Source organism: Lapidilactobacillus bayanensis (assembly GCF_003946695.1).
GTDB classification, from domain to species: domain Bacteria; phylum Bacillota; class Bacilli; order Lactobacillales; family Lactobacillaceae; genus Lapidilactobacillus; species Lapidilactobacillus bayanensis.
In genome coordinates this window covers 1-57,671 of record NZ_RHOX01000014.1, presented here as the reverse complement: position 1 = coordinate 57,671, position 57,671 = coordinate 1, and the positions used below count along the sequence as shown (strand labels likewise).

Genomic DNA, 57,671 nt, shown 5'->3' with positions numbered 1-57,671 from the left:
TTTTGTCAGTGCCGGAGGGAAATCGCGGTCAGCCGCGGAATTCTTGTTAGTGGTCTACCACTTACAAGAAAGCTTGAGTTTGAGACGAATTTATTCGGCTCAAACCAATGCTCGCAGCGTTCCACCAGCGTATTTACCGTAGGCACGAAGAAACGCAATATAACAGTTTTAGGTCTTGGCATTTGGCTCAAACCAAGCTCGCAGCGTTCCACCAGCGTATTTCCCGTAGGCGCGAAAAAGCTCAACCTAACAGTTTTGGATCCTAGAATCTCAATAGAATTCGTAGCTAGAATTCGTAGCTAATCATTTTTTGATCGATTTATATCCACTCCATCGCATATTTCCCGCAAGCACGAAGAAGCACGAGATAATAATGCTAAGTTTTAATTCTGATCAGCTACGAGAAATCCTTGTTGATGCAGTGTGTGCAATAATTGATTCCGCTTTTCAGGAACATCCGTTAAACTTTTATAGATTTGATTGGTAAAGGTATCGACGCGCTGATTGGTTTCGCGCATATCGTAATAGTCATGAACAACTTTGTCGTAGTGACTTAGTTGAGACACGATGGGCGTCGGTAATTGATAGCTGTTTTCAAAATGAACGAATTGTTCTGGTAGACGTGGTTTCAATTGGGGTTGTTGCGCTGGATAACCGATTTCTAGTCCGAGTACTGGAAAAGTTAGTTTAGGCAAGTGTAGTAGGTCGATTAATTGTTGTGCATCATTGAGGATGCTGCCAAGAATGACGGCACCTAAGCCCATACTTTCGGCAGCATTGACAGTATTTTGGACGGCCAGGATTGCATCGGAGAAGCCAGCAATCATTCGATCCGCGTCTCCGAGAATATTTTCAGGATGACCCATTTCTTGTCCGATTATGGCATCACGGTATTGATCCGCGATGAAAATAAATAAGTGACCGTTTGTGCCGACATAAGCTTGCTTAGAAATATTGCGAATAGCGGCTTTTAAATTTGGATCGGTGACACTAATGATGCTGAAAGCTTGCAAGAAGTGTGACGTAGCCGTGTGCCGAGCCACGTTCACTAAAGTTGTGACAATTTCTGCTGATAAGAGTTGGTCTTTAAAAACGCGAATAGTGCGATGATTGAGTTGACAATTAATAGTATCGTTCATGATCACAGTGAGACTCCTTTAAATGATTTTAGCTTTATTATACGCCTGCTAATGATGATGTGAAAAAGTTGTTGTAATAAAAGCTGGCGTTCAATGATTATTTTCATGATGAAACAGATGATTTTCAAAAGAAGACAAATTATTTTCAACAATCTACAGTTTGTAGATTGACATCTACTTTGAGTAGGTATAGTATTATTTTTTGTAAATTAAAAGGGGAGGGCATTGATATGACGAAACGCCGTATATTAGACAAGGACAAAGTTGCACATGCTGCTGTTGAAATCGTTAAAGAATCTGGTTTGTCGGCTTTAACATTTGGTAGTTTGGCTAAGAAGTTAGATATTAAATCGCAGTCTGTTTATAATTATTTTCGCAATTTGGATTCATTGTTGGAATATTTAGGCACTTGTTTGATGGATGGTTTATATGATGAATTAGCGACGGGTTTAATTGGTCTTTCTGGTAAAGAAGCCTTGTTGAAATATGGCGAAATCGCACGCAAGTTCTTCCTCTCACAAGGGAATTTAGTTAGTACCATTCAAACGATTCAGAATTATCCGAAGCATTCAGACTTTGTGCAGGCAACTGAACGAGTTTTGGGAATCATTAGCAAAATTATGGATAGTGAGAAAGACATTAAAGTTGATCGGATTGCTTTTTTGCAGGCGTTCATTAGTCAGGTCTTAGGTTTCACACTAGTCGAGTCAATGGGCTTTTTCGATACTTACGATGTGCCCCATAACACAGCAAGTTTTCGTAAGATTTTAGAGATTACCACTGATGCATTTATTTAATTATTTTTGGGATTAAGGGAGAAGTAAATCATGCAAAAATTTTTCAAGAATCATTACGGCGCCTTAGTCGCTTGGTTGCTCGCTGTTGTCGTTGCTGTTGTGATGTTACCAAACATTACGCAGTTAGTTCACGATAAAGGTCAAACTGCGTTACCAGACAATGTGCAAAGTAAACTGGCTGAAATTGACCAAGATGATTGGGGCCGTGGTCAAGGAAATACGCGCCAAGTTGTCGCAATCTTTAACAATGGTAATGATAAATTAACCGCAACGCAAAAAGAGCGAATTAAGCAGACGCTCAAAGATATTCGGCATAATAAGAAAAAGTACGGTATTAAATCTATTACAGCCGCGACTGATAATGCTGAAACGAAGAAACAATTAATTTCAAAAGATAAGTCAACTCAATTGGTTCAATTCTTAGTTGATAAAGACCACGATAATGGTTCCGTTACTAAGATGAATAATGAATTAATTAAAGCTGTGAAAACACCGGGTGTTAAAACTTATGTCACCGGTGCAGATATTTTAAACAACGAATTCGATTTAAAGACGCAACGAGGACTTCAAAAGACTGAAGTTATTGCGGCTATCTTTATTTTCATCGTCTTGATTTTGGTCTTTAAATCACCAATCGTACCGGTTATTTCGTTGTTGACTGTTGGTGTGTCACTGATTACGTCATTAAGTATTGTGACGAATTTAGTTGATAAGGCTAGTTTCCCCTTCTCAAACTTCACACAAGTCTTTATGGTTGTTGTCTTATTCGGTATCGGGACTGACTACAACATCCTGTTGTATGATCAATTCAAAGAAGAACTGAGCAAGGGAATGAGCAATTGGGAAGCAACTCGAGCTGCTCAACACAAGGCTGGCAAGACAATTCTTTATTCGGGCTCATCAATTTTGATTGGCTTCTCTGTTTTAGGCTTAGCCAAATTCTCGATCTATAGGTCGACCGTGGGCGTAGCCATTGGTGTTGTCGTTCTTTTGGCAGTCTTACTAACCTTGAATCCATTTTTCATGAATTTATTAGGCAAAAAGATGTTCTGGCCTTCTAAGAACTTTGATGGTCATTCATCAAGTAAAATGTGGCACGGCTTGGCTTCACGCAGTGTCTTGCATCCATTGATTGCCTTAGGTGTTGCTTTATTAGCAACGTTACCATTTGTTTTAACTTACAAAAATAATTTGAACTATGATAACTTACAAGAATTAGGCGACGATGTTGCTGCTAAGCGTGGTTTTGAAGTGGTTGAGAAGCACTTCTCTGAAGGTACGGCTGAACCAACCACGTTATATATTCGTAGCGATCATAAGTTGGACAACGAAGCAGACTTAAAAGCGATCGATCAATTAACGCAGGCATTACAGGGCGTTGACGGTGTTAAGACTGTTGCTTCTGTTACTCAACCAGGTGGTAGTAAGATCAGTAAGCTCTACGTTAAGGATCAAATGGGTACCGTTACTGATGGGATGACCGCTGCTGGTAAGGGTATTAAAACAATTAATTCCGGTTTAACCGAGGCTGAACAAAAATTAGCTGACAGTGATATGGCCGGCGGTTTGAATGACGTTCAAAAATTAGTTAACGGAACAAATCAATTAGTTTCTGGTAGCCAAGCATTACAAAGTGGGACTAGTCAATTAGCATCAGGTGCTAATAGTTTGAACACTGGAATTGGTGCTTACACTGATGGTGTTTCACAATTGAATAGTGGTGCGACACAGTTATCCGGTAATTCAAGCAAGATCACAAGTGGCATTAATCAATTAGTTAGTCAAAGTTCACAATTGCCATTAGCAATTGCCGGCTTGGACGCTTATAACACTGGTATTAATGATGGTGTGACGAAGATCAATTCATCATTAGCCAGCAAACAAAAAGATCTGGCCCAATTGTCTGAGATGTCGAGTAAGATTTCTGGTTTGAAGTCGAAGACAAATAACATGAAACAAGAATTAAGTGCACTGAGCGATATTAAAGACGAATTGCCACAAATGGTTTCATTGTTGAATACAATCAAGAATAATAGATCAACCCTTGAGCAATTAATGACGGTTGCTAAATCAATGGACTCAATGAAGAATCAGTTGACAACCGTTGCTAAAAATGATGGTGCTGCATATCAAACTGGCGTTCAGACCAATGCTGCACTTGAACAAAGTATTAAAGTTATTCAAAATGATTCAGGAGCAAGTGCGCAATCTCAACAAGCTGCTGCAACAATCGCAGCATTAGTTGAGAAGAACAAAGAGGCTACTGATAAACTAGGCGTAAATGTTACTTCTCTTCAGGCTTTAGGAAAGCAATTAGATGGAATAGATACTAGTGGATTAGGTAATCTACAATTACCAAGTGATGATCAAATTAATAGTATTCTGGCTCAATTACAAAATGTTTCATCAATGATCGATTCTGCTAATTCATTATTAACCGAAGCTGATAGTTTAACTGAACAAGCGGGTAAATTGAATGAATTATCTTCTGCAATGACTGAATTAACGCAAGGATTAACCCAGCTTCAATCTGCCTCAAGCAAGGCTGCTTCAGTTGCCGCACAATTGAATAGCGGTGTAAACGGCAGCGGTGTTAATACGTCAAGTGAAAGTACTATTCAATCAACAATTGGTAATTCTAAGATGTTATCACAACTCAATCAATTATCATCTGGTATGACGCAATATGTTAACGGTGTGAACCAACTTGCATCTGGTGCGGGCCAATTGAATGGCAACTCTAGTGCTTTGAAGAGTGGCGCTAGTCAATTAGCAAGTGGTACTAGTCAATTGAATGGTCAAGTACCAACTTTGACGAATGGCTTAACACAAGTTCGTGATGGTCAGAAGACAATGTACACGACTTTACAAAGTACCGTTGAGCAAATGGCAACATTACAAAGTGGTCTTGGTCAAGCTTCAGATGGGTTAACAACAATTAATAGTGGTGTTAAATCTGCAAACAGTTATCTTGGTGGTTTGAAGAAGTCAGCTGCTGGTGAATCATTCTATATTCCTAAGAGTGCTATTCATGGCAAAGACTTCAAGCAATCAATCACGAACTATATGTCTGAAGATAAGAAGATTACCAAGTTAACGATTGTTCTTGATCAAAACCCAAGTTCAACTAAAGCGATGGATAAAGTTCGTCAATTAACAACACAATCCAAGAATAATATTAAGGGAACAGCGTTGAACGATGCTAAGATTGCCATGGGTGGTCAAACATCATCAACAGCCGATACACAAAAGATTGCCAGCTCTGACTTTAGTCGGACAGCGTTAATTATGGTGGTTGGTATTGGTTTAGCCTTAACGTTTGTAACGCGTTCATTGTTACAACCGTTATTCATCATTGGCACGTTGTTGCTTTCATACTTCAGTTCGTTGTCCTTGACGCGCTGGATTAGTGCAACCTTCCTCGGCCATTCACAATTAACTTGGAACACACCATTCTTCACTTTCATCATGATCTTCGCCTTAGGTGTTGATTACAGTATCTTCTTAATGATGAAGTATCGTGAATTAAACGGGGAAATTCCTAATCCAAGTAAACGGATCGTCGAAGCTTCAGGCGTAATTGGTGCGGTTGTTATTTCCGCAGCGGTTATCCTAAGTGGTACGTTTGCCGCCTTAATGCCATCGGGTGTCTTGACATTGATTCAAGTTGCCTTAGGTGTCATTATCGGGTTGGTGATCTTGGTGATCATATTGCCAGTGATCTTGCCGGCATCAATTCATTTGACCTATGATCATCAAAAGAAAGATAAGTCAAATCGTGATCAGGATGAACCGAAACATTCAAGTAAACCAACTGATGATCAACAAGCTTAATTAGTTGATTAAAATAAAACCGTTTGAATTGGCATTATCAATTCAAACGGTTTTTGTTTGGCCTTCGCACTAGTATTCTCTTGTCGAGTTTGTCATAATTATTTTATGAAATGAGGGACAATGATGATTAAAATTGGTGTTGTTGGGTTAGGCGGAATTGCTCAGAAGGCTTATTTACCAGTGATGGCAGAAATGCAAGATCAAGTTGAGTGGATCTTATGTACACGTAATCCGGTGAAATTAGCGACGTTGAAACAAAAATATGGGTTTAAAAATGCGGTGGCAACAGTGGCGGAATTGGTAGCGCAGCAAATCGATGCGGTATTCATTCATACACCGACTAGTACTCATGCAGAGCTTGTTCAACTATTTTTGCAGGCTGGGGTACATGTTTATGTCGATAAACCAGTTAGTGATGATTACGATACAGTTAAGGCATTGTATCAATTAGCCGATGATAAGAATTTAATGTTAACCGCGGGATTTAATCGTCGTTTTGCTCCTCTGGAAGCCAGGTTGCAAACTGAACAACAGCCATTGGTTGTGAAGGTCGAGAAGAATCGCAACAACACTGAACAGCCAGTTAAATTTGCGATTTTCGATTTAATGATTCATGCTGTTGATACGGCGTTATTTGTTGGCCATTTTCAAACAAACATAGATTTGAATTGTCAGTATCAAATCAGTCAGTCAAATAATATGCTGCAATATTGCGCTATAACCGTGCAAAGTCAACGTAAAATCATGACGGCGAGCATTAATATGCAGGCTGGTGCAAACTTAGAAATCACAGAAGTTCAACAACCAGCTTGTACACAACGTCTCAGTAATTTAACTAAGCTGCAAACTGTGACGGCAGCAGGAACCCAAGTGACGAATTTTCCCGATTGGACGCCGACTTTGGAACGGCGAGGGTTTGCACCACTTATTCGCGCATTTGTGGCGGCGGTTGAGAATCCCGATCATCCTAATCCAGTAAGCCCAGAATCGAGCTTGCTGTCACATCGCTTATGTCAAAATCTATTGAATTTTTATTTAGATCAAGACGGTAAGCATTAGAATTTAGTCACTGGGATGAATTAATCAGCAGATGATGAACGTTCATAACGGCGTTTTAGTATAGTTAGTAAATATCTTTTTTGCTGCGAAAAGGTTGGTCTGGCAAGGATGTAACATGTTTGTTGCTTTCGTTATGCCGATGTAGCTGGTACATTAAGATTTGTTAGGAGTGAACGCATATGACATTGGGATCCGCGTTAAAACAGCACAGAGAATCTGCAGGTATAACTCAGGAACAAGTAGCCAAAACATTATATGTGACGAGGCAGACCGTCTCAAGGTGGGAGCAGAATAAGACGATGCCCAACATTAATGTCCTACAGAAACTTAGCGAACTTTATCATGTCCCTTTAGCTCAGCTTGTCGTTCAAAACCAGCCTGACACAAAGGATGGTAAAGCAGTGAAGCATATTAATTATCTATCATTAATCGGCGCGATTACCTTTAACGTTATCATCGGTCTTAGTGTTTGGATCGCTATTCTGGGCATGTTACTAGCTTTATGGGCAATTGCTGTTCTCTTTATTTTAGCGCCATTAATATATTTGGGTGGTGTTGGTGTAGGCCTTCAAGCATTTGCGACGAGCATTTTAATCCTAAGCTTGGTATTATGTGCCGTTGGAGTTTTCTTGTTCCCAGCCGCTAAAAAAGTAACAAAAATGGTACTGAACTTCGGCAAGAAGTACCTGGCTTATAATCAAAAGTCAGTCATGACCCATTAATGAACTGTAGCAGTCAGATTAATCAGTTAGCATTAAAAGGCCGTTATCTGAGTGTAACGACCTTGGTTAATAATTTGGCTTAGTGGTTAACTTAATTCTAGAATGAATTGGTTGTTAAACTGGCGACTTTGCTTAAGGAAGACACCAAGGTAGCAACGTTAATGAGATAGCACACAACAATTCGCCGGTTAGGCCGGTTAGAATTGAGGTGTGATGCAGTTGAGGGTTTGCTTAGTAGGCAAGCCTTTTTTTGCACTAAATTTTTTTCGAGTGCGCAACGACAAAAGTAGTTAAGGGAATGACTAGTAAAACACCAATAATTGAATAGCACATGATCAGAAATTCTTGGGCAAATAACTTATCGTTAAGAATTTGGCTGACGGTGTAATTCAAACGAGTGTACCAAATGAAGAGGGCAAGAAAGCTGCCAAAGAAACCGAAGAGGATTGTATTAACGGCAGTGCCTAAAATATCTTCGCCAATATTTAGACCACTTTGGTAAAATTTAAGTGCACTAAGATCCTCATTCTGATGCTTCAACTCAATTAAACCGGCACTCATCGCCACAGCAGCCTCACTAATCGCACCCAGTGTACTGAAGACAGCGACAATAACACCGATTGCGGCAAAACCGAGGCCGGGACCATCCGAGAGACCGATTAAATCTTCGCCAGCTTGTTCGCCAATTCCCGGCGTCTGTGCCAAAAAGTTGAATAGTAAAATCAGTAACACAATAATCACGGTGACACTAAACGAACTAAGAAAAGATTTGTCGGCAATTCTGGTATCGTGTGTGCCTAAATAAATAATCGTTAATAGCTTCAAAGGAACGAAACAGGCGGCGGTTAAGATAATATTGGCGCCCCAACTAATTAATAACGCGACTAAGAAAACCAAACAAAAATTGATGATGATACTCAAATAGCTTTTAATCCCAGCGGCGCCTCCGATTAAAATCATCAGAATTAAAAGTGTCAACAATAACGCCAGCATCGTACTCATTTGCTCGCCTCCCTTTTAACGAGGAAATAATACGCGCAAAGTGTCGCAGTGGGTACAGTTAAAACAATGCCAATTGCTGAAATCAAACTTTGCAACACGCCTAAAGATAAGGTGTATTCGAAAGTATAGGCAATTGCATTATTATTGCGCAAATAAAGAATCGTCATTGGCAAGGCATCGGCCATAAAAATTAAGAAGAGAACATTGATTAATGGTCCCATAATTTCCTGTCCAATCGCGCGACCACTTTGCCAAAGTTGTTGGCCGGTAATTCTAGGATTGTGATAAATAATCTCACTCAGACTAGAAACAATATCGGTCGATTCATCCATTACCGCGCCGAGGACACCTAATAAAGTTTGCCCGATAAAGAGTGAACGGGGGCTTTGCGTGGCGTATTCAACGGCCATGTAAGTAATGCCCTTTTCATTAGTGAGCCGCATAATCAAATAACTTAAGCCGAATGAAAGCAGCAGTGCCACAATCGTGCTAGTTAACATCGCTAGCATTTTTTGATGAATTCCTTGATAGAGCAGAAAGGAAACCGTCGCAAAAATAATGGCAGCTAAACTGTAAATCGTAATTGTACCCGCGCCGTTCTTCTGGATGTCAAAACGAATTACCGCGTAAAAAATAACAGAATTGAGAATTAAGGAAGCTAGGACCAGCCAAGCTTTATTACCAATCAAAATCATCATGAGCAGTGCCAATGTAAAAATAATTAACACGATGACCCAATCACGTTTAACATTGCTAATAGACACTTGATTGCGCCGAATTTGCACGAAGACCCGTTGATACTGATGATATTTTTGATCTTGAAGCTGTGACTTTTCGTAAGTATTTTTCAAGGTATAGTTTTTACCTTGGTGCTGATGATTGAGCACTCTTAAGGTTAGTTGCTGGGTAATTTCGTGGTCGGTATCATCGTACTGATCTTTGACTTTGACATCATCAAGCTGTTCGACATGCGTAATCACGGCGATCGTTGCTTGATAATTCGTATTAAAATAAGTGAATAAAACGGCACAGATGCCAACGAGTAGCACGACTAAAGAGAGCCAGTATTTTTTCTTCAAGATAATCAACCAACTTTTCTATCAATAGCTCTATTCTAGTGATTTTAAAAACAAAAAGCTTAATTACGAACTAATTTTGGCAAAATATTTAATAAATCAGAGTGCTCAAAGCAACGGGTTGGGTGTTTGTATTTAAGTGGGAAGATTGATGCGTGCCAACGCAGCAAGATTCACGCTTAAATACACGACACCCAGTTGCATTGAGCACGTTTCAAATAGAGTGCGGCGAACAACGGATTGATGGCATTAATTTAAGTGGAAAGATTGATGCATGTTAATGCGGCAAGATTTTCACTTAAATTACTTGCCATCAATTGTTCGTAGCACGTTTCAATAGAGAGTGCAGAGAAAGTCGGGTTGACAATGAGCATTAAGAAAGCAATGAAAAAGTTCGTTTTTTGAACTTATTCATTGCTGGCTTAAGCGGAGTTGTCAGACTTTTGCAGCACGTTTCAAACCACGATACAAACAACACCAAGATTTTTTCAACAACTCCTTGTTAAAGCAGTTAACAAATCGGAGTAGGATTTGTTAATTGTCTCGCAATAGAACGAGAGATAGGATAAAATGAAGGAAAATGAATTGAGATAGGGAGTGACAACATGATTATTACAACGACTAATGCAGTACAAGATCGCACCGTTGCTGAATACAAGGGCATTGTTTTCGGTGAGGTGATCACCGGAATTAATGTCTTCAAGGATTTGGGCGCTGGTTTACGCAATGTCTTTGGTGGTCGTTCCAAAGGTTACGAAGAGGAATTAACGAAGGCGCGCGAAGAAGCCATTGCCGAAATGGGTGATCGCGCCGCTCAGCTAGGCGCAGATGCAGTCGTGGGCACAAAGATGGATTATGAAGTCTTGGGTTCAGATAATGGCATGTTAATGGTGACTTGCAGTGGTACGGCAGTGAAGCTGAACTAATAGCGACTAAGTTAAGTGATGTCGTAAAAGTGCTGAACATTTGTGACATCGCAATTTGATTTAGAATTTTTGGAGGCAGTTATGAATTTTCTTCCGATAACTAATTATGATTCTTCGTCTAAGGCGGTTATCAATCCCTTTAGGAATGAAGGCTATCATTTCCCGGACAAGATGTTACTTGCCTTCGTAACACCAGAAGTAATTCGTGAATTTAAGCAGCAATACAATGTCGAAGAACTGGCAACCTTTCCAATGTTTTCGGGTGCGATTCAAGTCTTCCAAGTTAATTGGCATGGTGAGACCGTGGGAGTCTGTCCTGCAGTGCTGGGTGCACCGGCCGCGGCACAAATTATGGAGTTTCTAATCGCCTATGGTGCCAAGCAGATTATTGCGGTTGGTTCTTGTGGTGTTCTACGGGAAATTCCAGAGAACACCTTCTTAATCGTTACTGAAGCTTTGTGTGATGAAGGGACATCTTATCATTACTTACCAGCAGCTCCAAGTATTCAGCTGGATCCAGAAATAGTTGAAGCGATTCAGGCATCACTAGGCAAAAATTCAGTTGCAGCTGAAACAGTCAAAACTTGGACAACCGACGCTTTTTTTCGTGAGACACCTTTGCTGACAGCGCAATACTTGGCGCAGGGATTTGAAGTCGTGGAGATGGAATGTTCAGCACTCGCCGCAATCGCTCGTTTTCGTGGGGTAGAGTTTGGCCAGATTCTATTCACGGCTGATTCTTTAGCCAATCCCGAAGCTTGGGCAGCACGAAATAAAGGACGTGGTGCTCATACAATGGGGCTGACCATCGCACTGAATTGCCTGATTGATCTTTAGCAGTTCGTATCATGTAAAAAGGTTGAGGCCAGAATTTTTTCTAGCTTCAACCTTTTTTGCTACTTTTTAGCTTGATGAGTATTCTGAAATGTTTAAAGAATGCCAACGAAATAGACGACGATATTTCAGAAATGTTTTAAATGAAGATGATCTATACTAAATTAACCTAATTTCTTGAGAAAACGAATCACGCCACTAGTATCTTCACCAGTTAATTCTAACGGCCCCATTTGATAAATGTTTTGTTTAGGGAAATCATCGGAATAAAATCTACCTTGAAGGCCATTAATTAGAATTAGCGCGCTGGGATGTTCTTTTTTTAATATCGTCAATATTCCCAATTGCGGTATCAATCTGAACTGTCCAATCCATGTTATATTCTGCAAGTTGGATATTTAATTTTTTGGTAAATCTTTTACCCCGTCCTGGGAACACAAATAATTCACCGCCAGTAACTGGCAAAGAGCCCCAAAAGACGATGATGGCAAGTTTTTTCATGAACGCTTTTTCCTTTCAAAAATTATTGTAAGATCAGGAGATGAGGTGCTATTAACGTTTCAAATTAGGATTGTGGTAGTAAAATTGGAAAATTACCCCAGTTTTTTTAGAAAACGAATGACACCGCTTGTATCTTGTTCAGTTAATTCTGTTGGTCCCATTTGGTAGATGTTTTGTTTAGGAAAATCGTCAGCATAAAATCTATCTTGAAGACCATTAATTAGAATTATCGCACTGGGATGCTCTTTTTTAATTTCGTCAATATTCCCAGTTCCAGGATCAATTTTGACCGTCCAATCCATATTAAATTCCTCAAGCTGAGTATTTAGTTTCTTGGTAAACTTTTTTCCTCGTCCTGGGATTATAAACATTTCACCACGGGTAATTGGTAAAGTACCAAGAAAGACGATGACAGCAAGCTTCTTCATGTTTTCACCTATCCTTTCAACTTTAAAACGTCATTAATTAGTTTGTTGTATTTCTGAAATTCAAAGTCATCCGTAAATTTATTTTGTGTAACTACCACGTACCTGGACGATAATTTGTACTCGCCTTTGTCCCACAATAAAATTGAAAAGGCGATTAAAAATTGACAAAGGCAGCGCTAATACCAGCCGCAACGATTAAAATTCCGATAATGAAACTACTTCCCAAACTCATGAGTGAAAATGGGGAGGTGGACGCACTACCTTGTTTTACAATCCTTCTTGATGAACCGGCTGTTAGATAAATTTGGATAATTCCAATAATAATGAGTACTAACGAGACAATATACTTGATAGGCATAGCATTTTCCTCGATTTTACAATTTTTAACGACGGAATCAATTTTTTAAGCAGTGTGATCAAGTCGTACATTTGATTTCTGTTGATGCCGTGAATTCTGAATTTTTTTTAGGGGTGTTTCTGATTCGGAATCCACGGTATCAACAGAAATCATTTTCGATTAAAATAAATTACTTTTGCGTGATGTAATTTGCAACTACGACAGTTACGAAACTAATTCATAATTGCTTGAACGCCTGCTACTAAACAAGGTATTGATCCGATAATCAGGGCGATCCCAACAATCAGACTAACGTTAACGGCATAAGCCATGAATTGATTGGTTGTTTTAAGTTTCCCTGATTTCAATTGTTTAAATAATGACCGAGTATAAAACAAATCCCATGCGCCTGCACCAGCTAATAAGATCCCCATTAAACCAGTAAACATTTCTATGCCTCCTATGAATTTTATCGTATTCATGAATACATTGTCATTGTACTTCAAGCTTGAAGGAAAAAGTGAACAATGTCTTGAATAGCTATCAAACGTTCCTGAACGGTCACAGGAGGATGGATAATTAGTTTTTTTCAGATCGTAAACTGAAATTAATTCTTTAAGGAAGCTGTCCGCCGTAACTGGATAGATTAAAATCGTTTAGCATTGGTCCTAACTTAATTGAGAATTATCGAAAATCGAGATTTCAATCGTCAGTCAGTAAAAAGCGTTCACTCAAGATAAACTTTGAAATGCCTAACAATCATTGGACTGTTTGTCTAACAATTATGAAGCACTTCGCAGAGTAAATTTTGGGGTGAACGCTTTTTATCGTCTTCTGTTTTTTGATTTAGCTATGGCTCAGTTGTTTAGTTACGTGCAAAATCAATTCATAGACTATAAAAGTGAAGATACCCAAAAAGAAGCCGATAGTATGATCAATATCACTTATATTCATGAGATTGGGCCGTAGGAAGGGTGTTAGTAGGTAGGCAATCAGATATAAAGATATCAACGCTACCAAGAGTATTTGTAACGGATGTCTTGCCAAATATTTTTTACGAATAGTTGGTTTGAATAGCACTGTAAGTAACAGCACCGCAAGTAATCCGAAAATTACAACTGATGAGCCGGTATATTTTCCAACTAATTCTTGAGAGTCGAATTGATTGAAATCAAGGTTGCTAAGTGACTTAGCAACCAATATGCGAGTAGCAATGTCACCAAGTAATCCGCCAAACGTTCCGAAAAATGGGAAAAGAATGGCTAATGTTAGATGCCCCCAATATTTCTCAATCAGACAGCTAACTAAGAATAGAAAGATAAGGTCGGAAAGTAATACCGGCGAATAATGAACCCAAGATGAGGTGAATAGGCGATAATATTCACGGCTAGTCAAAGTATCTATGGAGTCCCCCAATATTGAAATAATTGGTAAATTGGGATTAATAAAGTACAAAATAAAAGTTACTGAGCAAATTGATGTATAAATTATCGTGACATAATATTGCTTAAAAAATTTTTTAATAGCTTGCATGCCGGCTACCTCGTTAAATAGTTAGACTGTTTCGCGTTTTATGGTATTGACCACTAAATTATTTCGCCGAGAGAGAATGAATGCGATCGCTGCGCCGCTAATGAAACCATAGATATGGGTCAAATCGCTAATGTTGAATTGTGTAAGTAGGGGAATGATAATCACAGAGACCAGAATAAAAAAGTTTAAAATCACAAGTATTCCCTGTTTGCGACGTGTCATTTGCGGTATTTCTTTAGGTGAAATCAAGATGATACCACTCCCAAGGATACCGGTTATTGCGCCAGAGGCACCAAGAAGTGGTTGAGAGAATGACATGATATCAAATCTGGAATAGGTATAGAAATAGTCTACGAGAATTTTGACGGTTACGTCGGCTAACAGAAATGCCAGTACACCGGTGACGAGAAAGATAAACGTAAATCGCTTTGATCCTAATGTGGGCTCGATCAAAAATCCACTTAATAGAAGGAGTATGAGGTTAGAAATTAATGCCAATAAACTCCCATTTTCCAACCAAATGGCCGTGAATAATCGATAGAACTCACCCGATAGCACGCGATCGCCAACATTTCCGAGGGCTTCAGCGGAATTCACCATCAATGAGTAATTACTATTTAAGAAAATGTACGTCACAATAAGTAGTAACGCGCAATATAAGGTCGCACGATATTTTTTAATTTGTTGCAAATGATTGACGTCCTTTCGAGTAAAACGAACTGGGACAAAAACTTTAACCCGGTTCGTTTTATCATGGTACAAGAATTCCGGCTCGAATGACTTAACTATACTGCTCTATTCGACTAATATTTTAGTCGAACAGAATGGCGTAGTTAAGCATCGAGCTTGATCTAGCTTATCTTACTTTTATTATAAAAAGTTGGTTAGTGAACGATGTTTGTTTTACTATTCATTATACGGTCAAACGCCCCTGCATAGTACCAACTTTTGCCAGTTTTAATGTTTATCTATTGCAATCCTCATTTTTAAAACGTTTGTAAATCAAAATATGTTCACAGCAATTCCTGATTTATTACAACTTCGAGTGTGAAACTCATTATATTTCAATAATTTTTATTCGTGTTAATTATTTCTTGAATAGCTCTCGAACATTCCTGAACGGTCATTATTTAAGTTGTCATTAACCATTCAGGAACGTTCAAGTACCATTTAGGAAAGATAACAAAAAAACTTATCCGATGGTGCTATCTTTAAATTATTGAAAGATAAGTTAAGGAGAGAATTCCATACGGTATCGATGTCAATATGTACCTCAGGTTGATTTGTAAAAAGCAAAGTTGCCGATTACACCGAGCTTAAAGAAAAAATTAATTCTGGGAAGGCTTTAGCAAAAGGGAATCAGTTTGCCAGTCAGTATGAAATGTATCGTGCGCAAATCAAACAAGGAAATAGTGGTGATGTTAAGAAACAAGTTGCTGCAGAGATCGATGCCAATTCGCAGCAGGTTGCCGAATTGATCAACAATTATCAGATTCAGGTTGCTAGTATTGACGCTACTCAGGCAAGCCATAGTGGTTTAAGCGATGAATTATCAGAGAATAAGTCTGAATATTTAACTAAGGCTCAAAAAGAATTAGTTGATTTGAATACGACCAAGCAGGATCTGGAACTAAAAATTCAAGAAGCACATTATGCCAAACAAGATTTGATTGTTAAAGCTCCGAAGGCTGGTGTAATTCACTTGCTTAATGACATGGATAGATACGCGCAAATCCCTGCTGGTACCATTCTCGCGGAGTTGTACCCTGTCAAGAAAGTTGGCGCTAGAATTGTTGTTAACATTCCAGCCACCGAAGTTGGGAATGTAAAAGAGGGAGAGAAGGTCCATGTTCGCTGCTTCCAGAAAACATCACATCCTGTTGAGCTCAATGGTCATATTCAGCAGATCTATTTAGCCCCGGTTCGCACCAAGGAGGGTAATTACTTTAAAACCATTGTTAATATTGGCTCTAAGAATAATCGACTTCTCCGCCAAGGAATGCAAGGACAAGTCACTGTTATTACCGGTAAGAAAACATATTTTGATTATTATAAAGATAGATTGTTAAATAAGGATTAGGATCATTTAAATAAAATAGAGGAGTGAAGAATTATGAGTAAAAAAGAACAAGAAAATAAAAAAGAATATTCAAAAATGACAACTGCCGAGTTGGCTAGGGTCGAAGGAGGAAATAGTAAAGCGTCATTATGGCCCTTGTTGTTAAAAGGAAAATCTAATAAGTAATGATGATTAGATAGGATTTTCCTAATCATGCTGTTATAATGGTTTGATAAAATCATAACATGGGTGATGTCAAAATGTTTATCTTAGTGACAATCGTACTAACTTTTTTATATTGGACATTATTTTATCAGATCAACAAACAAAGATTTGATGTATTGGCGTATATTGTGTCAATGATCATATTTGGTGTAGCTGATTATTTTTGGGGTGCATACATTCCCGTTCTTTTTTTAGTTTTCTTTTTTGGTTATTGTCGAATTAAGGAAGGTAAGGGCTATCTTCGCTTATCATATTTTTATAGTATCTATATTGTTTATATTGGTTTTATGCTGTCAAATTTAATCTCACTAATTTTTTATGAACTTTTTTCCGGCGCTTTTATTGATAAATATATGACCGTTTTACAGATCATCTCGACGGTTGCACCAGTATTTATCCACTATTTAGTTGCACGCGCTTTGAAGATTAATTTTACATTGCTGCGTCGTAGCGACCCATTTATTAAAGAAAAAATTCTAAAGCCCCTCAATTATTTGTTGACTTTTTTTGTGCTGGTCTTCTTTTCGAGTTATTACTATGAATTAACCTTGGACACTTCGGCACCAATCACCGAATACACTAAGTACATCATGTTTGTCTATGCCTTTATGTTTGGAACGGTGCTTTTTTTCATCAGTAATCGTACGCGGGCTTATTTACAATTGGAGATTCAACGTGCTGAGCGGCTGCAGATTAAACAGTTGAATCAATATACCACTGAGATTGAGCATATGTATCAAACACTGCGGAGCTTTCGCCATGATTATCAGAATATGTTGATTAGTTTGCAGGATAGTATTGACTCTGAGGATCTGGACTTGGTCAAACAGACGTATCAAGAAGTCCTTGTTAAAGCGAAGGTGAAGATTAATCATCATGCGGCAAACGTTAATGAACTTGCCAATGTGCAGGATCATGCGCTTAAGAGTGTGCTGTATTGGAAGTTAACCGAAGCCAGAGATTCAGGGGTTAAGACTGACATTGAGATTAGAGAGGACATTCCTAGTCAGTTAGCGTTGAGTACGCTGGATTTAGTTCGGGTTCTTTCTATTCTACTTGATAATGCGATTGAAGCTGCTAAGAAGACTGCTAATCCCGAATTACGCTATGTGATACTCTGCGATCAAGCCAATGTCGTAATTATTGTGCAGAACAATAGCACAGAGGAACATATTTCTTTGAATAAAATTTTTAAATCTGGTTATTCAACGAAGGATGGCCATCACGGGTTGGGATTGACCAACGTTGTCGAGATTACGGACCGCAATCCTGCTGTTAACTGGGAAACTTCCTTCAATAATCATCAATTCACACAAAAACTAGTGATTGGGGAACGATAAATGAATATTTTTGTTTTAGAAGATGACTTATTGCAGCGCGAAGCAATCGCTGCTGATCTTCAACGGTTGGCGGCAGCCAATCATATTAAGATTGACCAGTTTACGGCCACAAGTCATCGCGATGAATTGCTGGCGGCGATAGCTGGTCGTGATCCCCAACAAATTTATTTTCTTGACCTTGAAATCAAGGGTGTACGCCAAGCAGGGCTTGAAGTTGCTAAGGCCATTCGCGCGAAAGATAACTTAGGTACCATCGTTTTCGTGACGACCCATTCCGAAATGGCACCGGTCACCTTCAAATATAAAGTGGCTGCGTTGGATTTCGTTGATAAGGATCAAAGTGAAGAAGATTTTCAACAGCAACTTTTGACCAATCTTTTATACGTTCGTGATCAACGGCAGACAGTCGCAGAGATTCATTATTTTTATTTTGAGAATAAGACTAGAACGGTTCGTGTACCTTTCGATGAGATATTATATTTTGAAACGTCGGAGCAAGCACACAAGATTGTGCTGTTCACCACGAATCAGCGGATTGAATTCTATGCTAACCTGAATGCAATTGTGCGATCCGAGCCAGAATTAATGTTGATTCAACGTTCGTGTGCAGTGAACGTGAATCGGATTGTCAGCTATGATAAGTCTAACATGAAGCTAACGCTCAGTGACGGGACTGAATTCCCGGTTGCACGGCGCAAAATTGGTAAGATTGAACGACTTCTGAAACATAATGCTAAGTAAACTTGTAGTTGTTGAATTGTCGCGCCGATTTATCACTACTGAGTTAACTTGCTAAATCGAAAACTGCTATGCTGTGGTTCTTCGCGCTTGCGCAAAGGTTGCTTAGGAATTGTGTGCGTTGCTCGAGCTAGCATGCTAAATGCTAGAACTGTTATTTTGTCGTTCTTCGTGCTTGCGCAAAGGTTGCGGATGAAATATGGTGGGTACCGTGGTGGCAAATAAATACTTGGCGCTGGAACGTAGTGGGCGTCGATTTGAGCCGATTGAAGTGCAAATCGTCTCAAATACGAGCCTTAATATAGGCAATAAATTGCCAACATTAATGTCACTACTGAGCGGTATTTATTTGCCACCACTTGACGAGCAAGATGGCAACCTTTGCTCAAGCGCTGAATTGACGAGTGATTAGACCATTTTTGATTTTCAGAAGTACAAGTTTGCTATTAAATCACACCACATCATCTCGTTTGTCAGTGCCGGAGGGAAATCGTGGTCAGCCGCGGAATTGTTGTTGGTGGTTTACCACTTACAACAAAGCTTGCGTTTGAGACGAATCGGTTTTGATTCGGCTCAAACCAACGCTCGCAGCGTTCCACCAGCGCATTTTCCGTAGGCATGAAGAAGTACAACATAACAGTTCTAAGACTTTGCACTTATAACTAGGTTTGGTTTTTGACTTGGCTCAAACCAACGCTCGCAGCGTTCCACCAGCGTATTTTCCGTAGGCACGAAGAAGTACAACAAAACAGTTCTAGGATTTTGCACTTTCAACAGGGTATATGTTCAGTATGAAATAGTTTTTCTTGGGCACGAAGAATAGCAATTAGCATACTTTTAGAACTTACGAGCTTGAACGCTGATAAATCAAACGAAAATGAATTACAATTTAATGTTTGTGTTTACAAAAGCTATAATTTGGTATAAGCTAATATTTGTTGCTTTTATTTACCAAAACACGAACATTAATGAAGAGGATTTGATTGAATGGGTGCGAAGCTAGAGAAGTATTTCATGTTTGACGAATTGAAGACAAATTGGCGTCGAGAATTATTAGCCGGACTCACAACATTTGTTAGCATGTGTTACATTTTGTTTGTTAATCCGAGCGTTTTAGGCGCATCTGGTATGAATAAAGGTGCTGTTTTCACGGCAACGGCTTTGGCTAGTGCCTTAGCTTGTTTCATTATGGGAATTGTGGCCAAATATCCGATTGCCTCTGCTCCTGCATTGGGAATTAATGCTTTCTTTGCCTATACCGTGTGTATCGGAATGAAAGTTCCATGGCAGACCGCCTTAGCTGGTGTGTTCGTTGCCTCAATTATTTTCTTATTAATTACAGTTTTTAAACTTCGCGAGATTATTATCAATGCGATTCCTGCTGACTTAAAGTTTGCGATTTCTGCTGGGATCGGGATGTTTATTGCGTTCATCGGTTTACAAGATGGTGGTTTGATTGTCGCGAATAAATCGACCGTTGTTGGTTTAGGCAGTTTGATGACTGGAACGACTTGGTTAACAATCTTCGGGTTAATTGTTACGGCGGTTTTAATGATTCGCCGCGTGCCAGGAGCAATTTTTGTCGGGATGGTCTTGACGTCATTGTTGGGTGTGCTGACAAAAATGATTGATCTGCCAACTAAAGTAGTTGCCGCCGCACCAAGTTTGGCACCAACTTTTGGCGTGGCAATTAAGCACGTTGGATCCATCAACAGCTTACAATTGTGGGTCGTGGTGTTAACTTTCTTATTGGTTACCTTCTTTGATACAGCGGGCACATTAGTTGGCTTGGCGCAACAAGCTGGTTTTATGAAGAATAACGAAATGCCACGAGTTGGTAAAGCATTGATGGCTGATTCAACGGCGATGTTTGCTGGTTCAATTCTAGGAACATCACCAGTTGGAGCTTACGTCGAATCTTCAGCAGGGATTGCTGTAGGTGGTCGTTCAGGAATGACTGCAGTTTTCACCGGCTTGTTCTTCATTCTTGGGATGTTTTTCTCGCCGTTATTGGCTGTTGTGACGACTCAAGTTACGGCACCAGCTTTAATTATTGTTGGTGTTTTAATGGCGCAGAACTTAACTCATATTCATTGGGATAAATTAGAGATTGCTATTCCTTCATTCTTAATTATTATTGGGATGCCGTTGACTTATTCGATTTCTGACGGAATGGCTTTAGGTATGATTACTTATCCAATTATGATGATTGCTGCTAAGCGTGGTAAAGAAGTTTCAATCGTGATGTATGCACTATTCTTTATCTTTATTGGCTTTTTATGGATTTTAAATGCTTAGAATTGAAATGGCGTTGGGATGTTAAAATCCCGGCGCCATTTTAGGTTATGTTGACACCGAAGTTTTTGCCGTGACACGATTTGATCAACAAAGTGGTGAAAAAATTAGCGCTTATACTAGGGTGTGTCTTCAAAATCAAAAACATTCGTCTTTAGCCCAAATCTTGATATGATGAAGTAAAAGGGCTGAAGACAATGATTATTCACCGCTATGAACTGACCGATGAACAATGGGATAAAATCGAATCGTTGTTTCCGACTTACACCAGAGGGCGCCCTGCCCGACATGATAATCGGAAAATGCTAAATGCGATTCTTTGGATCAATCGAACTGGCGCACCTTGGCGTCACTTGCCCGAGCGGTATGGTTCATGGAAAACTGTCTATACGAGACTTACTCGCTGGGCACATGATGGTGTTTTATAATGCGTTTTTAGAGTACTTGCTAGTGATGCCGACATGGAATACTTGCATATTGATTCAACTGCAGTCAATGCGCATCAACACAGTGCTGGCGCTAAGCAAAGTGGTCCAGCAAAGGAAGAAAATCATATTGGCCGTAGCCGTGGTGGCAATACGACTAAGATTCATGCTTTGGTTTATTCACTGGGAAATCCAATTACTTTTATTCTAACCGAGGGCAATTGCCATGACAGCCCAGTTGCACTTGACCTGTTAAAGGAAGTATCTCTAACTGGAGTCAACGTTGTCGGCGATAAAGCCTACGGTAGTACGGTTATTCGTGATTACATCACTAACCAAGGTGGCACCTACACGATTCCACCAAGAGAATCGGCATTAGCACCATGGACAGTTGATTGGTGGGTCTATAAGGAGCGTCATTCAATTGAATGTTTCTTTAATCGCTTAAAGCATTTTCGGCGTGTTGCGACAAGATATGATAAGACGGCTTATGTTTTTCGTACGTTTATTCACGTAGCGGCAATTTTGTTATTACTTAGATAATTTGAAGACACACCCTAATTTGTATATGAATTTTAACTCATATTTAATAATTTGTTTAGATGGGTAGAATGAAGTAATGTATAATTGCCCTGAAATTAACCAAGGTAGTTTATGAGTAATTGTTATTTAGTTAAGCATGGATACTGACTTTTCAACATTGTAACCACTAAGAAATTACCAAATGAGTTGAACTGTTGTCCATTTTTAGGGCAAATGAAATAGCTTGATATACGTGAGGTATCAGGCTATTTTAGTATACTGGATCTATTTTAGCTGAAAACTGAAGGAATCAATAGCAATGAGCGTTCCATGGTGCTTAGTGGTCCAGATCTATTTTAGCTGAAAACTGAAGGAATCAATAGCTGTTGGCATTCAATGCTAGGATAGCTGAATGATCTATTTTAGCTGAAAACTGAAGGAATCAATAGCCACTGTCAACATTTCCAACCTTGTATCTCTGATCTATTTTAGCTGAAAACTGAAGGAATCAATAGCCAACAAGTCGAACAGGAACATTGAGTACATGATCTATTTTAGCTGAAAACTGAAGGAATCAATAGCGCCGATAGTCTTTCTCTTTTGATACTCGTTGATCTATTTTAGCTGAAAACTGAAGGAATCAATAGCTACCGGTAATGTTTGCCGCTAACAGCATTTGATCTATTTTAGCTGAAAACTGAAGGAATCAATAGCACCTATATTTTGCGTTTCCACTGATTTTCAGATCTATTTTAGCTGAAAACTGAAGGAATCAATAGCAGGCGGACTTGATGCTGTCAAGAAACTGAAGATCTATTTTAGCTGAAAACTGAAGGAATCAATAGCATTCGGACCACCGACTGCCGATCGTGAATGGATCTATTTTAGCTGAAAACTGAAGGAATCAATAGCCGCGATGTTAAGTCTGATCGTGATGCGAAAGATCTATTTTAGCTGAAAACTGAAGGAATCAATAGCCCAATTCAAGGACTATGATCAGCTTAAGACGATCTATTTTAGCTGAAAACTGAAGGAATCAATAGCTACTGTGACGCTGAATTGGCTAAACCTAAAGATCTATTTTAGCTGAAAACTGAAGGAATCAATAGCTATATTACGTGACTATCCTAATTTAGATAAGATCTATTTTAGCTGAAAACTGAAGGAATCAATAGCCCAAGCACTCGATGGTTGTTGAAATTTCAAGATCTATTTTAGCTGAAAACTGAAGGAATCAATAGCTGTTCTTGCTGTGGCATTTCACTGTTAATAGATCTATTTTAGCTGAAAACTGAAGGAATCAATAGCCCAAATTGCAAACACGCCCATGACAACATAGATCTATTTTAGCTGAAAACTGAAGGAATCAATAGCTTCCAAGCTTCAAACAGGTACAACCAAATCGATCTATTTTAGCTGAAAACTGAAGGAATCAATAGCAATCAACTTAAGGCGGTGTACATATGTTTGGATCTATTTTAGCTGAAAACTGAAGGAATCAATAGCAGCGCAAGCGACCTATGAGCGTAATCAGCTGATCTATTTTAGCTGAAAACTGAAGGAATCAATAGCGAAGGAACACGACAATGGCAAAAACTATACGATCTATTTTAGCTGAAAACTGAAGGAATCAATAGCACCTGTTGCCCAGGTCTTAGCAGAGAAGTTGATCTATTTTAGCTGAAAACTGAAGGAATCAATAGCAATTGCGAACGCAATGCTTAAAGTTGAATAGATCTATTTTAGCTGAAAACTGAAGGAATCAATAGCTCAAGTACTCAGTGTATTCTTTGAGTTCAAGATCTATTTTAGCTGAAAACTGAAGGAATCAATAGCTGATTGCGATTGAATAGTTATTTCTCACATGATCTATTTTAGCTGAAAACTGAAGGAATCAATAGCACCTAAAATCAGCACTAAAAATTCATACAAGATCTATTTTAGCTGAAAACTGAAGGAATCAATAGCATTCCATACCCAAATGATCTTGCATAGCTAGATCTATTTTAGCTGAAAACTGAAGGAATCAATAGCTGTCTCCCTCTTTATACTTCTTCATCAATAGATCTATTTTAGCTGAAAACTGAAGGAATCAATAGCTGGTGTTCTTAACTCCTTTGGCTTTAGTAGGATCTATTTTAGCTGAAAACTGAAGGAATCAATAGCTCTCAATTTCAAATGTTTTTCTGTAATCTAGATCTATTTTAGCTGAAAACTGAAGGAATCAATAGCCAGAGTTGCTGAGTTCATGCATTTCTGCTCGATCTATTTTAGCTGAAAACTGAAGGAATCAATAGCGGATGAAACTGGTTTAATTGCGTTAGTTAAGATCTATTTTAGCTGAAAACTGAAGGAATCAATAGCTCAGTAATATGGTTTAATTTACGTTGTTTGGATCTATTTTAGCTGAAAACTGAAGGAATCAATAGCATCACTGAAGAAGTTTTAACAGATGTTAAAGATCTATTTTAGCTGAAAACTGAAGGAATCAATAGCCTACTGCTTGATATGGGGTTAGGTAAAAGCGATCTATTTTAGCTGAAAACTGAAGGAATCAATAGCTACCGTTACTGCAACATTCGTCTCTTGAGCGATTTATTTTAGCTGAAAACTGAAGGAATCAATAGCTGTCGCTTGCATGACAGTACCCAAATCTTCGATCTATTTTAGCTGAAAACTGAAGGAATCAATAGCAATATTGGATGTTGCGCGGCATAGCACCTTGATTTATTTTAGCCAAAAATTTGCCATAAATAAAATTTATCTTACAATCATCTTTTGCAACCGCCATCATTATGCTAAACTGAAGTAAATTAAAGAGATGGAGTTGATACTATGGGCTATCGAATAGGCTTAGATGTGGGGATTGCGTCAACTGGTTATGCGGTTTTGAAGACTGATAAAAATGGATTACCATATAAAATTTTAACACTGGATTCAGTGATTTATCCACGAGCCGAAGATCCACAAACGGGAGCGTCATTGGCAGAACCGCGGCGGGTAAAACGTGGATTGCGGCGCCGTACGCGGCGAACCAAGTTCCGTAAGCAGCGGACGCAGCAATTATTTATACATAGCGGTTTATTGTCTAAATCTGAGATTGAACAAATCTTAGCAACACCACAGACCGAATATTCGGTCTATGAACTTCGGGTAGCGGGCCTCGATCGTCGGTTAACTAATAGTGAATTATTCCGCGTTTTGTACTTTTTTGTTGGTCATCGTGGGTTTAAGTCTAATCGTAAATCTGAATTAAACCCAGAAAATGAAGCCGATAAAAAGCAAATGGGTCAGCTGCTTAACTCAATTGAGGAAATTAGAAAAGATATTGCTGAAAAAGGTTATCGAACAGTGGGTGAATTGTATTTAAAGGATGCCAAATATAATGAGCACAAGCGCAACAAAGGTTATAACGATGGCTATTTAAGCACACCAAATCGGCAAATGTTAGTTGATGAAATTAAACAAATTTTAGATAAACAGTGTGAATTTGGTAACGAGCAGTTGACTGATGAATTTTATGCGGCTTATTTGTTAGGCAATGGAGATCATGCTGGTATTTTTCAGGCGCAGCGTGATTTTGATGAAGGTCCTGGAGCTGGTCCTTATGCAGGTGATCAAATTAAAAAAATGGTGGGTAAAGATATTTTTGAACCGACCGAAGATCGTGCGGCTAAGGCAACTTATACTTTTCAATATTTTAATTTGCTACAGAAAATGACTAGTCTAAATTACCAAAATACAACTGGCGATACTTGGCATACACTAAGTGGTCTTGACCGGCAAGCGATTATTGATGCGGTATTTGCAAAGGCTGAAAAACCGACAAAAACGTATAAACCAACGGATTTTGGGGAATTACGCAAACTGCTAAAATTACCTGATGATGCGCGCTTTAACTTAGTTAATTATGGTAGTTTGCAGACCCAAAAGGAAATTGAAACTGTTGAAAAGAAAACGCGTTTTGTTGATTTTAAGGCTTACCATGATCTGGTTAACGCGCTGCCGGAGGAAATGTGGCAAAATCGTCAGTTATTAGATTATATTGGTACGGCGTTAACGTTATACTCAAGTGATAAACGGCGGCAGCGCTATTTTGCCGATGAATTAAATTTACCGGCTGACCTAATTGAACGGCTTTTACCACTTAATTTTGCTAAGTTTGGTCATTTATCGATCAAATCGATGCAAAATATTATTCCTTATCTTGAAATGAGTCAGGTTTACAGTGAAGCGACCACTAATGCCGGTTATGATTTTCGTAAAAAGAAAATTTCAGAAGATACGATTCGTGAAGAAATTACTAATCTCGTTGTTCGACGGGCAGTATCCAAAACGATCAAAGTGGTTAAACAAATTACTCGGCGTTATGGCAAACCGGATGGCATCAATATTGAGTTGGCCCGTGAATTAGGTCGAAGTTTCGATGAACGGCGGAAAACACAAAAACGGCAAGATCAAAATCGACAAACTAACGATAAAATTGCCGCCGAATTAACTGAATTGAGTATTCCAGTTAATGGGCAGAATATTATCCGGTACAAATTACACAAAGAACAGAACGGTGTTGATCCCTATACTGGTGCTCAGATTCCGTTTGAACGGGCATTTAGTGAGAGTTATGAAGTCGACCATATTATTCCTTACAGTATTAGTTGGGATGATAGCTATACTAATAAAGTGTTGACCAGTGCCAAATGTAATCGCGAAAAGGGTAATCAAATTCCGATGGCTTATTTGGCCCATGACGAGGCGCGGGTGAATGCATTAACCAATGTCGCTGATAATATTATCCGCAATTCACGCAAACGGCAGAAACTGTTGAAGCAGAAGTTGAGTGATGAGGAACAAAAAAATTGGAAGCAGCGTAATATTAATGATACGCGCTTTATTACCCGTGTTCTGTATAACTATTTTCGTCAAGCAGTTGACTTTAATCCAGAATTAGAAAAAAAGCAGCGCGTCTTGCCACTAAATGGTGAAGTCACTTCGAAAATTCGGAGTCGCTGGGGTTTTCTTAAAGTGCGTGAAGATGGTGATTTACATCATGCGGTTGATGCTACTGTCATAGCAGCGATCACACCAAAGTTTATTCAACAAGTCACTAAATACAGTCAGCACCAAGAAGTTAAAACTAATCAGGCTTTGTGGCATGAAGATGAGATCAGGGACGCAGAGTATGCGGCTGAAGCACAACGGATGGATGCTGATCTATTTAATAAAATCTTCAATGGTTTTCCATTGCCGTGGCCTGAATTTCGTGATGAATTATTAGCGCGGATCTCCGACAATCCTGCAGAAATGATGAAAAGCAAGTGCTGGAATACTTACACACCAGTTGAAATTGCTAAATTAAAGCCAGTTTTTGTTGTGCGTTTGGCTAACCATAAAATTTCGGGGCCAGCACATTTAGATACAATTCGTAGTGCTAAATTATTTGATGAAAAAGGCATTGTGTTGAGTCGAGTTAGCATTGCTAAACTGAAGATAAATAAAAAAGGCCAGATTGCTACTGGGGACGGTGTTTACGATCCTGAAAATAGTAATAATGGTGACAAGGTTGTTTATTCAGCAATCAGAAAAGAATTGACGGCACACGAAAATTCTGGGGAGTTGGCCTTTCCGGATGGTTATTTAGAGTACATGGATCATGGGACCAAGAAGTTGGTGCGTAAGGTTCGAGTGGCCAAGAAGATTTCATTACCAGTGCGGTTGAAGAACAATGCGGCTGCTGATAATGGGGCAATGGTGCGGATAGATGTTTTTTATACTGGGAAGAAGTTCGTATTTGTGCCAATTTATATTAAGGATACGGTTGAACGAGTGTTACCAGATAAGGCGGTACTTCAAGGAAAATCACCAAAAGATTGGTACCAAATTACTGAGAATGATCAGTTTTGTTTCTCGCTGTACCCAGGAGATATGGTGCATATAGAATCTAAGACCGGAATTAAACCAAAATACTCGAATAAAGAAAGCAATTCTGAAGTCGGAAAAATTAAGAATTTTTATGGTTATTTTGATGGAGGAGATATTTCAACAGCTAGTATTATGGTACGTGCCCACGATAGTTCTTATACGGCCAGAGGTATCGGTATCGCCGGGTTATTAAAATTCGAAAAATATCAAGTCGATTATTTTGGCCGTTATCATAAAGTTCATGAAAAAAAGCGGCAGTTATTCGTTAAGTGAGATGAGTAATAATGGCATTTCGAAATCTATATATTCAGAATCCAGCGCGTTTGAGTATTTCAAGAAGTCAGTTAGTAATTCAACAAGAAGAGCGTTACACGGTTCCGGTGGAAGACATTTCCAGTATTATGATTGAACATAAACAATGCACAATAACAGCGCCTACTCTGTCATTCCTTGCTGAGCATCAAGTGGCAGTATTTACGTGTGATCAGAAGCATTTACCGTGTGCGGTAGTTTTACCATTAGGGCAGTACTATCATAAATTAGAGGCGCTAGAAGCACAGTTACATGTTCGGACTAAAACTAAAGCACGCTTGTGGCAAAAATTGATGAAACAAAAAATTGAAAATCAAGCTAAAGTTCTAGAGCTAAATCATTGTAAAAATATTGCTGAACTTAATTTTTTAGCAACTCAAGTGACTGAAGGGGATAAAACGTTTAAAGAATCGTGTGCAGCACGGCTTTATTTTATGGGACTTTTTGGTGATCAGTTTAATCGGCGTAATGAAGATTCTTTGAATGGTGCATTGAATTATGGTTATGCGATTATTCGTGGTATTATCGCGCGTGATATTTGTGCCTATGGTTTTGAGCCAGCATTAGGCGTCTTTCATAAAAATGAGTTAAATCCGTTTAATTTAGCCGATGATTTGATTGAACCCTTTCGGACGTGCGTGGATTTATGGGTTTATGAACACCAAGCTGATTTAAAAGGTGGCCTGACGACAATTAATAAGCAAGCATTATTTAAATTGTTATTTACAGAAGTAAGAATTGATGGAGAATTTCATTCGTTGAGCAATGCTGTTCATAAAGTAGTATCGTCGTACACGACTTGTTGTCGTAATAATTCTGCTGCAGGGTTGAAGTTGCCGGAACTGATTCCCTTAGTGGCGCACGAGTATGAGTAGTAAGTATATGCGCCTATTAGTCATGTTTGATTTACCAGTTGTAAAAGCAAAAGATCGTCGCGCAGCGGCAAAATTCCGGCAGTATTTATTGAGTGAGGGTTACGTAATGATGCAATACTCGGTTTATTATCGCATCGTTAATGGCTATGATATGTCTAAAAAATACGAGCTGCGGCTAGACGATAATTTGCCCGAAAAAGGGTCAGTAAGATTATTAGTTATAACCGAGAAACAATTCGACGAAATGCGTCTGTTAGTAGGTGATCCATTGCCTAATGAAGAAAAGTTAGACGGTGGGCAGATGACCACTTTTTAGACAAGCAAAAGAGCCTGGTATCCGCGTGATATCGGGCTCTTTTGATACACTGATCTATTTTAGCCGAAAACTGAAGGAATCAATAGCTGCCAATCAGTTTTATCATAAACTAGAGAAATCTATTTTAGCTGAAAACTGAAGGAATCAATAGCGTGGCTGATCGTTGATCGGTGGTTTGATTCGATCTATTTTAGCTGAAAACTGAAGGAATCAATAGCGTGAACAGTACGCCTTAGCAAATTTCAATCGATCTATTTTAGCTGAAAACTGAAGGAATCAATAGCAACTAATGACAGGTTAATAATTTTCTATAAGATCTATTTTAGCTGAAAACTGAAGGAATCAATAGCCTTTAAACTTCGACAAGAAAGAGAGTAAGGGATCTATTTTAGCTGAAAACTGAAGGAATCAATAGCCTCCTTTCATGGCGCTACGTGGTCGCAACGGATCTATTTTAGCTGAAAACTGAAGGAATCAATAGCGCTGTTATTGCTCTCGTTGTACATATACGCGATCTATTTTAGCTGAAAACTGAAGGAATCAATAGCCGTTGACTACGTTGTCGATTGTGTATGATGGATCTATTTTAGCTGAAAACTGAAGGAATCAATAGCACTTGCAGAAGCACTCTCGGAAATAAGATCGATCTATTTTAGCTGAAAACTGAAGGAATCAATAGCCATAACTCTTCGTATTTGCCACTAATCGGCGATCTATTTTAGCTGAAAACTGAAGGAATCAATAGCATTAATGTAAGCACCCAATAACAGACCGACTATAAATAGCGTATCGGCCGCGGTATGATAGCCTCATCATAAGAAATGGTGAGGTGTTTTTATGCTCAATAAACCGGAAATCGTTCAAGTTAAGCTGGACGACGGTCAACGACAGCCAAGTCCAAAATCAAAGGCCTTTCAAATCAAACGTAATGAACACGAAACAATCATTGTTTACAATCATATCAATGGATATATTTTAGACACCCTAGTCAAGGCGGTGTTCACTGATGCTCATTGATTTACGCCAACTCAAGGGTATTTATTTGATTTGTGGCAAAACTGACTTGCGGCGTGGAATCGATGGTTTAGCCGCTACGATCACTGATCAGTATGAACTTGACCCCTACAGCCGGGCGTTATTTCTTTTTTGCGGTACCCGTAAAGATCGTTTTAAGGCCCTATATTGGGCCGGTGATGGCTTTCTCTTACTTTATAAACGAATCGAAAATGGCCGCCTGCAGTGGCCAACCAATCAAAATGAGGTGAAACGACTACACGCCAAACAATTACAATGTTTATTATCTGGCTGGGGGCTTGAAGCAACCGTGCATCAGACCAACCGACCAAAAAAAGCTAGGCCTAGCTGACTAATCATGGTACACTCAGGACAATCCTAGTGAATGAAGGCGATTCCATGGCAACGACCGTCGAACAACTTAAGCAAGCCCAAGCGCAGAATCGTGAGTTACTCAAAGAAATAAAGGCCTTGACCGCAACTGTCCAAACTTTGACGGAAGAAGTCGCCTTTTTTCAGCGCCAACTTTTTGGCAAGCATTCGGAAAAAATAACTGATCCTAACCAGTTATCCCTATTGGCAGATGACAATGGGGTTTTTACCGACCCAGAGCAAACTGGGAACCAAAGCGAAACGACAGTAACAACAGTCGTCCATAAGCCAAAGCGTAAGCGTTGCGAATCGGTTGATCCCAATCTACCGATCGAGACCACCGTGATCCGCCGCGAGAACTTGAGTTGCGATCATGGTCATCAACTGATACCAGTGGGCAAGCACTTTGTGCGTGAAGTCGTGCATCAAATTCCTGGTCGCCTCTATCGCAAACAAATCTTTGAACAAACGTATAAATGTGCCGCTTGTGAAACGAATGATGGCGTTTCCCACTTATATCAGGGAACTGCGCCGCAGGCGCTGATCCCCCATAGTTTAGCGACCTCATCGTTAGTCGCTGAGTTGTTGTACCAAAAATATGCCTTAGGGACACCACTTTATCGTCAAATGAAAGCCTGGCGGCGGGCTGGTTTGATTTTAAGTGAAACGACCATGACGAATTGGGTGATCAAAGCAGCGACGATCGTTCAACCGCTGTATACGTTACTGCACGAACAATTATTAACGCAACCTTGCCTGCAAGGCGATGAAACACCGTTTCAAGTCTTGCGTGAGGTGGGTAAAACCGCGCAAAGCAAGTCTTATATCTGGATTGCTCGGAGTATTCGCTTAGCTGCGCATCAAGTTGTCTATTATACGTATAGCGACAATCGTGCCGGCAAAACTGCCCAACAACTTTATGGTGATTTTACGGGTGTCCTACAATGTGACGGTTATTCTGGCTATAATCTACTGGGCGCGACGGTGACGCGGGTCGGTTGTTGGGCGCATGTGCGGCGAAAATTCTTCGATGATGCCTGCAAGATCAAGGGACAACCGACGATAACGCCACCCTTAAAATTGCTTGATCAAATGTTTCACCTAGAACGGGGCTGGCGTGATCTAACACCAACCAAGCGCAAAGAACTGCGCCAGGAACAATTAAAGCCAGTGATCAAGCAATTTTGGCAGTGGTGTGATCAAGCGGTGGCCACCCCGAAATCACGTTTAGGTCGTGCTTTGACCTATGCCCAAAACCAACGGTCTATGCTTAATCGTGTGCTGGATTATGGCGAGATTGATTTAAGCAATAACGCCACTGAACGAAATGTGAAGTCTTTCGTGATTGGGCGCAAGAATTGGCTTTTCGCCACCAGTCCCGCAGGGGCACAGGCTAATGCGATTTGGCTGACCTTGATTGAAACTGCGAAGGCTAATGGATTGGATCCACGGCAATATCTCGAATATCTGCTTAATCAATTAGGGCAACTACCCGTTTTTCCAACTGAGGAAGAATTGGCGGTCTATTTGCCATGGCAACAAGTGCCAGACAAAAAGGTTTGGCGTGATCAAGAAGCGTAGACCCTTGGCTAATTTAAAATCAAACAGCGCTACTGATTCGAACCAAAAAGTTTCGGATCAGTGGCGCTGCTTTTGATTACGGTCGTTTATTGGGTGCTTACGATCTATTTTAGCTGAAATTTAATAGTGAAAGCACTTGTAATTATAGAAGAGTAGGCCTATTGGATAATACAACTTTGGCTAAATTTATTGTGTCCTAGAGTAGTTTAAATAATTATGATAGTACGGTTTTACAAACAAAACGGACACTAGATCTGAAGTCTGACCAACCATTAAATTAGGATAGTGTTGATATATAAATTTTAATGATACCATAAATAAAATTGAAGCTATAAGAAAGATTGGCTTTAACGTGGACGGTATATTATCGCTGCTAACCATCAATTTAACACTGAATCGGATGAGCAGCCAAATTGGCCATTTATAATGAAGATGATCAGGTCGGCATTACAGTTGATAAGAATAGTAATACTGACTATTTCCCACCAGAAATCGTTACATATCAAGATTTACAAAATATTATAGATCAGTATAGCCATTCGCAAAAAACAGAAACTGATACCCGGCGTGTTTTGCTGCACTTTATAAATTACAACCATTTCAAGATGGCAATAAACAAGCGGCACTAATTATAGCTAATGCAGCCCATAATGCTTTTGAAAAGGAAAATTATTTGATGTTGCCGTTTAATGATCTCAATCGAACTAACTTTATGGTGGACTTAATGTGTTATTACGTTGCTACTGATCCAACAGCAGAGCAAAGTGTGCTATCTGTGCTGCCATTAGATTGCGAAGTGATATTATATCAGCCGATTCCAGCAGAGAAAAACGATACCGCGTCAACGATTAAGTTAAAACCGCAGTTTAGAGCGTATAAATAAAGTTATTTTCACTTATTCACAAAAAGAGAATGCGCTTTCTTTGTAAAAGTGTTATAATTAACTTATTCCAAGATTATTTTTACAAACTATAGGTTCCCTGAAGTCAACGGAAAAGGTCAGAAAGTTTGTTTAAAACTTGGAACTGTGTTTGTGAATAGGCTACCCTAAAGCACATTTGAGCTAAATTTAGGAGGAGATATTCATGAATATTGATTTGAAGTTTCACTTTAAAATGAAACCGAAAAATATCGTGCTTATTGTGCTAGTAACATTACTAGCAACCGGCCTCTTATAAACTGACTTCAAATCGGAACTTATAGTAATGGATCTACGTAAGTAGATGCCAGAAAAGCTCTAACCCCCAATCTAATTGATTGGGGGTTATCTTTTTACCCAGCATAAAAATCGATGTGTTATTATAAGCATATAGCTTATTTTAACAAAATAAGTGCAGATTTACATACTCCTGGAGAAAAACAATTATGTCCTACCAAACAACTCTAAACACACGTCCATTCATGTACATAGAAACAAAAAAAGTGGCACAGCGGCTACAAAATGGTCAGTCACCAGACGAAGTACGTGCAGCAGCAATCGAACAAAACTTTTTACAGCTACCCTCGCGTGCACGTCAATTAGCAGCTGTTAATGCTATTTTAAAACGTCTTGTTGTGCTAGACGATTATTTGCTGCGCCAATTTTTAGTTGCTGATCGTGAAACTAGCAACTTAATTTTATTATACGCTTTAATGGACAGCGACAAGTTATTTCAAGAGTTTATGCGCCAGGTTTATTTACAAAAAATCATGGGTATGGAAACAAGTTTGACTAAGCAGGATGGATTAAAATTTTTGGCGGAGAAATCGACACAAAGTAAGCAAGTTGCTCAGTGGACTGAGGCTACACAAAGTCGCTTGGCTACAGCTTATTTGCAGGTATTGCGTGATTGTAACTTGTTGCAGGATGGGCGTCTGGTTAAGGGAATATTAGCGCCAGATGTGGCCCAGTATTTAAAACGGCATGGTGAACAGGCAATTTATGAAGTTTTGATAGGAAGTCGGGTGTAGCTTAATGGTGCAAACTACAGCGCAGCGATTAAATATGTTGCAAGATAAACTACTGGCAGCACAATTTGTTCATGGAACTGGCCTGGGCAACGAGGTTGGTTTTTATATCTTTGATTATGCGCCACAAGATGAACTTTTAGTGCGAGCGCGAATACCAGAAATTCAGCAATATACTGAAAAGCAATTACAAATAAAAGTACAGAATTTTGATCTATTTACGATAGTATTACAGTTCTTTGAAGCCCGTGGTTACATGGAAAAAAACTTTCAAATGGAAGCTAAGCGTGGCAGTGCTATTTTGTTTGAACGAATGCAAAAGGCGCTTAAGTTAGCGACTAATCGTGATGAGTTAGTCGGTTACATCGCGGCTCACTATGATCCTAATGCGCTTATTTTTTTAACTGGTGTTGGCAAGGCCTATCCGATTGTGCGCTCACACAACCTGTTAAATAGTTTACAACCAGTGATTACGCAGATGCCGCTGGTATTATTTTATCCAGGCACGTATTCGTATAATAAATTGAAGTTATTTGATGAATTAAGCGATGATCACTACTATCGAGCGTTTCGTATTGTTGGGGATTAGGAGGAATTTTACTGATGGAAATTAAACAGCTGTTTAAAAAGCCAATTGAACGGGAAATTGAAGGGGTCATCAAAATTGGGCAAGGCGATACAGATCATACCTTTCAAGAGTTAGATGAGTACGTGATTACTGATGAAATTGAGCAGCATTTAGCAACTTTTTTTGCGGCTTATGATCATTCATTAGTGCAACCAACTGATCAGATTGGAGTTTGGATTTCTGGTTTTTTTGGATCCGGGAAATCCCATTTTTTAAAAATTTTAAGCTATTTACTGCGACAAGATTTACAGGTGGAAGCAAAACGGCCACTGGATTTCTTTACCAATAAGTTGACCCATAATCCTGACCTGTTGGTACAAATGCAAAAAGCATTGACCGTCCCGAACGATGTGGCGTTATTTAATATTGAGTCGAAATCCGAAGCCGATAGCATGCAACAAAAATCAGCGGTAGTTAAGGTTTTCAATAAAGTGTTCAACGAAATGCGCGGCTTTTCTGGCGCTAATGCGTGGATCGCTGAAATGGAAGAAACTTTAGCTAATAAGGGACAGTATGCGGCATTTAAAAAAGCATTTGCGCAGCAGGATGATGGTTTAAGCTGGGCAGAAGGCCGCGATGAGATCTTCTATAATGAGGATGCGGCGATTGCAGCATTAGCTGAAACCACTGATATGAGTGAGGAAAGTGCGCGCCATTTTATGGAAGCCGGCGAATCTAGCTACACAATTAGTGACGAATCATTCGCTAAGCGGGTGCAGAAATATGTTGCGCAACAGCCAGCTAATTACCATTTGGTCTTTATGGCTGATGAAATGGGTCAGTATATTTCTGAAAATGGTCAGTTGATGCTTGATCTACAGATGGTAGTCGAGGATCTGGCCCAATATTGCCATGGTCAAGTCTGGGTTGTCGTCACGAGTCAACAGGACATTGACTCATTAAAAAAGGGCGGCATGTCGTCGAATGATTTTTCGAAAATTCAAGGGCGTTTTAACACACGATTGCCGCTAAGTTCGGCCAATGCTGATGAAGTGATAAAAAAACGGCTGTTGGCCAAAACACCAGCCGCGGTAACTGAATTAGCAACGATTTATACGGCTAATGAAGCAATTTTAAAAAATAAGATTACTTTTACTAACGATACTGCGCAAATGCAAGGTTTTGCGGATCAGGCTGAATTTGTAGCGGCTTACCCATTCATTCCCTATCAGTTTAATTTACTGCAAAAAGTTTTTACTGGCATCCGCGAACATGGTTCAGTTGGGAAACACTTATCTAGTGGCGAACGTAATTTATTATCGGCAATGCAGTTTGCTGCGATCACTTACGAGCATGAACAGCCTAATGTGCTTGTACCGTTTGATGTTTTCTATAAGAATATTGAGGCCGTGCTGGAAAACTTAGTTCGTTCACCAATCATCCAGGCAGAAAATAATGCTAAATTAAATAATTTTGATATTAGAGTCTTAAAATTATTATTTCTGATCCGTTATGTTAAAGAAATTCCAGCTAATATTGATAATATAACCACACTATTAATTGAGCAGATTGATGAAGAGACATTAACTTTGAAGGAAAAAGTTCAGAAAAGTGTTAATCGCTTGGAAAAGGAATTTTTGATTCAGCGGCGTGGTAGCGAATATGTCTTCTTAACTAATGACGAGCAAGATATTAATCGCGAAATTCAAAACGTGATTGTATCCAATAACGATGTGGTCAAATATCTTGGCGAAACGATTTTTACTGATATTCTACAACTTAAGCAATATCGTTATCAGCCCTTTGCTAAGCAGCCAGGCTTAAATTACAATTTTGAACTTAATCAGTGGATCGATACGGTGCCAATAAAAACGGCGCGTTCAGCCTTGACCCTGCAAATTATTAGTCCGAATAATTTAGAAGTGGCTGGCGATGAAATGGCGGCAGCGCAATCGTTAGCGGCAGGTAAAGTGATTGTCATGTTACCCGAACAAGGCACTTATATGGATGATATTATGAATTTCAAGCGAATTGATCAGTATCTACGTGAACCTAATCATAATCAAACTGATATCTATGCTGATATATTAAACCATAAGAGTCGTGAACGGACGGCTTTATCGGTGGATATTAAAACGCAGGTCGAAGCTGCTTTGGCTGATGCTAAAGTCTTTATTAATGGGGCGGTGGTTAAGGCCAGTGGTGGTTCCTTGATCAATCTTGCCTTGAAACAATTGGTTGAAGTGACGTATAACAAAATTACTTATGTGACGCATAATTATGATCGTGAAGATTTGGCCGACCTATTTTCAACACAAGGTGATTTACTATCGGCCCAAGCCACTGATCCTAATCATCTCGCCACTGAGGCAATTTTCAATGATATTGAACAGCGTGCGGCACGACACATGCGCGTTTCATTACGAGAATTAGTTGAAAGTTTCTCAAAAATTCCGTTTGGTTGGCAGGAGTCCACGATTTTGGCTAGCCTGATTCGGTTGCTTAGCGATGAAAAAATTCAACTACGTGTGCAGACGGAACGTTTAATCCCTGAGGATAATTTGCCACATTTTATTAGTTTAATGACGCGGCCACGCGAGCAGGAAAAAATTGTGGTTGAGCGGCGTGTTTTAATTCAAGAACGTTACGTTAAAGCCGCTAATACATTAATGAAGGAAATGTACAATAAGACGCTCACCCAAGTTAAAGATGACGAACGAATGACTGAACTGCAGGAACAATTACGGCAGACAGCGGCTAAGCTAGATGCTTTGCAGCGCCACTATGCTGGCCACAATCAGTATCCTGGCGAGCAAAATATTAGTGACGAGTTACGGATTCTTAATAGTTTAATTGCTCAACGCGATGCTAACCAGTTTTTTGAACGTGTCTTTAAACAACAAGATGAGTTGTTAGAACTTAATGATGATAATGAATTGGTTAAACAATTTTTTGCTAACCAAGTTGAAATTTTCGATGCGGCTTTGGTTGTTAATACGAAGTATCAACGTGACCGCGATTATCTAACTACCGCAGCAGCTAAACAGTCTGGCCAGCGGATTGCGGAGATTTTAGGCTTTGCGGAACCATATAGTTTGATTAAAGAGTTGCCGGATTTGGTCAAAACTTACAAAGCAGCTATTTTTACGGAAATTGAAAATACTGCGGCACCGATCAAACAAGCGTTAGCTAATGATCAGGCCAATATGGAAGCTACCTTGACGAATGCTGAATTACAGCAAAAGATTAAACCGCAAATCGACCAACAATATCGCGATCTAAATCGACAATTGGATGATGCTGGAACGATTGCCGATGTTCGTGGTGTGATGGCGGATAAAGATATTACGAAGAGCCATTTTATTACTTTGATTAATAAAGCACAGCGGGAAATCGCTGCTCGAGTGGTACCAGTACAGCCGTTGCCACCTAAACCGACGGCTGATAGTACTTCAAGTGATGGGGCAGCTAAAATTGCTGAGACAATGCCGGAACCAGCGGCGCCTGCACTTAAAGTGAATATTTTAGCGCGTACCGCGGTGTTGCCAGAGCAGCAAGTTGTTATTCATAATGAGGCCGAACTAAACGCTTATTTAGCCAAAGTGCAGCAACATTTACAACAAGAACTAAAAGGTATGGATGAGCTACGGATTATGTAGCTAAGCGGAAAGTGTTGTTATACTCACAAGTTGAGTACAACAGCGCTTTTTATTTTGGCGAGCTGGTGACTTTTAGTGGCGTTTCCTCTAAACTAGAGAGTGAGTTTGCTACGAAATTTCGTATATTTATTTAGGAGTAATTAAAAATGGATAAAGCAGCTTTGAAGAAGTTTGCGGTGAATGCTAAACAGCATTTATTAAGCAGTATTCAGGCATATGCACGTAATCATTATTTACTGAATGATCAACAACTGCCAGTAATTGAACATCACGCTGCTGGCAGTTTATTAGTTTTGGGTGATAAAAAAGTTCAACTGAGCGTCATTGAGGAAAATGAGTTTCGCTACCTTTTAACAAAAATACAAGCTTTCCAACATGATTCAACTTTGGCTGAGGCCCTAGCACAATTATTCGAGGAAGTTGCGTTTACCTGGTTTAACTGGTTGGTAGCTTTACGTTATATGGAATTACATGATTATTTACCGATTAAAATGCGCATTTTATCTTCAGAAACGGTCGGTAAAAAAGAACCCGACGCATTATCAAATATCTATGACCTAGTGGATGATTTAGCTTTAAAACCGACAGTTTTGGCGTCAATCAACGATGATACGGCTTTGACACGCTCGGAGAAAGATATTCGCTTATATCAATATTTGTTGAAGCAACAGATTAAGCAGTTAAGTCAAATCTTGCCCAGCGTTTTTTATCCCGTGCAAGGTGCCGAATCGTTGTTATTACCAGAAAATTTACTACAACCCCAAGGAATTATCGCTGATTTATTGGCCAGTGGCATTCCCGATGAAGATTGGAATAATACCGAAATTATCGGCTGGCTATTTGAGTACTACAATATTGAAGAAAAATCGAAAGTTGGCGGTTTAAAAAATCATAGTGTCTCTAAACGTGAACTGCCAGTGGTGACGCAATTATTTACGCCAAAATGGATCGTTCAATATATGTTACAAAACTCATTAGGTAACTTATATTTGGGGTTACATCAGGACACTAGTTTGGCGGATCAATGGCAGTATTATCTAGGCCATGCGGGTAATTTAGTGCTCCCCAATGATATTCAACGATTAGAGGATATTAAAATAATTGATCCCGCTTGCGGATCTGGTCATATTTTAATTGAAGCGTTCCGGATGCTCTATGATATGTATTTGCAACAAGGTTACTTACCACGAGAAATTACGCGTACAATTATTGAAAATAACTTATTTGGCTTAGATATTGATAAACGGTCGATCCAAATCACCCAGATTGTTTTGTTAATGGAAATGTTGGCTAAAACACCACGCCTATTACGCGCAAAGCAACCAGTTGTCTTTAATGTCTTTGAGTTTCAGGATTCCTTACAACCGACAACTATTGAGGCACTGCAGTTAGTTTTCGAGCCAGCAGAAATTGAACAGATTCGTGTTCTGGAACAACAATTTATCGATGCAAAACAGTTTGGCTCATTGCTACAACCAGCAACAGTTGACTGGCAATATTTTATTCAAAAGATTAGTGATTTAGTGTCGGATCAGGCTGATTTATATCAACAAGCGCAAGTGACCGAATTACGTGAACGACTATTGCCGTTATTTCAGTGTGCCTGGTTGCTGACGCAGCGTTACGATGTGGTTGTTACGAATCCGCCGTACCATAATAAATATAATCCAACGCTGAAAAAATTCATGCAACAGAATTATAAAGATGTTAAATCAGATTTATACTCGGCCTTTATCAAAGAGACTTTCTCAATGACAAAGCCAAATGGTTATGCCGCATTAATGAGTCCGTATACCTGGATGTTTATTTCATCACACGAAAAGTTACGGCGCTTTATCATCAATAATGGTACGATCAGTAGTTTAGTTCAATTAGAATACTCAGCGTTTGAGGACGCCACCGTACCGATTTGTACCTTTGTTTTACAGCATCAGCAGGAAAATACACAAGGTGTTTTCTTACGTTTGGAATCATTCAAGGGTGCGGCAGCACAACCAAGCAAGGTGGCCGAAGCAGCTGTTGATCCGACCGTTGATTATCGTTATGTGCGGGATGTGCATTCATTTGAAGATATTCCAGGGGCACCGATTGCTTACTGGGCGAGTGAACAGGTACTCGATATCTTTGCTAAATCTAGTAATATCTCAATTTATGGTTCTTCAAAAAAAGGTTTGGATACTGGTGAGAATAATATTTATTTGAGATTATGGCCAGAAATTAGTTTTAAGATGTTAAATCAAACATGGATACCTTTAAGTAAAGGTGGAAAATATAGAAAGTGGTATGGAAATCAAGAATACGTAATTTATTGGAAAGATAATGGGAAAAAATTAAAGGAGTCTCAACGAGCCAATATTAGAAATGAAAAGTATTATTTTAACGCAGGAATTACTTGGTCTGAAGTTTCATCGGGTAAGTTTGGTGCACGATATCTTCCACAGGGCTTTATTTTCGAAGCAACAGGTCCTATGTTGTTTAACAATGATACATCAATGGTAAAAAAAACTATAGGATATATGAACAGTAAGGTGTTTAATTTTATAGCTAACATTACAATGCCAACGTTGCATTATACTAATGGTGGTGTTGCCAAGATGCCTATTATTAATGTAGACTCTAAGAATATTTCTGAATTGAGTAAACAAAACATTGCCCTCTCCAAGTCCGATTGGGATGCCTTCGAAACGTCATGGGACTTCCAGCAACATCCCTTCTTGCAATACCGCACCTCCAGCAACTTACTGGCCGATGCTTTTGCCAATTGGCAAACGGTCGCGGCGCAACGCTTTGCACAGTTAAAGGCGAATGAAGAAGAACTTAACCGCCAATTTATCGATATCTATGGATTGCAGGACGAATTATCGCCAGAAGAAACTGATAAAGAAGTCACAGTCCGGCAAGCTGACCAGGGCCGGGATGTGCGCAGTTTTCTGTCATATTTGGTTGGCGTGATTTTTGGCCGTTATAGTCTAGATGAGCCAGGATTGATTTATGCTGGCGGAACGTTTGATCGTACCCGTTACCATAGCTTTCAGCCGGATGCGGACAATGTGATTCCAATCGGTTTTGCTAAGAGCTACTATGAGGATGATATTGTGACGCGGATCAAACAATTGTTGACGCTGATTTTTGGTGCTGAACACTTAATGGCGAATTTAACCTTCATTGCTGACAGCCTGTATCCAGATAGTGCTCAAGATCCAGAGGAAGCGTTACGCCGCTATTTCCTGAAGGATTTCTACAAGGATCATTTAAAAATTTACCAGAAGCGGCCGATTTACTGGGAGCTTTCTAGTGGCAAGCAAAACGGGTTTAAGGCGCTCATTTATCTGCATCGTTATACGCCAGCTTTATTGGCGCAGATTCGGACAGCGTACTTGTTGCCATTAATGCGGACAATCGATCGTTTATTGACGTTGACTAATACTGAAGTTGATTCAACCCGAGCTAAGGCCGCGGCCGAAAAGCAGCGCGCCAATTATCAGCGTCAATTAACTGAATTACGCCAGTACGAAACGGTGGTGCAGTATATGGCCAACCGCGAATTGGTTTTAGATCTGGACGATGGTGTGAAGGTCAATTACGCTAAATTTCAGAACATTGAAGTCCCCAGTGAAGACGGTACGAAAACGCAGCAATTGAATGTTTTAACTAAAGTGAAAATGTAATTAGGTAGGTGAGAAAATGGCAGCCGACACGCAAACGTTATTACAGCAACGATTTGATGCACCATTACCGGATTATCAGCAGCGACGGATTATTTTTTGGTATGATGAAAATCAGGATTATGCCCAAGAATTGGCGACTTATCAACTAAATAATGTGGTGACTTTAACGGTGACGCCAAATAATTATTTTGCGGTTAAATACCGACTTGAAGTGCAGCAACCGGAACAAAACTTTCTACTTTATTTGCCAATAAGTCGTCCGGAAGCGCAAAGCGATCCGTTACATGATATTTATTTATACGCACAGCCAGAGTTTCACGTGGATCGTTTAAGTCAAGTGCTGGATGAGTTACACATCGAGGATCAGGATGCTTATCGCGGCACGCTTTTAATTTATAAAAGCTTTTTTGAGAATAAGCAGCGGCAAAAAAGCTTGGTGGTACTTTTACAGAATGAAACTGCGATAACCCCTGAGAGGCTGACGCTGGGCATTTTTCTAGTATTAGTCGGGGGCAAACGATTCAGTTTCGCCAATGGGTTAATTTATTTGTTGGCCGAATGGGCGCAAGCAAAGGATACTGCCTGGCAAAAATTGCAACGTTTTGGCAGTGAGAAATGGTTCTGGCAGCAGGTCCAGCAGAATTTCAATTATCGGGCCGAGCAACCGAGTTTGGCCGATTTAGCTTGTGCATTATTTGCGACCAAAACAGCGGCAGAATTTAATGATAAGGTACCCAAGAATTGGCAGAATATGCTGTTGCAGCCGGCCAACAATGCGGTTGTTTTTATTGATCAATGGCAAAACGCGCGTGATCTAACAGCAGAGTACGAAGTGGTCGCAAATCGGGTCAGTGATCTGTTAAGGATTACTGCCTTTACCCGGGGGAAGTCGGTTGACTTTCTGGCCCAAGGCAACACTTTTGCGGCCTACGATGTTGCGCTGATTACATTAGTGGCGCAGCAGTTGACCACGGGTAGCGTCTTATATGATGATTACGAATTACAATTAATTAAGCGACGAACGGTATTTTGGAATGGTCATTTTCAAGCTGGCTACCGGGCACTAATTCAGGCAATTCGCTTGTTACGTAGTTTAGCCAACTTAACGATCGACGCCGCGACAGTACAGGCATTATGGCAACAGTATCTGGAACAATTGATGCAGCTTGATCAGGTTTACCGCAAGTTTTATCGAGCCTTCGATCAAATCAGTGAACCAAGCGATGAGCTGTGGGTGCTGCAGCAAAAAGTGGAACATTTTTATACCGATGGCTACTTACGGCCATTGGCGCAGCGCTGGGATAGTTTAATTGGCGAGCAATTACCACTGACACAGGCATTACCGACAGCGGCATTTTATAGTAAAAAAGTGACGCATTTGGTCAACGACAAGCGACGTGTTTTTGTGATCGTCGTCGATGCCTTGCGCTATGAAATCGCCAGTCAGCTACAGGATGAACTTAACCGTAATCAGCATTTTGATACGCAATTAGAGGCGCTAGAAGGCACTGTGCCCTCTTATACTGATTTAGGGATGGCGGTATTGTTGCCGCATAAACAAGTGGCGCTGAACGCCAAAGGTAGTATTGAGGTTGACGGTCAATTAAGTGCCGGTGTTGAAAATTGGCAACGTATTTTAGCAAAAGCCCTGCCCGATTTAAAGGTGACCGCCCAAACCGCTAAATCAATTTTGGCGACTAATCGCGATCAATTACGCCAGTTGTACAAAGGCACTAACGTTAATTATATTTATTTGGATACGATTGACGCCCGTGGTGACAATGCCAAATCAGAAGATGAAGTATTTGCCGCGGTTGATTTAGTGCTGCAGCAGCTGCAAGGACTAGTCGGTACTTTGGCCCGCTATGTTAGTGCGACGAACTTTTTCATCACCGCTGATCATGGTTTCTTATATACGCGCCAGGCACTGACTAAATTGGATACAATTGAACAACCTGCAGGTAGCGTGCATAAGCGGCGTTTTGTGGTGAATACCGACACGCATGTAGCCAACAATACCCATACATTTACGTTACCAGAATTGGCACCGGGCAATCTGGCTGTTCATGTGCCAGCAGAATTGTTACGTTACGCGGTCCAAGGCGGCGGCAGCAAATACGTTCATGGTGGTACAACGCTGCAGGAAATCATGGTGCCGCTGTTAACGATTAAAACTGAACGTAACGCACGCTCACCGCAGCAAGTTGAAGTTGTTTTGCTAACCGAGCTGACGACAGTTGGTAGCTATAACTTAACCTTATCGTTTATTCAAATTCAGCCGGTTTCTAATTTGCGCCGCAGCAAGCGGATTTTAGTTTATTTGGAAGACACAACGGGTAAAGTTATTTCCAACCAAATAACGCTGATTGCGGATTATCATAATGATTCAGTACAACAGCGCATCCTAACGGGAAAATTAGTCATTGCTAACGATATTTCACCGCGCTATCAACAAGGAACTTTAGTGATTGTTAATGCTGCTGATCCGGAAGACGTACAACGGCAAACTGTAAATTTAGATTTACCGGAAATTAAGTAGAAATTTTATCTCTGTAAGGGTTGCCAGTAGATGCCATATTTGCTAGAATATAGTTATTCAAGAACGGTCGCTCCGTTCACGAATACAGTTTTTTAGCTGAAAACTGAAGGAATCAATAGTAATTGGATCCTAGTTTACTAGGATGCCAGTTAAGCTCTAACCCCAGCGGGATTTATCCTGCTGGGGTTATCTTTATATGCGGCAATATTCTTGTTGTAAGTACCCCTTACTTCACGCCACTAAACCACTTTTTAGAAATAATAATTAATGAGTTGGTGCTGCTCAAGAGAAGATTGTTTCATTGGACTGACTTAAAAACCACTTTTCATCTGGACTGAATCAGTTATAATGAGATTAGTCATGAAAGGTGGTTTTTTATTATGAGTTGGCAGGAAAACTATCAGCTTTGGCAAAATGCTGAGTTGACAAGTGACTTAAAGAACGAATTGGCTGCAATGGCTAATGATGAAGATAAATTGATTGAAGCATTTACGCAACCTATGGAATTTGGTACCGCTGGGATGCGTGGAGTGATGGAACCCGGCATTAACGCTATGAATATTTACACGGTTCGTCAGGCGACAGAAGGTTTGGCGCAGTTCATGGACCAATTACCAGCTGCTCAAAAGGACGCAGGCGTCGCCATTAGTTATGATTCGCGTTATCATTCTCAAGAGTTTGCATTTAACGCTGCCGGTGTTTTGGGCGCACATGGAATCAAGAGTTATGTTTTTGATAGCTTACGGCCAACACCGGAGTTATCATTCACAGTTCGTCATTTGCAAACATATGCTGGTATCATGATTACTGCCAGCCATAATCCTAAACAATATAATGGCTACAAGATTTACGGCCCCGATGGTGGTCAAATGCCACCAGAAGAAGTGAATCAAATCGTCGCTTATATTGAAAAGGTAGCGGATTTGTTTAATGTTAAAACTTTGACGCAGCCAGAATTGCGAGCTGACAATTTAATGCAGCTTGTTGGTGAAGATATTGACGAAGCTTACTTAGCTAAATTAGCGACCGTTACGATTCGTCCCGACTTAATTAAGAAAGTTGCTAGCGAGTTATCGGTTGTTTATTCACCGTTACATGGTACAGGGAAAGTTTTATATGACCGTGTCTTTAGAACGGCTGGTTTAACTAACGTTGCTGTTGTACCTGAACAAGCAGTCTTAGATCCAGAATTTGCTACAACGCCATTCCCTAATCCGGAATTTCCCCAAACATTCGAATTAGCGGAAAAGTTAGGCGCTAAAAACGGCGCTGACTTGTTGATCGCCACTGATCCTGACGCTGATCGTTTAGGTGCTGCCGTTCGTCAACCAAGTGGTGAATATCAATTGCTAACCGGCAACCAAATTGCTGCTTTAATGGTTAATTATATTTTAGCCGCTAAACAAGCGATCGGTGAATTGCCAGCGGATGGCTGTATCGTTAAGTCAATTGTTTCTAGCGAGTTTGCTGCTAAAGTCGCTGCAAGTTATGGTGTCGAAACGCATGACGTTTTAACCGGTTTTAAATATATTGGCGAACAAATTGAACAGATGGAAACAACTGGCAAAGGTCATTTCTTATTCGGCTTTGAAGAAAGTTACGGCTATTTAGTTAAATCGTTCGTGCGTGATAAAGATGCAATGCAAGCTTCTGTTATGTTAGCGGAAGTGGCGGCCTTCTATCGTGAACAAGGTAAGACCATGTATGATGGCTTGCAAGAATTATTTGTTAAATTCGGTTACTTCCAAGAAAAGACCGTTTCATTTGACTTCCCTGGTGTTTCTGGTCACGAAAAGATGGCCAATGTCATGCAAGAGTTTCGTGCTAATCCAGTTACAGGAGTCACTGGTGTTGCAGTTGTTGCTACTGAAGATTATCAGAATCAGACCAAGACTTTAGCCAACGGTACTGTTGAAAAACTTGATCTACCAACGGCCAATGTTTTGAAATATTATTTGGCAGATGAGACCTGGATTGCTGTTCGGCCTTCTGGAACGGAACCAAAGATCAAACTTTACTTCGGTGTTGAGAGTGATGGTCTTGAAGCAAGTAAAGCTAAAATTGAGAAATATCAAGCAGCCTTAGCACCACGCTTGAAATAATCTTAATAAAAACTGTTATTTCGTGGTTTTCTGTGCTGGAATAAAGTTGGCGTTGCTGATTAAGACAGCGGTAACTGAAACTGTTTTATTGAAGTTCTCCGCGCTTGCACAAAGGTTGCATACGGAACGAGTGGGTATCGTGGCGGCAAATAAATACTTTGCGCTGGAACGTAGTGGGCGTCGATTCGAGCCGATTAAAGTGCGAATCGTCTCAAATACGAGCCTTAATGTAAGCAATAAATTGCTAACATTAATGTCACTACTGAGCGGTATTTATTTGCCGCCACTAGACAAGCAAGAGGGCAACCTTTGCGCAAGCGCTGAATTGACGAGTGGTTGAATACGTCCCAATTTTTAGAAGTACAAATTTGCAGTTAAGTCGGCACTAACGCACTTTCGTCAGTGCCGGAGGGAAATCGCGGTCAGCTGTGAAATTCTCGTTGGCGATTTGTCGCTTACGAGAAGGCCGAGCTTTAAGACAAATTTATTTGGCTTAAAGTCGAGCCCACAGCGTTTCCACCAGCGTATTTCCCGTAGGCACGAAGAACCACAATCACAACAATTTAGTTTTACCCATTAAAAATAAATAAGTAATTTTTGTACATCCTCCTGTTAAAGTGATAAGATAGTAAAAATTTATCTTAAAATGACAGGGGGATTTTTTGTATGGGAATGCATGAATATATCGAAGGTTTGTCCAACTTGGAAACGTTGAATCGCGCACCGGGTTTTTTTAAGTATCAAGAGCACACGGTGGCGGCACACTCGTTCAAAGTCGCTGAAATTGCCCAATTATTGGGTGATATTGAGGAACAAAATGATCAGACGGTCAATTGGCAGCGCCTGTACGAAAAAGCGCTCAATCACGATTATACGGAACGATTTATCGGTGATATTAAAACACCAGTTAAATACGCGACACATGAATTGCGCCGACAATTAGCGGAAGTTGAGTCGCGAATGACTCAAAATTTTATTGAGAACGAAATTCCCGAGTTTTTACAAGAACGTTATATGCGGCGATTGTCCGAAGGCAAGGATGATACTTTGGAAGGTAAAATCTTGTCCGTTGCGGATAAAGTCGACTTACTTTATGAATCATTTGGTGAAATTCAAAAAGGCAATCCGCAATCTGTTTATTTGGATATTTTCCGAGAGAGTTTAAACACGATTATTCAATTTAAAGAATTAGCTTCTGTTCAGTATTTTCTCAATGAGATCTTGCCTGATTTGTTGAATGAGCAATTTACTGATCGTGCCCGTTTAGTGGCAATTTCCAACGAGTTATTGAAGAATAAATAAGTAACAATTACTTTTAAAATTAGAAGTCAAAATATAGCGAAACTATGTTCGGTATGGTAGAATAATAGGTGTATTTTTTGAGTGATAAATGTCATTAATTAGTTGTGATCAGAACAAGCCCTTCTTGGCCATTGCGGCTCAAAAGGGCTTTTGTGTTCATCAATCATAGAGTGCGGAAAAGCGCGGGTAGTTAGTGAGGATTAAGTTCAAACCAGTTAAAATCTTTGTTTTTTAAGATTTAAACCGGTTTAACTTAACCGGAACTAACTGCGCTTTGCAGCACGTTTCAAAATCAGAGTGCAGAGAACAACGGGTTGGCAACATGACTTTAAACGGGAAGATCATTGCGTGCTAACGCAAGGAGATTCACTCTTAAAGTCACTGTTGCCAGTTGTTCGTAGCACATTTTAAAATCAGAGTGCGCAAAGCAACGAATTGATTGCGTAGCTCTAACTAGGAAGCGCAGCTGAGTGCCAGCTCAGATGGGATTACTAGTTGGACATAGTAATCAGTTGATTTAAGCACGTTTCAAAATGTAAAATTATGAGAACCGGAAATTTTGTTCTAGTTCTATGTTTTAGGGGGGCAGCCATTTGTTCAATCGCGAAACCGATCATAAATTCGAATTAGTTTCTAAATATCAACCGGCTGGTGATCAGGGTCAGGCTATCGACCGGATTATCAAAGATTTTAGATCCGGTCATAAGTATCAAATTCTTGAGGGTGCCACTGGTACTGGTAAAACATTTACCATGGCAAATGTTATCGCCAACTTAAATAAGCCAACTTTAATTATTTCTCATAACAAAACGTTGGCGGGACAGTTATACGGTGAATTTAAACAATTCTTCCCACATAATCGTGTTGAATATTTCGTCAGTTATTACGATTATTATCAACCGGAAGCTTACGTTCCTTCAAGCGACACATATATCGAAAAGGATTCATCAATTAACGATGAAATCGATAAGTTGCGACACTCAGCAACTAGTTCATTGTTGGAACGTAATGACGTGATTGTGATTGCCTCTGTTTCTTGTATCTTTGGTTTAGGTGATCCGCGCGAATATGAAGAGAGTGTTCTGTCATTGCGTGAAGGCATGACCTTGGAACGTAATGATTTATTAAGAGAATTAGTTAATATTCAGTTTGACCGCAATGATATTGATTTTCAACGTGGTCGTTTTCGTGTGCGCGGCGATGTCGTGGAGATTTTCCCAGCTTCTCGGGACGATCACGCCTTGCGAGTAGAATTCTTTGGTGATGAAATCGACCGAATTGTTGAAGTTGACGCTTTAACTGGTGAAGTAATTGGTGAACGAGAACAAGTTTCAATTTTCCCGGCGACCCACTTTATGACCAACGACGAACAGATGGGGGCTGCCATTAAACGAATTCAAGCCGAACTAGATGGTCGGTTAAAAGAGTTGAAGTCAGAGAACAAACTCCTTGAAGCGCAACGACTTGAACAGCGGACAACTTATGATATTGAAATGATGCAAGAAATGGGTTACACCTCAGGAATTGAAAACTACTCACGCCAAATGGAAGGACGTGCTGAAGGCGAGCCACCATTTACGTTGCTAGATTTCTTCCCGAAAGATTTTAATATTATGATTGACGAATCCCATGTGACCATGCCGCAAGTTCGCGGAATGTATAATGGTGACCGAGCGCGGAAGCAAATGTTAGTTGATTATGGTTTCCGGTTACCAAGTGCTTTGGATAATCGGCCGCTAAAGTTGGAAGAGTTTGAACAACATGTCAACCAAATCTTATATGTTTCTGCGACACCAGGTCCCTATGAATTAGCACAAACGGACGAAAAAATTGAACAAATTATTCGACCAACTGGCTTGTTAGATCCTCAAGTTGAAGTGCGACCGATTATGGGACAGATTGATGATTTAGTTGGCGAAATAAATAAACGGTCCGAACAGAATGAACGCGTTTTTGTCACGACCTTGACGAAGAAAATGGCGGAGGATTTAACAGATTACTTGAAGGATCTGGGAATCAAGGTTAAATATTTACACAGTGATATTAAAACCCTGGAGCGAACGGAAATTTTACGTGATTTACGGTTAGGCAAGTTCGATGTCTTGATTGGCATTAACTTGTTACGTGAAGGGATTGATGTACCCGAAGTTTCCTTAGTGGCAATTCTAGATGCAGATAAGGAAGGCTTCTTGCGCTCCGAACGACCTTTGATTCAGACGATTGGTCGAGCTGCGCGTAATTCTCATGGTAAAGTTATTATGTATGCCGATAAAATCACCGATTCAATGCGGGTTGCCATTGATGAAACACAACGGCGTCGCGACGTCCAAGAGAAGTTTAATGAAGTGCATCATATTACGCCGACTACGATTATTAAACCAATTCGGGCGTCTATTCAAGCCACTAAGTCAGTAACCGAATCTGATCAGGTTGCCGAAGAGTCGGTTGATTTTGATGAAATGAGTAAGGATGAGAAGAAAGCATTAATCAAGAGCTTGACGCAACAAATGCAAGAGGCAGCTAAAAAACTGGACTTTGAAACAGCGGCCAACTTGCGTGATGCATTATTGGAATTAAAGACTGAGGTGGGATAGTTTGCCAAACGATAAAATTGTGATTCATGGTGCCCGAGCGCACAACTTAAAAAATATTGATGTGACCATTCCTCGGGATAAATTGGTGGTCATGACTGGCTTATCCGGTTCGGGTAAAAGTTCGCTTGCTTTTGATACATTGTATGCTGAAGGACAACGACGTTATGTCGAAAGCCTATCAGCTTATGCACGCCAATTTTTGGGTCAAATGGATAAACCGGATGTGGATTCTATTGATGGATTAAGTCCAGCTATTTCGATTGATCAAAAAACCACCTCAAAAAATCCCCGTTCAACTGTCGGAACGGTTACGGAAATTAACGACTATTTACGTTTACTGTGGGCACGGGTTGGCACGCCAATTTGCCCTAATGATGGCACGGTTATCTCAAGCCAGTCAGTTGATCAAATGGTCGATAAAGTGTTGAGCTTGCCAGAACGCACTAAGATTCAAATCTTCGCACCAATTGTTCGTGGTAAAAAAGGTCAGCATAAGAAAGCATTCGAAAAAATTCAACGCGAAGGTTATGTCCGGATGCGTATTGATGGTGAAATGCATGAAATCACTGATGAACTTGAATTAGATAAGAATAAGAAACATGATATTGATATTGTCGTTGATCGATTAGTTATTAAAGATGGTATTCGCTCGCGCTTGTTTGATTCTTTAGAAGCGGCGTTACGGTTGTCTGATGGCTATGCAAATGTTGATGTCATAGATGGGGAAATGTTAGTTTTTTCAGAACATTATGCCTGCCCATTATGTGGCTTCACTGTTGGCGAAATGGAACCACGGTTATTCTCGTTTAATGCACCATTTGGCGCTTGTCCTGATTGTGATGGGTTAGGTGTTAAATTGGAAGTTGATCTCGACTTGGTTGTTCCTGACCCAACATTAACTTTGAACGAGGGTGCTTTGGCGCCGTGGAATCCGATTAGTTCACAGTATTATCCTGAATTATTAGCGCAAGCTGCCCATGCTTTTAAGATTAACATGGATAAACCGTTTAATAAATTAACGGAACGCCAACGTCATATTGTTTTATACGGGAATGGTGACAAGAAGTTCCATTTCCATTATGAGAATGATTTTGGTGGCGTGCGGGATGTTGATGTTGAATTCGAAGGCGTTATTAATAATGTGAAACGCCGTTATAAAGAAACGAATAGTGACTTCACACGTCAAGTTATGCGGCAATACATGACCGAATTAACTTGTGAAACTTGCCATGGCGCGCGCTTAAACCCACAAGCGTTAGCTGTTAAAATTAGTGGACAAGATATTGCCAAAGTTTCTGATTATGCAGTTAAAGACGCACTGCCATTTTTTCAAAAAGTGACGCTGTCTGAGCAAAATGCGACGATTGCCAAGCCAATTTTAAAAGAGGTCAAAGATCGGTTAACCTTCTTAATGAATGTCGGTTTGGATTATTTGACATTATCGCGCGCTGCCGCTACTTTATCCGGTGGTGAAGCGCAACGCATTCGCTTAGCAACACAGATTGGCTCGAACTTGTCAGGTGTTATGTACATTCTAGATGAGCCTTCAATCGGCTTGCATCAACGCGATAATGATCGTTTAATCGGATCGCTGAAGAAAATGCGCGATCTAGGTAATACCTTAATTGTTGTTGAACATGATGAAGATACCATGCGCGCGGCTGATTATTTGATCGATATTGGTCCCGGCGCCGGTGATAATGGTGGTCGGGTAATGGCTGCTGGTACGCCTGACGAAGTTGCAGCAACACCACAGTCATTAACCGGCCAATATTTATCTGGTAAGAAGTTTATTCCTGTGCCATTAAGACGTCGTAAGGGTAACGGTAAGGCTGTCAAAATTATTGGTGCTGCTGACCATAATTTAAAAGGAATTGATGTTAGTTTTCCATTAGGTAAATTTGACGTGGTGACCGGTGTTTCTGGTTCTGGTAAATCGACGCTAGTAAATTCAATCTTGAAACGTGCCTTAGCACAAAAGATTAATCGTAATTCAGAGAAACCAGGTAAGTATCAAAAAATTGTCGGTTGGCAAAATATTGATCGGTTAATTGATATTGATCAAAGTCCGATCGGTCGTACGCCACGTAGTAATCCGGCCACTTATACAGGAGTATTTGATGATGTGCGGGGCTTGTTTGCTCAAACAAATGAGGCTAAGTTACGTAGCTATACAAAAGGACGCTTTAGTTTTAACGTTAAGGGTGGTCGTTGTGAAGCTTGTAAAGGCGATGGCATTATTAAGATTGAAATGAATTTCTTGCCTGACGTCTACGTGCCTTGCGAAGTTTGCCATGGAACCCGTTATAATTCTGAGACGTTAGAAGTCACTTATAAAAACAAAAATATTTCTGACGTGTTGCACATGACTGTTGCTGAAGCTTTGGATTTCTTTGCAGCGATCCCTAAGATTCGGCGCAAGTTACAAACCATCGTTGATGTCGGCCTTGGCTATGTTCAATTAGGTCAACCTGCGACGACTTTATCCGGCGGTGAAGCGCAACGAATGAAATTAGCTTCTGAATTGCATAAACAATCTGTGGGACATAATCTTTATATTTTGGATGAACCTACAACTGGCTTACATTCTGACGACATTAAACGTTTGTTGCAAGTTTTAAATCGTTTAGTTGATGATGGCAATACCGTTCTGATCATTGAACATAATCTTGATGTGATCAAAACGGCTGATTATTTGATTGACCTTGGTCCAGAAGGCGGTGAAGGTGGTGGCTATATCGTAGCGACCGGAACGCCAGAAGAATTGGCCGAGGTTAAGGAAAGCTATACTGGCCAGTATCTTAAACCGATTTTGCAGCGAGATCGTAAACGTACACTGGCGGAAAAAGAAGCCGAAATGAATGCAGTTGACGATAAATTCGTTTCAGAAGAAAATAAATAAGTTACATTGAGGATATGATTCGAAAGGATCATATCTTTTTTTGGTTAAAATAATTCTACTGGTTAGTGTTTTGAAAATAAAAGTATGATTTGTTGCTATTAAGTTAACGTGCTAAAAGACTAGAACTGTTATGTTGCACTTCTTCGCGCTTGCGCAAAGGTTAGAAATGGAAAATAGTGGGTGCCGTAGCGGCGAAATAATACTTTACGCTGGAACGTAGTGGGCGTCGATTTGAGCCGATTAAAATGCCAATCGTCTCAAATACGAGCCTTAATGTAAGCAATAAATTGCCAACATTAATGTCACTACTGAGCGGTATTATTTCGCCGCCACTAATTCGACAAGATAGTAACCTTTGCACCAGCGCTGATTTGACGAGTGGTTGAATTACCTTCTAAATTTTAGAAGTACAAACTTGCTGCTAAATCACACCACTACATCTCTTTCGTTAGTGCCGGAGGGAAATCGCGGTCAGCCGCGGAATTGTTGTTAGTGGTTTACCACTTACAACAAAGCTTGCGTTTGAGACGAATTGTTTTTGATTCGGCTCAAACCAATGCTCGCAGCGTTCCACCAGCGCATTTCCCGCAGGCACGGAGAACCACGGCATAACAGTTCTAGGACTTATCGCTTATAACAAGGTTTGGATTTTGATTTGGCTCAAATCAAGCTCGCAGCGTTCCACCAGCGTATTTCCCGTAGGCACGAAGAACCGCAATCACAACAGTTCTAGGATTTAGCATTTTTAATTTTTAAGTCAATCTGCTTTTCATTCGCCTTAAACTAACACTTACAACATCTCACAGCACATTTCCAGCAAGTACGAAGAAAACCGCAACATAGTAATTTTAGTTTGCCGCATAACCACTCTTAGTTGCTTTCCACGGGTGACTAAGCTACAATGAAAAATGGAACGCCCGGATTGTTATGACTTATTAAGGAAGTGCATGATGACAGCAGAAACTTTGAATTTAGTTATTATTACAGGGATGAGTGGTGCCGGTAAAACAGTTGCGATGCAATCCTTTGAGGATCTCGGTTATTTTTGTGTGGACAACATGCCGCCCAATTTATTACCGAAGTTTTGGGAACTGGTTAAAGAATCTGGCAAAGTGACTAAGATTGCTTTGGTCATTGACTTGCGGTCGCGCGCTTTCTATGACGAAATTATTAGCATGTTATCTGGCATCGAGAATACAAACTTTGTAACGACTAAAATTCTGTTCTTAGATGCATCAGATGAAGAATTGGTGAGCCGTTATAAGGAAACACGACGCTCACATCCGTTGGCAATGGAAGGTCGCTTAATGGATGGTATTACTAAAGAACGTACTTTAATGCGCGAAATGCGCAATCGCGCGCAATTAATCATTGATACAACGAGTTTATCACCACGACAATTACGTGAAGAAATTTTTAAGAACTTTAAAATTCAAGATATACCTACTTTTCATGTCGAAGTGATGTCGTTTGGGTTTAAGTATGGGTTGCCAATTGATGCAGATATCGTCATGGACGTTCGCTTTTTACCGAACCCTTACTATGTGCCGGAATTTAAGCAAAAGACTGGTTTGGATCAGGCTGTTGCTGAGTATGTCTTCAACCAACCGACCAGTGAAACTTTCTATCAGGAATTACTAACAATGCTTAAAACATCGATGCCTGGCTACGTAAAAGAAGGCAAAACAAGTTTGACGATTGCCATTGGCTGTACTGGTGGCCAACATCGTTCAGTCGCTTTCGCTCAAAGAATTGGCGAAGATTTGGCCAAATTGGCTTATCCAGTTGACATTACGCATCGCGATTTAAGTAAACGCAAAGAGACGGTAAATCGCTCATGACAGCTAATAATAGAATTGTGCGCGTCATTAAAGGTCGTCGGCCCAAAGTGGTTGTGATTGGTGGTGGCACTGGCCTACCTGTTATTCTTGGTAGCTTACGTGCACAGAATGCGGATGTAACCGCAATTGTCACGGTTGCGGATGATGGTGGTTCATCAGGTATTATTCGTAATTATATTAACGTTGTCCCACCTGGTGATATTCGCAATGTGATCGTATCGTTATCAGATGCAGATCCAGAACTTTTAGATGTTTTGCAATATCGTTTTGATAGTAACGACTCGTTTTTTGCTGGTCATGCGATTGGTAACTTGATTATTGCTGCCTTAACAGAAATGCAGGGTAATATTTTTGATGCGGTTCAAACATTGTCGCAAATGATGGCTGTTGATGGTCACGTTTATCCTGCCTCAAACGAGCCGTTAACGTTGAACGCCGAATTTGAAGATGGCACTATTGTCGCTGGAGAAACGGAAATTTCCGGTCAGCGTAAACAAATTAAGCAAGTTTGGGTTACCGATACAGATACACCTGATGAAGAACCAACTGCTGTCGAACCAGTTTTAAAAGCCATCGCAGCAGCAGATGTGATTGTGCTGGGGCCAGGTAGTTTGTTCACAAGTATTTTACCGAACTTAATGATTAAAAACCTTGGGGAAGCGGTTCGCAAGAGCAGCGCGGAACTCATTTATATTTGTAATATTATGACTCAAAAGGGTGAGACGGAACATTTTACAGATGCCGAACACGTTCGCGTTATTAATGAACACTTGGGTGGTCAATATGTGGATACTGTTTTAGTTAATATTGGCAAAGTTCCAGATGATGCTCTGGATTATCAAAAATATAATGAATACTTGACTCAAGTTAAGCATGATTTTGTTGGCTTACAAGCACAATGTCGTTGTGTGATTTCTGATAATTTCTTATCACTCCATGATCATGGGGTCTTCCATGATGGCGATAAAGTGGCAAGTGAAATCTTGAATCGGGCCTTTCAACATACTAGAAAATAAGGATTTGAGTAAATGACGTCATACGCAAGTGATGTAAAAAAAGAACTCACGCAACTTGAAGTTCATCCAGCTCATGCTCGCGCAGAATTAGCGGCGTTATTACGCATGAATGGGACGTTATCTCTAACGAATCATCAATTTATTTTAAATGTGCAGACAGAAAACCCGGCGACCGCACGGCGTATTTATTCGTTGTTGAAGCAGGTTTATCAGATTGAAGCTGAATTATCTGTACAACGTAAAATGAAATTAAAAAAGAATAATCAGTATATTGTTCGGGTCATTCGGCAGACGATGATGGTGTTGCAGGACTTAGATATTATGAATACCGAAGAATATACGATCAAGCCGAATATTCCCGAGTGGATTATGACCGACAAAGAATTAAGTCGCTCTTATTTGCGCGGTGCTTTTTTGGCCGGTGGTAGTGTGAATAATCCTGAAACCAGTCGGTATCATTTAGAGATTTATTCTTTATACGAAACTCATAATGCTGATATATTGAAATTGATGAACAGTTTTAATTTGCATGCAAAAACTTCAGAGCGGCGCAGTGGCTATATCAGTTATCTTAAGGAAGCCGAACGGATCGCCGACTTTTTACAGGTTATTGGCGCAACGAATGCCATGCTGAAATTTGAAGATATCCGAATTGTTCGAGATATGCGCAATTCGGTTAATCGTTTAGTCAATTGCGAAACCGCTAATATGAATAAAACTATTGATGCGGCGGCCAAACAGATTGAGAATATCAAGTATTTAGAAGCAGCAGTTGGTTTTGAAACACTGCCTGATAAACTGCGTGAAATTGCCGAATTGCGTTTGACTTATCCTGATAAAACGTTGAGTGAATTGGGTCAATTAGTACCAAGTGGCCCAATTTCTAAGTCAGGGATCAATCACCGACTTCGTAAATTAAATGAACTAGCAGAAAAAAGGCAACAAGCTTCTGCTTAAGACGAAAAGGATCTTAATCTATTTTTTGGATTTAGATCCTTTTGAAGTTATCGGCCGGATGTTAAAAAACTGTTGTGTTGCGGTTCTTCTGTATCTATGGGAAATATGTTGATGGAACTGCGAGTATTGGGTTGAACCGTATGAAAAATAATTCAACTCTAATATAAACTTTATTCTGAATGCTAATTCTAGAACTGTTATGTTGCTATTCTTCGTACCTGCGGGAATTCGCTGGTGGAACGCTGTGGGCTCGACTTTAAGCCAATCTACGATTGTCTTAAAGCTCGGCCTTGTCGTAAGCGATAAATCGCAAACGACAATTTCAGTGCGCCCGGCATGGGCATCAACTAGACGGTGAAAGTCCGTTGCGGGCCGTAGTAGTCGGAACCGTTAGT

Annotated in this window: 42 protein-coding genes, 1 pseudogene and 2 CRISPR repeat arrays; of the genes and pseudogenes, 34 read left to right on the top strand and 9 right to left on the bottom strand. The window is 40.0% G+C overall.

Annotation, left to right across the window (positions count from 1 at the left end; all coding sequences use genetic code 11):
• Positions 1 to 383: 383 nt before the first annotated feature.
• Positions 384 to 1,139: an NADPH-dependent oxidoreductase gene (locus EKM65_RS06800; protein WP_125606950.1), complete on the bottom strand. Its 756-nt coding sequence runs from the start codon at positions 1,137 to 1,139 to the stop codon at positions 384 to 386.
• A 230-nt stretch (positions 1,140 to 1,369) separates the two neighbouring features.
• Between EKM65_RS06800 and EKM65_RS06795 the strand changes: the two genes are divergently transcribed.
• From EKM65_RS06795 to EKM65_RS06780, 4 genes are all read left to right on the top strand, one after another.
• A complete protein-coding gene (locus tag EKM65_RS06795; protein ID WP_125606948.1) occupies positions 1,370 to 1,936 on the top strand; it encodes a TetR/AcrR family transcriptional regulator in 567 nt (188 codons plus the stop codon).
• Between the two features lie 30 nt (positions 1,937 to 1,966).
• Positions 1,967 to 5,770, top strand: coding sequence for an MMPL family transporter (locus tag EKM65_RS06790; protein WP_125606946.1), 3,804 nt, complete (start codon positions 1,967 to 1,969; stop codon positions 5,768 to 5,770).
• 120 nt (positions 5,771 to 5,890) lie between these two features.
• Positions 5,891 to 6,829: a Gfo/Idh/MocA family protein gene (locus EKM65_RS06785; protein ID WP_225420425.1), complete on the top strand. Its 939-nt coding sequence runs from the start codon at positions 5,891 to 5,893 to the stop codon at positions 6,827 to 6,829.
• A gap of 179 nt (positions 6,830 to 7,008) precedes the next feature.
• A complete protein-coding gene (locus EKM65_RS06780) occupies positions 7,009 to 7,551 on the top strand; it encodes a helix-turn-helix domain-containing protein (protein ID WP_125606944.1) in 543 nt (180 codons plus the stop codon).
• Between the two features lie 255 nt (positions 7,552 to 7,806).
• On the opposite strand, the gene EKM65_RS06775 is transcribed toward EKM65_RS06780, so the two are convergent.
• Together EKM65_RS06775 and EKM65_RS06770 are read right to left on the bottom strand one after the other, a co-directional pair.
• On the bottom strand, positions 7,807 to 8,553 hold the full coding sequence (locus EKM65_RS06775; protein WP_125606943.1) for a YibE/F family protein: 747 nt from the start codon (positions 8,551 to 8,553) through the stop codon (positions 7,807 to 7,809).
• Complete coding sequence (locus EKM65_RS06770; protein WP_125606941.1) at positions 8,550 to 9,632, bottom strand: YibE/F family protein; 1,083 nt, start codon at positions 9,630 to 9,632, stop codon at positions 8,550 to 8,552. Before EKM65_RS06770 ends, EKM65_RS06775 begins: the two co-directional genes overlap by 4 nt.
• Before the next feature lie 602 nt (positions 9,633 to 10,234).
• On the opposite strand from EKM65_RS06770, the gene EKM65_RS06765 reads away from it, so the two are divergent.
• Both EKM65_RS06765 and EKM65_RS06760 read left to right on the top strand, forming a co-directional pair.
• On the top strand, positions 10,235 to 10,555 hold the full coding sequence (locus EKM65_RS06765; RefSeq protein ID WP_125606939.1) for a putative heavy metal-binding protein: 321 nt from the start codon (positions 10,235 to 10,237) through the stop codon (positions 10,553 to 10,555).
• An 81-nt stretch (positions 10,556 to 10,636) separates the two neighbouring features.
• Positions 10,637 to 11,392 (top strand): nucleoside phosphorylase, encoded by a 756-nt coding sequence (locus EKM65_RS06760; RefSeq protein ID WP_125606937.1) that lies wholly within the window; start codon positions 10,637 to 10,639, stop codon positions 11,390 to 11,392.
• A 285-nt stretch (positions 11,393 to 11,677) separates the two neighbouring features.
• Here EKM65_RS06760 and EKM65_RS06755 read toward each other — a convergent pair whose 3' ends face one another.
• The 6 genes from EKM65_RS06755 to EKM65_RS06730 all read right to left on the bottom strand — a co-directional run bounded on the left by EKM65_RS06755 (position 11,678) and on the right by EKM65_RS06730 (position 14,878).
• Complete coding sequence (locus EKM65_RS06755) at positions 11,678 to 11,890, bottom strand: hypothetical protein (RefSeq protein WP_125606935.1); 213 nt, start codon at positions 11,888 to 11,890, stop codon at positions 11,678 to 11,680.
• Positions 11,891 to 11,982: 92 nt separating this feature from the next.
• Positions 11,983 to 12,318 carry a hypothetical protein gene (locus tag EKM65_RS06750; RefSeq protein ID WP_125606933.1) on the bottom strand — a complete coding sequence of 112 codons (336 nt, stop codon included), beginning with the start codon at positions 12,316 to 12,318 and terminating at the stop codon, positions 11,983 to 11,985.
• 154 nt (positions 12,319 to 12,472) lie between these two features.
• Positions 12,473 to 12,676 (bottom strand): hypothetical protein, encoded by a 204-nt coding sequence (locus EKM65_RS06745; RefSeq protein WP_125606931.1) that lies wholly within the window; start codon positions 12,674 to 12,676, stop codon positions 12,473 to 12,475.
• Positions 12,677 to 12,888: 212 nt separating this feature from the next.
• On the bottom strand, positions 12,889 to 13,104 hold the full coding sequence (locus tag EKM65_RS06740) for a hypothetical protein (RefSeq protein ID WP_125606929.1): 216 nt from the start codon (positions 13,102 to 13,104) through the stop codon (positions 12,889 to 12,891).
• 397 nt (positions 13,105 to 13,501) lie between these two features.
• Positions 13,502 to 14,188 carry a rhomboid family intramembrane serine protease gene (locus tag EKM65_RS06735; RefSeq protein ID WP_125606927.1) on the bottom strand — a complete coding sequence of 229 codons (687 nt, stop codon included), beginning with the start codon at positions 14,186 to 14,188 and terminating at the stop codon, positions 13,502 to 13,504.
• A 21-nt stretch (positions 14,189 to 14,209) separates the two neighbouring features.
• Entirely contained in the window at positions 14,210 to 14,878 is a 669-nt protein-coding gene (locus tag EKM65_RS06730; protein ID WP_125606926.1) for a rhomboid family intramembrane serine protease, read from the bottom strand.
• A gap of 691 nt (positions 14,879 to 15,569) precedes the next feature.
• Between EKM65_RS06730 and EKM65_RS06725 the strand changes: the two genes are divergently transcribed.
• The 28 genes and pseudogenes from EKM65_RS06725 to whiA all read left to right on the top strand — a co-directional run bounded on the left by EKM65_RS06725 (position 15,570) and on the right by whiA (position 57,276).
• Positions 15,570 to 16,268 carry an HlyD family efflux transporter periplasmic adaptor subunit gene (locus EKM65_RS06725; protein ID WP_125606924.1) on the top strand — a complete coding sequence of 233 codons (699 nt, stop codon included), beginning with the start codon at positions 15,570 to 15,572 and terminating at the stop codon, positions 16,266 to 16,268.
• Between the two features lie 33 nt (positions 16,269 to 16,301).
• Positions 16,302 to 16,433 carry a hypothetical protein gene (locus EKM65_RS11555; protein ID WP_263853614.1) on the top strand — a complete coding sequence of 44 codons (132 nt, stop codon included), beginning with the start codon at positions 16,302 to 16,304 and terminating at the stop codon, positions 16,431 to 16,433.
• Between the two features lie 74 nt (positions 16,434 to 16,507).
• Positions 16,508 to 17,812, top strand: coding sequence for a sensor histidine kinase (locus tag EKM65_RS06720; protein ID WP_164506854.1), 1,305 nt, complete (start codon positions 16,508 to 16,510; stop codon positions 17,810 to 17,812).
• Entirely contained in the window at positions 17,813 to 18,553 is a 741-nt protein-coding gene (locus EKM65_RS06715) for a response regulator transcription factor (RefSeq protein WP_125606921.1), read from the top strand.
• A 211-nt stretch (positions 18,554 to 18,764) separates the two neighbouring features.
• On the top strand, positions 18,765 to 18,962 hold the full coding sequence (locus tag EKM65_RS06710) for a hypothetical protein (RefSeq protein ID WP_125606919.1): 198 nt from the start codon (positions 18,765 to 18,767) through the stop codon (positions 18,960 to 18,962).
• 575 nt (positions 18,963 to 19,537) lie between these two features.
• Positions 19,538 to 20,848 (top strand): NCS2 family permease, encoded by a 1,311-nt coding sequence (locus EKM65_RS06705; protein WP_125606917.1) that lies wholly within the window; start codon positions 19,538 to 19,540, stop codon positions 20,846 to 20,848.
• Positions 20,849 to 21,042: 194 nt separating this feature from the next.
• Positions 21,043 to 21,813: pseudogene (locus EKM65_RS06700) on the top strand (IS5 family transposase).
• 261 nt (positions 21,814 to 22,074) lie between these two features.
• Positions 22,075 to 24,486: direct repeats of the CRISPR family, unit length 36 nt; unit sequence GATCTATTTTAGCTGAAAACTGAAGGAATCAATAGC.
• 141 nt (positions 24,487 to 24,627) lie between these two features.
• Positions 24,628 to 27,984, top strand: coding sequence for a type II CRISPR RNA-guided endonuclease Cas9 (gene cas9 / locus EKM65_RS06695; RefSeq protein WP_125606915.1), 3,357 nt, complete (start codon positions 24,628 to 24,630; stop codon positions 27,982 to 27,984).
• Between the two features lie 11 nt (positions 27,985 to 27,995).
• The gene (cas1, locus tag EKM65_RS06690) at positions 27,996 to 28,898 is read left to right on the top strand and encodes a type II CRISPR-associated endonuclease Cas1 (protein ID WP_125606913.1); all 903 of its coding nucleotides are present in this window, start codon (positions 27,996 to 27,998) and stop codon (positions 28,896 to 28,898) included.
• Entirely contained in the window at positions 28,891 to 29,214 is a 324-nt protein-coding gene (gene cas2, locus EKM65_RS06685; RefSeq protein WP_125606911.1) for a CRISPR-associated endonuclease Cas2, read from the top strand. Before cas1 ends, cas2 begins: the two co-directional genes overlap by 8 nt.
• Positions 29,215 to 29,265: 51 nt before the next feature.
• A CRISPR array of direct repeats spans positions 29,266 to 29,960; the repeat unit is 36 nt; unit sequence GATCTATTTTAGCTGAAAACTGAAGGAATCAATAGC.
• Positions 29,961 to 30,051: 91 nt separating this feature from the next.
• Positions 30,052 to 30,231, top strand: coding sequence for a hypothetical protein (locus tag EKM65_RS06680; RefSeq protein WP_125606909.1), 180 nt, complete (start codon positions 30,052 to 30,054; stop codon positions 30,229 to 30,231).
• Positions 30,221 to 30,580, top strand: coding sequence for an IS66 family insertion sequence element accessory protein TnpB (gene tnpB / locus EKM65_RS06675; RefSeq protein WP_125578886.1), 360 nt, complete (start codon positions 30,221 to 30,223; stop codon positions 30,578 to 30,580). Before EKM65_RS06680 ends, tnpB begins: the two co-directional genes overlap by 11 nt.
• A 47-nt stretch (positions 30,581 to 30,627) precedes the next feature.
• Positions 30,628 to 32,181, top strand: a complete 1,554-nt coding sequence (tnpC, locus tag EKM65_RS06670) for an IS66 family transposase (RefSeq protein ID WP_125606907.1) — start codon at positions 30,628 to 30,630, stop codon at positions 32,179 to 32,181.
• Positions 32,182 to 32,594: 413 nt separating this feature from the next.
• On the top strand, positions 32,595 to 32,810 hold the full coding sequence (locus EKM65_RS11460) for a hypothetical protein (RefSeq protein WP_225420424.1): 216 nt from the start codon (positions 32,595 to 32,597) through the stop codon (positions 32,808 to 32,810).
• 736 nt (positions 32,811 to 33,546) lie between these two features.
• Positions 33,547 to 34,131, top strand: coding sequence for a DUF1819 family protein (locus EKM65_RS06660; protein ID WP_125606905.1), 585 nt, complete (start codon positions 33,547 to 33,549; stop codon positions 34,129 to 34,131).
• Positions 34,132 to 34,135: 4 nt separating this feature from the next.
• A complete protein-coding gene (locus EKM65_RS06655; RefSeq protein WP_125606903.1) occupies positions 34,136 to 34,717 on the top strand; it encodes a DUF1788 domain-containing protein in 582 nt (193 codons plus the stop codon).
• Positions 34,718 to 34,731: 14 nt separating this feature from the next.
• On the top strand, positions 34,732 to 38,355 hold the full coding sequence (brxC, locus tag EKM65_RS06650; protein WP_125606901.1) for a BREX system P-loop protein BrxC: 3,624 nt from the start codon (positions 34,732 to 34,734) through the stop codon (positions 38,353 to 38,355).
• A gap of 146 nt (positions 38,356 to 38,501) precedes the next feature.
• The gene (gene pglX / locus EKM65_RS06645; protein ID WP_125606899.1) at positions 38,502 to 42,023 is read left to right on the top strand and encodes a BREX-1 system adenine-specific DNA-methyltransferase PglX; all 3,522 of its coding nucleotides are present in this window, start codon (positions 38,502 to 38,504) and stop codon (positions 42,021 to 42,023) included.
• Positions 42,024 to 42,039: 16 nt separating this feature from the next.
• Entirely contained in the window at positions 42,040 to 44,562 is a 2,523-nt protein-coding gene (gene pglZ, locus EKM65_RS06640; protein ID WP_125606897.1) for a BREX-1 system phosphatase PglZ type A, read from the top strand.
• A gap of 380 nt (positions 44,563 to 44,942) precedes the next feature.
• The gene (locus EKM65_RS06635) at positions 44,943 to 46,664 is read left to right on the top strand and encodes a phospho-sugar mutase (protein ID WP_125606895.1); all 1,722 of its coding nucleotides are present in this window, start codon (positions 44,943 to 44,945) and stop codon (positions 46,662 to 46,664) included.
• A 139-nt stretch (positions 46,665 to 46,803) separates the two neighbouring features.
• Positions 46,804 to 47,004: a hypothetical protein gene (locus EKM65_RS06630; protein ID WP_125606893.1), complete on the top strand. Its 201-nt coding sequence runs from the start codon at positions 46,804 to 46,806 to the stop codon at positions 47,002 to 47,004.
• A gap of 326 nt (positions 47,005 to 47,330) precedes the next feature.
• On the top strand, positions 47,331 to 47,966 hold the full coding sequence (locus EKM65_RS06625) for a YfbR-like 5'-deoxynucleotidase (RefSeq protein ID WP_125606891.1): 636 nt from the start codon (positions 47,331 to 47,333) through the stop codon (positions 47,964 to 47,966).
• A gap of 593 nt (positions 47,967 to 48,559) precedes the next feature.
• Complete coding sequence (gene uvrB, locus EKM65_RS06620) at positions 48,560 to 50,560, top strand: excinuclease ABC subunit UvrB (RefSeq protein ID WP_125606889.1); 2,001 nt, start codon at positions 48,560 to 48,562, stop codon at positions 50,558 to 50,560.
• A 1-nt stretch (position 50,561) separates the two neighbouring features.
• On the top strand, positions 50,562 to 53,462 hold the full coding sequence (gene uvrA, locus EKM65_RS06615) for an excinuclease ABC subunit UvrA (RefSeq protein WP_125606887.1): 2,901 nt from the start codon (positions 50,562 to 50,564) through the stop codon (positions 53,460 to 53,462).
• Between the two features lie 245 nt (positions 53,463 to 53,707).
• Positions 53,708 to 53,848 carry a hypothetical protein gene (locus EKM65_RS11250; RefSeq protein WP_164506853.1) on the top strand — a complete coding sequence of 47 codons (141 nt, stop codon included), beginning with the start codon at positions 53,708 to 53,710 and terminating at the stop codon, positions 53,846 to 53,848.
• A gap of 564 nt (positions 53,849 to 54,412) precedes the next feature.
• Complete coding sequence (gene rapZ / locus EKM65_RS06610) at positions 54,413 to 55,303, top strand: RNase adapter RapZ (RefSeq protein WP_125606961.1); 891 nt, start codon at positions 54,413 to 54,415, stop codon at positions 55,301 to 55,303.
• Complete coding sequence (locus EKM65_RS06605) at positions 55,300 to 56,319, top strand: gluconeogenesis factor YvcK family protein (protein WP_125606884.1); 1,020 nt, start codon at positions 55,300 to 55,302, stop codon at positions 56,317 to 56,319. Before rapZ ends, EKM65_RS06605 begins: the two co-directional genes overlap by 4 nt.
• 12 nt (positions 56,320 to 56,331) lie before the next feature.
• Complete coding sequence (gene whiA, locus EKM65_RS06600) at positions 56,332 to 57,276, top strand: DNA-binding protein WhiA (RefSeq protein ID WP_125606882.1); 945 nt, start codon at positions 56,332 to 56,334, stop codon at positions 57,274 to 57,276.
• Positions 57,277 to 57,671 lie beyond the last annotated feature (395 nt).

What these genes read in the sequence shown, in the direction of transcription:
- EKM65_RS06775 (WP_125606943.1), bottom strand. Translation starts at nt 8,553, where the DNA reads ATGAGTACGATGCTGGCGTTATTGTTGACACTTTTAATTCTGATGATT.
- EKM65_RS06745 (WP_125606931.1), bottom strand. Translation starts at nt 12,676, where the DNA reads ATGCCTATCAAGTATATTGTCTCGTTAGTACTCATTATTATTGGAATT.
- rapZ (WP_125606961.1), top strand. Translation starts at nt 54,413, where the DNA reads ATGACAGCAGAAACTTTGAATTTAGTTATTATTACAGGGATGAGTGGT.
- EKM65_RS06790 (WP_125606946.1), top strand. Translation starts at nt 1,967, where the DNA reads ATGCAAAAATTTTTCAAGAATCATTACGGCGCCTTAGTCGCTTGGTTG.
- EKM65_RS06800 (WP_125606950.1), bottom strand. Translation starts at nt 1,139, where the DNA reads ATGAACGATACTATTAATTGTCAACTCAATCATCGCACTATTCGCGTT.
- whiA (WP_125606882.1), top strand. Translation starts at nt 56,332, where the DNA reads ATGACGTCATACGCAAGTGATGTAAAAAAAGAACTCACGCAACTTGAA.
- cas9 (WP_125606915.1), top strand. Translation starts at nt 24,628, where the DNA reads ATGGGCTATCGAATAGGCTTAGATGTGGGGATTGCGTCAACTGGTTAT.
- cas2 (WP_125606911.1), top strand. Translation starts at nt 28,891, where the DNA reads ATGAGTAGTAAGTATATGCGCCTATTAGTCATGTTTGATTTACCAGTT.
- EKM65_RS06725 (WP_125606924.1), top strand. Translation starts at nt 15,570, where the DNA reads ATGTATCGTGCGCAAATCAAACAAGGAAATAGTGGTGATGTTAAGAAA.
- EKM65_RS06735 (WP_125606927.1), bottom strand. Translation starts at nt 14,188, where the DNA reads ATGCAAGCTATTAAAAAATTTTTTAAGCAATATTATGTCACGATAATT.
- pglX (WP_125606899.1), top strand. Translation starts at nt 38,502, where the DNA reads ATGGATAAAGCAGCTTTGAAGAAGTTTGCGGTGAATGCTAAACAGCAT.
- EKM65_RS06605 (WP_125606884.1), top strand. Translation starts at nt 55,300, where the DNA reads ATGACAGCTAATAATAGAATTGTGCGCGTCATTAAAGGTCGTCGGCCC.
- EKM65_RS11555 (WP_263853614.1), top strand. Translation starts at nt 16,302, where the DNA reads ATGAGTAAAAAAGAACAAGAAAATAAAAAAGAATATTCAAAAATGACA.
- EKM65_RS06755 (WP_125606935.1), bottom strand. Translation starts at nt 11,890, where the DNA reads ATGAAAAAACTTGCCATCATCGTCTTTTGGGGCTCTTTGCCAGTTACT.
- cas1 (WP_125606913.1), top strand. Translation starts at nt 27,996, where the DNA reads ATGGCATTTCGAAATCTATATATTCAGAATCCAGCGCGTTTGAGTATT.
- EKM65_RS06785 (WP_225420425.1), top strand. Translation starts at nt 5,891, where the DNA reads ATGATGATTAAAATTGGTGTTGTTGGGTTAGGCGGAATTGCTCAGAAG.
- EKM65_RS06750 (WP_125606933.1), bottom strand. Translation starts at nt 12,318, where the DNA reads ATGAAGAAGCTTGCTGTCATCGTCTTTCTTGGTACTTTACCAATTACC.
- EKM65_RS06740 (WP_125606929.1), bottom strand. Translation starts at nt 13,104, where the DNA reads ATGTTTACTGGTTTAATGGGGATCTTATTAGCTGGTGCAGGCGCATGG.
- brxC (WP_125606901.1), top strand. Translation starts at nt 34,732, where the DNA reads ATGGAAATTAAACAGCTGTTTAAAAAGCCAATTGAACGGGAAATTGAA.
- EKM65_RS06635 (WP_125606895.1), top strand. Translation starts at nt 44,943, where the DNA reads ATGAGTTGGCAGGAAAACTATCAGCTTTGGCAAAATGCTGAGTTGACA.
- EKM65_RS06795 (WP_125606948.1), top strand. Translation starts at nt 1,370, where the DNA reads ATGACGAAACGCCGTATATTAGACAAGGACAAAGTTGCACATGCTGCT.
- EKM65_RS06720 (WP_164506854.1), top strand. Translation starts at nt 16,508, where the DNA reads ATGTTTATCTTAGTGACAATCGTACTAACTTTTTTATATTGGACATTA.
- EKM65_RS06780 (WP_125606944.1), top strand. Translation starts at nt 7,009, where the DNA reads ATGACATTGGGATCCGCGTTAAAACAGCACAGAGAATCTGCAGGTATA.
- pglZ (WP_125606897.1), top strand. Translation starts at nt 42,040, where the DNA reads ATGGCAGCCGACACGCAAACGTTATTACAGCAACGATTTGATGCACCA.
- EKM65_RS06655 (WP_125606903.1), top strand. Translation starts at nt 34,136, where the DNA reads ATGGTGCAAACTACAGCGCAGCGATTAAATATGTTGCAAGATAAACTA.
- EKM65_RS06760 (WP_125606937.1), top strand. Translation starts at nt 10,637, where the DNA reads ATGAATTTTCTTCCGATAACTAATTATGATTCTTCGTCTAAGGCGGTT.
- EKM65_RS06765 (WP_125606939.1), top strand. Translation starts at nt 10,235, where the DNA reads ATGATTATTACAACGACTAATGCAGTACAAGATCGCACCGTTGCTGAA.
- EKM65_RS06660 (WP_125606905.1), top strand. Translation starts at nt 33,547, where the DNA reads ATGTCCTACCAAACAACTCTAAACACACGTCCATTCATGTACATAGAA.
- tnpC (WP_125606907.1), top strand. Translation starts at nt 30,628, where the DNA reads ATGGCAACGACCGTCGAACAACTTAAGCAAGCCCAAGCGCAGAATCGT.
- EKM65_RS06680 (WP_125606909.1), top strand. Translation starts at nt 30,052, where the DNA reads ATGCTCAATAAACCGGAAATCGTTCAAGTTAAGCTGGACGACGGTCAA.
- tnpB (WP_125578886.1), top strand. Translation starts at nt 30,221, where the DNA reads ATGCTCATTGATTTACGCCAACTCAAGGGTATTTATTTGATTTGTGGC.
- EKM65_RS06625 (WP_125606891.1), top strand. Translation starts at nt 47,331, where the DNA reads ATGGGAATGCATGAATATATCGAAGGTTTGTCCAACTTGGAAACGTTG.
- EKM65_RS11250 (WP_164506853.1), top strand. Translation starts at nt 53,708, where the DNA reads ATGCCAATCGTCTCAAATACGAGCCTTAATGTAAGCAATAAATTGCCA.
- EKM65_RS06705 (WP_125606917.1), top strand. Translation starts at nt 19,538, where the DNA reads ATGGGTGCGAAGCTAGAGAAGTATTTCATGTTTGACGAATTGAAGACA.
- EKM65_RS06715 (WP_125606921.1), top strand. Translation starts at nt 17,813, where the DNA reads ATGAATATTTTTGTTTTAGAAGATGACTTATTGCAGCGCGAAGCAATC.